The 56,160-nt window shown below is 67.3% G+C and carries 57 protein-coding genes and 1 tRNA gene (2 of these 58 cut by a window edge); 12 read left to right on the top strand and 46 right to left on the bottom strand.

Translation table 11 applies throughout. The annotated features are described in order from the left end of the window. On the top strand, window positions 1–874 hold the 3' portion of the coding sequence (locus tag BN2660_RS12190; protein ID WP_176697183.1) for a Mur ligase family protein. Its footprint begins 749 nt before the window's first position; the window shows 874 of its 1,623 coding nt (coding positions 750–1,623); its start codon lies off the left edge, out of view; its stop codon occupies window positions 872–874. Window positions 875–907: 33 nt separating this feature from the next. On the opposite strand, the gene dxr is transcribed toward BN2660_RS12190, so the two are convergent. Both dxr and BN2660_RS12180 read right to left on the bottom strand, forming a co-directional pair. Further along, on the bottom strand, window positions 908–1,990 hold the full coding sequence (gene dxr / locus BN2660_RS12185; RefSeq protein WP_091232286.1) for a 1-deoxy-D-xylulose-5-phosphate reductoisomerase: 1,083 nt from the start codon (window positions 1,988–1,990) through the stop codon (window positions 908–910). Between the two features lie 41 nt (window positions 1,991–2,031). Further along, window positions 2,032–3,015 carry an FKBP-type peptidyl-prolyl cis-trans isomerase gene (locus tag BN2660_RS12180; protein WP_091232284.1) on the bottom strand — a complete coding sequence of 328 codons (984 nt, stop codon included), beginning with the start codon at window positions 3,013–3,015 and terminating at the stop codon, window positions 2,032–2,034. 126 nt (window positions 3,016–3,141) lie between these two features. On the opposite strand from BN2660_RS12180, the gene BN2660_RS12175 reads away from it, so the two are divergent. Beyond that, window positions 3,142–3,921: a lysophospholipid acyltransferase family protein gene (locus BN2660_RS12175; protein WP_091232281.1), complete on the top strand. Its 780-nt coding sequence runs from the start codon at window positions 3,142–3,144 to the stop codon at window positions 3,919–3,921. 42 nt (window positions 3,922–3,963) lie between these two features. Here the strand turns inward: BN2660_RS12175 and BN2660_RS12170 are convergent, their stop codons facing one another. Beyond that, the gene (locus BN2660_RS12170) at window positions 3,964–4,455 is read right to left on the bottom strand and encodes an OsmC family protein (protein WP_091232278.1); all 492 of its coding nucleotides are present in this window, start codon (window positions 4,453–4,455) and stop codon (window positions 3,964–3,966) included. Window positions 4,456–4,597: 142 nt separating this feature from the next. Here BN2660_RS12170 and BN2660_RS12165 point away from each other — a divergent pair, with 142 nt between their 5' ends. Then, window positions 4,598–5,593, top strand: a complete 996-nt coding sequence (locus BN2660_RS12165) for an asparaginase (RefSeq protein WP_091232275.1) — start codon at window positions 4,598–4,600, stop codon at window positions 5,591–5,593. A 53-nt stretch (window positions 5,594–5,646) separates the two neighbouring features. Here the strand turns inward: BN2660_RS12165 and BN2660_RS12160 are convergent, their stop codons facing one another. The 16 genes from BN2660_RS12160 to prmC all read right to left on the bottom strand — a co-directional run bounded on the left by BN2660_RS12160 (window position 5,647) and on the right by prmC (window position 21,558). After that, window positions 5,647–8,409: an FtsK/SpoIIIE domain-containing protein gene (locus BN2660_RS12160; RefSeq protein WP_141651291.1), complete on the bottom strand. Its 2,763-nt coding sequence runs from the start codon at window positions 8,407–8,409 to the stop codon at window positions 5,647–5,649. Between the two features lie 59 nt (window positions 8,410–8,468). Beyond that, window positions 8,469–9,266 (bottom strand): PP2C family protein-serine/threonine phosphatase, encoded by a 798-nt coding sequence (locus tag BN2660_RS12155; protein WP_091232269.1) that lies wholly within the window; start codon window positions 9,264–9,266, stop codon window positions 8,469–8,471. A 237-nt stretch (window positions 9,267–9,503) separates the two neighbouring features. Then, window positions 9,504–10,292, bottom strand: a complete 789-nt coding sequence (locus BN2660_RS12150) for a DUF5684 domain-containing protein (RefSeq protein WP_218054116.1) — start codon at window positions 10,290–10,292, stop codon at window positions 9,504–9,506. Between the two features lie 117 nt (window positions 10,293–10,409). Next, window positions 10,410–11,156 (bottom strand): YaaA family protein, encoded by a 747-nt coding sequence (locus BN2660_RS12145; protein WP_091232266.1) that lies wholly within the window; start codon window positions 11,154–11,156, stop codon window positions 10,410–10,412. A 73-nt stretch (window positions 11,157–11,229) separates the two neighbouring features. Further along, window positions 11,230–11,505: a F0F1 ATP synthase subunit epsilon gene (locus BN2660_RS12140; protein WP_091232263.1), complete on the bottom strand. Its 276-nt coding sequence runs from the start codon at window positions 11,503–11,505 to the stop codon at window positions 11,230–11,232. Between the two features lie 2 nt (window positions 11,506–11,507). Next, window positions 11,508–12,962, bottom strand: coding sequence for a F0F1 ATP synthase subunit beta (gene atpD / locus BN2660_RS12135; RefSeq protein WP_091232261.1), 1,455 nt, complete (start codon window positions 12,960–12,962; stop codon window positions 11,508–11,510). A 23-nt stretch (window positions 12,963–12,985) separates the two neighbouring features. Next, on the bottom strand, window positions 12,986–13,885 hold the full coding sequence (locus tag BN2660_RS12130; RefSeq protein WP_091232257.1) for a F0F1 ATP synthase subunit gamma: 900 nt from the start codon (window positions 13,883–13,885) through the stop codon (window positions 12,986–12,988). 19 nt (window positions 13,886–13,904) lie between these two features. Beyond that, window positions 13,905–15,545, bottom strand: a complete 1,641-nt coding sequence (atpA, locus tag BN2660_RS12125) for a F0F1 ATP synthase subunit alpha (protein ID WP_091232254.1) — start codon at window positions 15,543–15,545, stop codon at window positions 13,905–13,907. Between the two features lie 47 nt (window positions 15,546–15,592). Beyond that, window positions 15,593–16,381 (bottom strand): F0F1 ATP synthase subunit delta, encoded by a 789-nt coding sequence (locus tag BN2660_RS12120; RefSeq protein WP_091232250.1) that lies wholly within the window; start codon window positions 16,379–16,381, stop codon window positions 15,593–15,595. Continuing rightward, a complete protein-coding gene (locus BN2660_RS12115; protein WP_091232246.1) occupies window positions 16,381–16,935 on the bottom strand; it encodes a F0F1 ATP synthase subunit B in 555 nt (184 codons plus the stop codon). The genes BN2660_RS12120 and BN2660_RS12115 overlap by 1 nt, the downstream gene beginning before the upstream one ends. A gap of 27 nt (window positions 16,936–16,962) precedes the next feature. After that, the gene (gene atpE, locus BN2660_RS12110) at window positions 16,963–17,199 is read right to left on the bottom strand and encodes an ATP synthase F0 subunit C (protein WP_042541851.1); all 237 of its coding nucleotides are present in this window, start codon (window positions 17,197–17,199) and stop codon (window positions 16,963–16,965) included. Between the two features lie 43 nt (window positions 17,200–17,242). Next, the gene (gene atpB / locus BN2660_RS12105) at window positions 17,243–18,028 is read right to left on the bottom strand and encodes a F0F1 ATP synthase subunit A (RefSeq protein ID WP_091232243.1); all 786 of its coding nucleotides are present in this window, start codon (window positions 18,026–18,028) and stop codon (window positions 17,243–17,245) included. A gap of 145 nt (window positions 18,029–18,173) precedes the next feature. Further along, window positions 18,174–18,746: a Cg1360 family ATP-synthase-associated protein gene (locus tag BN2660_RS12100; protein ID WP_091232240.1), complete on the bottom strand. Its 573-nt coding sequence runs from the start codon at window positions 18,744–18,746 to the stop codon at window positions 18,174–18,176. Further along, entirely contained in the window at window positions 18,743–19,915 is a 1,173-nt protein-coding gene (locus tag BN2660_RS12095) for an MraY family glycosyltransferase (protein ID WP_091232236.1), read from the bottom strand. Before BN2660_RS12095 ends, BN2660_RS12100 begins: the two co-directional genes overlap by 4 nt. Further along, on the bottom strand, window positions 19,912–20,649 hold the full coding sequence (locus BN2660_RS12090; protein ID WP_091232233.1) for an L-threonylcarbamoyladenylate synthase: 738 nt from the start codon (window positions 20,647–20,649) through the stop codon (window positions 19,912–19,914). Before BN2660_RS12090 ends, BN2660_RS12095 begins: the two co-directional genes overlap by 4 nt. 48 nt (window positions 20,650–20,697) lie before the next feature. Continuing rightward, window positions 20,698–21,558: a peptide chain release factor N(5)-glutamine methyltransferase gene (gene prmC, locus BN2660_RS12085; RefSeq protein ID WP_091232229.1), complete on the bottom strand. Its 861-nt coding sequence runs from the start codon at window positions 21,556–21,558 to the stop codon at window positions 20,698–20,700. Between the two features lie 100 nt (window positions 21,559–21,658). Here prmC and cysK point away from each other — a divergent pair, with 100 nt between their 5' ends. Next, the gene (gene cysK / locus BN2660_RS12080; protein WP_091232226.1) at window positions 21,659–22,597 is read left to right on the top strand and encodes a cysteine synthase A; all 939 of its coding nucleotides are present in this window, start codon (window positions 21,659–21,661) and stop codon (window positions 22,595–22,597) included. 7 nt (window positions 22,598–22,604) lie between these two features. Further along, a complete protein-coding gene (gene epsC, locus BN2660_RS12075) occupies window positions 22,605–23,174 on the top strand; it encodes a serine O-acetyltransferase EpsC (RefSeq protein WP_091232222.1) in 570 nt (189 codons plus the stop codon). 21 nt (window positions 23,175–23,195) lie between these two features. On the opposite strand, the gene BN2660_RS12070 is transcribed toward epsC, so the two are convergent. The 6 genes from BN2660_RS12070 to lysA all read right to left on the bottom strand — a co-directional run bounded on the left by BN2660_RS12070 (window position 23,196) and on the right by lysA (window position 30,584). Further along, window positions 23,196–23,600, bottom strand: a complete 405-nt coding sequence (locus tag BN2660_RS12070; protein WP_091232219.1) for a phage holin family protein — start codon at window positions 23,598–23,600, stop codon at window positions 23,196–23,198. A 38-nt stretch (window positions 23,601–23,638) separates the two neighbouring features. Beyond that, window positions 23,639–24,718 carry a peptide chain release factor 1 gene (gene prfA / locus BN2660_RS12065; protein ID WP_091232213.1) on the bottom strand — a complete coding sequence of 360 codons (1,080 nt, stop codon included), beginning with the start codon at window positions 24,716–24,718 and terminating at the stop codon, window positions 23,639–23,641. A gap of 11 nt (window positions 24,719–24,729) precedes the next feature. Beyond that, window positions 24,730–26,688 (bottom strand): transcription termination factor Rho, encoded by a 1,959-nt coding sequence (gene rho, locus BN2660_RS12060; protein ID WP_218054115.1) that lies wholly within the window; start codon window positions 26,686–26,688, stop codon window positions 24,730–24,732. 179 nt (window positions 26,689–26,867) lie between these two features. Beyond that, window positions 26,868–27,797: a homoserine kinase gene (gene thrB / locus BN2660_RS12055; protein WP_091232206.1), complete on the bottom strand. Its 930-nt coding sequence runs from the start codon at window positions 27,795–27,797 to the stop codon at window positions 26,868–26,870. Window positions 27,798–27,799: 2 nt separating this feature from the next. Beyond that, window positions 27,800–29,107 (bottom strand): homoserine dehydrogenase, encoded by a 1,308-nt coding sequence (locus tag BN2660_RS12050; RefSeq protein WP_091232204.1) that lies wholly within the window; start codon window positions 29,105–29,107, stop codon window positions 27,800–27,802. 58 nt (window positions 29,108–29,165) lie between these two features. Continuing rightward, window positions 29,166–30,584 carry a diaminopimelate decarboxylase gene (gene lysA, locus BN2660_RS12045; protein ID WP_176697182.1) on the bottom strand — a complete coding sequence of 473 codons (1,419 nt, stop codon included), beginning with the start codon at window positions 30,582–30,584 and terminating at the stop codon, window positions 29,166–29,168. Window positions 30,585–30,736: 152 nt separating this feature from the next. Between lysA and BN2660_RS12040 the strand changes: the two genes are divergently transcribed. After that, window positions 30,737–31,792: a YihY/virulence factor BrkB family protein gene (locus tag BN2660_RS12040; protein WP_091232199.1), complete on the top strand. Its 1,056-nt coding sequence runs from the start codon at window positions 30,737–30,739 to the stop codon at window positions 31,790–31,792. Window positions 31,793–31,799: 7 nt separating this feature from the next. Here the strand turns inward: BN2660_RS12040 and BN2660_RS12035 are convergent, their stop codons facing one another. Both BN2660_RS12035 and argS read right to left on the bottom strand, forming a co-directional pair. Continuing rightward, window positions 31,800–32,654 (bottom strand): LmeA family phospholipid-binding protein, encoded by an 855-nt coding sequence (locus BN2660_RS12035; RefSeq protein ID WP_091232196.1) that lies wholly within the window; start codon window positions 32,652–32,654, stop codon window positions 31,800–31,802. A gap of 38 nt (window positions 32,655–32,692) precedes the next feature. After that, a complete protein-coding gene (gene argS, locus BN2660_RS12030; protein WP_091232192.1) occupies window positions 32,693–34,357 on the bottom strand; it encodes an arginine--tRNA ligase in 1,665 nt (554 codons plus the stop codon). 70 nt (window positions 34,358–34,427) lie between these two features. Here argS and BN2660_RS12025 point away from each other — a divergent pair, with 70 nt between their 5' ends. Both BN2660_RS12025 and BN2660_RS12020 read left to right on the top strand, forming a co-directional pair. After that, complete coding sequence (locus tag BN2660_RS12025; protein WP_176697181.1) at window positions 34,428–35,234, top strand: SGNH/GDSL hydrolase family protein; 807 nt, start codon at window positions 34,428–34,430, stop codon at window positions 35,232–35,234. 16 nt (window positions 35,235–35,250) lie between these two features. Further along, window positions 35,251–35,323: transfer RNA gene (locus BN2660_RS12020), tRNA-Arg, on the top strand. 235 nt (window positions 35,324–35,558) lie between these two features. On the opposite strand, the gene BN2660_RS12015 is transcribed toward BN2660_RS12020, so the two are convergent. The 3 genes from BN2660_RS12015 to BN2660_RS12005 form a co-directional block, all read right to left on the bottom strand. Further along, window positions 35,559–37,406, bottom strand: a complete 1,848-nt coding sequence (locus tag BN2660_RS12015; RefSeq protein WP_091232189.1) for a hypothetical protein — start codon at window positions 37,404–37,406, stop codon at window positions 35,559–35,561. Further along, the gene (locus tag BN2660_RS12010; protein WP_141651289.1) at window positions 37,403–38,188 is read right to left on the bottom strand and encodes a site-specific integrase; all 786 of its coding nucleotides are present in this window, start codon (window positions 38,186–38,188) and stop codon (window positions 37,403–37,405) included. The genes BN2660_RS12015 and BN2660_RS12010 overlap by 4 nt, the downstream gene beginning before the upstream one ends. 587 nt (window positions 38,189–38,775) lie before the next feature. Then, entirely contained in the window at window positions 38,776–39,648 is an 873-nt protein-coding gene (locus tag BN2660_RS12005) for a site-specific integrase (protein WP_141651288.1), read from the bottom strand. Between the two features lie 144 nt (window positions 39,649–39,792). Between BN2660_RS12005 and BN2660_RS16875 the strand changes: the two genes are divergently transcribed. Beyond that, on the top strand, window positions 39,793–40,221 hold the full coding sequence (locus BN2660_RS16875) for a helicase associated domain-containing protein (RefSeq protein ID WP_091232183.1): 429 nt from the start codon (window positions 39,793–39,795) through the stop codon (window positions 40,219–40,221). A 79-nt stretch (window positions 40,222–40,300) separates the two neighbouring features. Here BN2660_RS16875 and BN2660_RS11995 read toward each other — a convergent pair whose 3' ends face one another. Further along, complete coding sequence (locus tag BN2660_RS11995; protein ID WP_091232180.1) at window positions 40,301–41,950, bottom strand: hypothetical protein; 1,650 nt, start codon at window positions 41,948–41,950, stop codon at window positions 40,301–40,303. 257 nt (window positions 41,951–42,207) lie between these two features. On the opposite strand from BN2660_RS11995, the gene BN2660_RS11990 reads away from it, so the two are divergent. Both BN2660_RS11990 and BN2660_RS11985 read left to right on the top strand, forming a co-directional pair. Next, window positions 42,208–43,227, top strand: coding sequence for a metallophosphoesterase (locus BN2660_RS11990; RefSeq protein WP_091232177.1), 1,020 nt, complete (start codon window positions 42,208–42,210; stop codon window positions 43,225–43,227). Beyond that, the gene (locus tag BN2660_RS11985) at window positions 43,224–43,607 is read left to right on the top strand and encodes a hypothetical protein (protein ID WP_091232174.1); all 384 of its coding nucleotides are present in this window, start codon (window positions 43,224–43,226) and stop codon (window positions 43,605–43,607) included. Before BN2660_RS11990 ends, BN2660_RS11985 begins: the two co-directional genes overlap by 4 nt. Before the next feature lie 62 nt (window positions 43,608–43,669). Here BN2660_RS11985 and BN2660_RS11980 read toward each other — a convergent pair whose 3' ends face one another. From BN2660_RS11980 to BN2660_RS16455, 11 genes are all read right to left on the bottom strand, one after another. Beyond that, window positions 43,670–44,257, bottom strand: a complete 588-nt coding sequence (locus BN2660_RS11980) for a copper resistance CopC family protein (RefSeq protein WP_176697180.1) — start codon at window positions 44,255–44,257, stop codon at window positions 43,670–43,672. A 74-nt stretch (window positions 44,258–44,331) separates the two neighbouring features. Then, window positions 44,332–46,224 (bottom strand): bifunctional copper resistance protein CopD/cytochrome c oxidase assembly protein, encoded by a 1,893-nt coding sequence (locus tag BN2660_RS11975; RefSeq protein ID WP_176697179.1) that lies wholly within the window; start codon window positions 46,222–46,224, stop codon window positions 44,332–44,334. Then, window positions 46,221–46,640 carry a DUF3515 family protein gene (locus BN2660_RS11970; RefSeq protein ID WP_255305185.1) on the bottom strand — a complete coding sequence of 140 codons (420 nt, stop codon included), beginning with the start codon at window positions 46,638–46,640 and terminating at the stop codon, window positions 46,221–46,223. The genes BN2660_RS11975 and BN2660_RS11970 overlap by 4 nt, the downstream gene beginning before the upstream one ends. 80 nt (window positions 46,641–46,720) lie before the next feature. Then, the gene (gene lnt, locus BN2660_RS11965; protein ID WP_091232163.1) at window positions 46,721–48,319 is read right to left on the bottom strand and encodes an apolipoprotein N-acyltransferase; all 1,599 of its coding nucleotides are present in this window, start codon (window positions 48,317–48,319) and stop codon (window positions 46,721–46,723) included. Continuing rightward, window positions 48,303–49,247: a cytochrome c oxidase assembly protein gene (locus BN2660_RS11960; protein ID WP_091232160.1), complete on the bottom strand. Its 945-nt coding sequence runs from the start codon at window positions 49,245–49,247 to the stop codon at window positions 48,303–48,305. The genes lnt and BN2660_RS11960 overlap by 17 nt, the downstream gene beginning before the upstream one ends. Window positions 49,248–49,385: 138 nt before the next feature. Continuing rightward, window positions 49,386–49,721, bottom strand: coding sequence for a DUF6804 family protein (locus BN2660_RS11955; RefSeq protein ID WP_091232156.1), 336 nt, complete (start codon window positions 49,719–49,721; stop codon window positions 49,386–49,388). Window position 49,722: 1 nt separating this feature from the next. Next, a complete protein-coding gene (locus tag BN2660_RS11950; protein ID WP_091232153.1) occupies window positions 49,723–50,247 on the bottom strand; it encodes a signal peptidase II in 525 nt (174 codons plus the stop codon). Beyond that, the gene (locus BN2660_RS11945; protein ID WP_091232149.1) at window positions 50,240–50,896 is read right to left on the bottom strand and encodes a copper resistance CopC family protein; all 657 of its coding nucleotides are present in this window, start codon (window positions 50,894–50,896) and stop codon (window positions 50,240–50,242) included. The genes BN2660_RS11950 and BN2660_RS11945 overlap by 8 nt, the downstream gene beginning before the upstream one ends. Then, the gene (locus BN2660_RS11940) at window positions 50,889–51,803 is read right to left on the bottom strand and encodes a cation diffusion facilitator family transporter (RefSeq protein WP_091232145.1); all 915 of its coding nucleotides are present in this window, start codon (window positions 51,801–51,803) and stop codon (window positions 50,889–50,891) included. The genes BN2660_RS11945 and BN2660_RS11940 overlap by 8 nt, the downstream gene beginning before the upstream one ends. 28 nt (window positions 51,804–51,831) lie before the next feature. Then, window positions 51,832–52,491 (bottom strand): DsbA family protein, encoded by a 660-nt coding sequence (locus BN2660_RS11935; protein WP_176697212.1) that lies wholly within the window; start codon window positions 52,489–52,491, stop codon window positions 51,832–51,834. A gap of 85 nt (window positions 52,492–52,576) precedes the next feature. Next, window positions 52,577–53,029: a hypothetical protein gene (locus tag BN2660_RS16455; protein WP_141651286.1), complete on the bottom strand. Its 453-nt coding sequence runs from the start codon at window positions 53,027–53,029 to the stop codon at window positions 52,577–52,579. Window positions 53,030–53,147: 118 nt separating this feature from the next. Between BN2660_RS16455 and BN2660_RS11930 the strand changes: the two genes are divergently transcribed. Next, complete coding sequence (locus tag BN2660_RS11930) at window positions 53,148–54,110, top strand: arsenic resistance protein (protein WP_091232138.1); 963 nt, start codon at window positions 53,148–53,150, stop codon at window positions 54,108–54,110. A 120-nt stretch (window positions 54,111–54,230) separates the two neighbouring features. Here BN2660_RS11930 and BN2660_RS11925 read toward each other — a convergent pair whose 3' ends face one another. The 4 genes from BN2660_RS11925 to BN2660_RS11910 form a co-directional block, all read right to left on the bottom strand. Beyond that, entirely contained in the window at window positions 54,231–54,887 is a 657-nt protein-coding gene (locus BN2660_RS11925) for a cation diffusion facilitator family transporter (RefSeq protein ID WP_091232136.1), read from the bottom strand. Continuing rightward, window positions 54,884–55,243 carry a Cd(II)/Pb(II)-sensing metalloregulatory transcriptional regulator CmtR gene (locus BN2660_RS11920; protein ID WP_091232132.1) on the bottom strand — a complete coding sequence of 120 codons (360 nt, stop codon included), beginning with the start codon at window positions 55,241–55,243 and terminating at the stop codon, window positions 54,884–54,886. The genes BN2660_RS11925 and BN2660_RS11920 overlap by 4 nt, the downstream gene beginning before the upstream one ends. A gap of 163 nt (window positions 55,244–55,406) precedes the next feature. Then, the gene (locus BN2660_RS11915; RefSeq protein ID WP_091232130.1) at window positions 55,407–55,814 is read right to left on the bottom strand and encodes an arsenate reductase ArsC; all 408 of its coding nucleotides are present in this window, start codon (window positions 55,812–55,814) and stop codon (window positions 55,407–55,409) included. Between the two features lie 25 nt (window positions 55,815–55,839). Then, a protein-coding gene (locus tag BN2660_RS11910; protein ID WP_091232126.1) for a metalloregulator ArsR/SmtB family transcription factor crosses the window boundary here: on the bottom strand, window positions 55,840–56,160 show its final stretch. Its footprint extends 672 nt past the window's final position; the window shows 321 of its 993 coding nt (coding positions 673–993); its start codon lies off the right edge, out of view; it ends in the stop codon at window positions 55,840–55,842.

The following is a 56,160-nucleotide window of genomic DNA, read 5'->3' as shown; positions in this document are numbered from 1 at the left end:
CGACCGCGCGCGGCGTGGCGTCGTGTGCATCGACTCCCCATCGGGTGCAGCCGTCGTCCAGCGCGCGGAGATCCCTCTCGTGACGGTGGGCACGCCGTCGATCGCCGCCGACCCTGAGGGCTCTGCACGCGCCGACTGGGTGGTCGTGATCGACGAGGAGCGGACCTCAGGAACGACGTTCACTCTCACCGGCCCCTCGGGAACCCTCACGACGACGGTTCCCGTGATCGGCCAGCACATGGCGGCGAACGCGGCGCTCGCGATCGTCATGCTCCTGGAGGGCGGCTACGCCTGGGACCGCATCGTCGACGCGCTCGAGCGCGACGGCGGCATCCGCGCGTATCTGCCCGGCAGGACGCAGCTCGTCTCCGGAGAATCCGGCCCGGCGGTCTTCGTCGACTTCGGGCACTCGCCCGACGCGTTCGAGAAGACGCTCGCCGCTGTCCGCCGCGTGACGCCCGGCAAGGTCCTCATGCTGTTCGGCGCCGACGGCGATCGCGACGCGAGCAAGCGGTTCGACATGGCTCGCACGGCCGTCGAGGGCAGCGACATCCTCGTCGTCACGGATCACCACCCCCGCTTCGAAGACCCGGACTCGATCAGGGCCACGCTCGTCGAGGGCGCGCGCAGGGCACGGCCGGACGCCCAGATCCACGAGTACTCGCCGCCCGAGCAGGCCATCGCCGCGGCGGTCGGACTCGTGGGTGAGGGAGACGCCATCCTGTGGGCCGGCCCCGGCCACCAGGACTACCGCGACATCCGCGGAGTGCGCACTCCGTACTCGGCGCGGGAGCTGGCCCGCCGGGCGCTGCGCGCTGCCGGATGGCCCGTGCCCGACTCCCGCTGGCCGGTCCCCTACCCCGACGAGGACTGACCTCGCGGAGCACGGAGCTCGCTCGCGCCGCGGTCAGGCCCGGTCGATGAATCGGTCGGCCGTGCGCCGGGCCCACGTCTCGGCCTCCGCGAGGGATTCGACCGTCAGCGTCTGCGGCGGCTCGTGCGCATCGACCACGCGCGAGATCGTGTCGACGATCTCGAGGAACGGGATGCGCCCCTCATGGAAGGCGATGACCGCCTGCTCGTTGGCCGCGTTGTAGACGGCCGGGAAGGTGGATCCGGCGCGTCCCACCGACTTGGCGAGGTCGACCGCGGGGAAGGCGGCGTCGTCGAGGGGCTCGAACGTCCACGACGAGGCCGTCGTCCAGTCCAGAGGTCGTCCGACCCCGCCGACCCGGTGGGGCCAGTCCAACCCGAGCGAGATCGGAAGCCGCATGTCCGGGGGCGAGGCCTGGGCGATCGTCGACCCGTCGACGAACTCGACCATGGAATGGACGATCGACTGCGGATGCACGACGACCTCGATGTCGTCGTAGGCCACATCGAAGAGGAGGTGGGCTTCGATCACCTCGAGCCCCTTGTTCACGAGCGTGGCAGAGTTCGTGGTCACCATCCGCCCCATGTCCCAGGTCGGGTGGGCGAGGGCCTCCTGCGGCGTCACGTCACGCATCGTCTCGCGGGAGCGACCGCGGAACGGACCGCCCGATGCGGTCACGACCAACCGCCGCACCTCCGCATGCGTTCCGCTGCGGAGCGCCTGCGCGAGCGCGGAGTGCTCGGAGTCCACCGGGACGATCTGCTCGGGTGCCGCCGCCGCGAGAACGAGCTCGCCCCCGACGATGAGCGACTCCTTGTTCGCGAGCGCCAGCGTCCGCCCCGCCTTCAACGCGGCGAGCGTCGAACCGAGTCCGATCGATCCGGTGATGGCGTTGAGGACGACGTCCGCCTCGACGTCACGGACCAGCTGCTCGGCCTGGTCGGCCCCCAGCGCCGTGTCCTCCACCTGGAACGCGGCCGCCTGCTCCGCGAGCATCTCGCTGTTGGAGCCCGCAGCGAGCCCGACGAGCTCGAACCGCCGTGGATTGGCCCTGATGACGTCGAGCGCCTGGGTGCCGATGGAGCCGGTGGAGCCGAGGACGATGATGCGACGCATGCCGCCAGCCTATGACACGCCCTCGGCCCGCTCGACGCGGCTTACGGAGCCTGCTCGATCGGAGTGGTCGCGAGGATGTCGACGACGAACACGAGCGACTCGTTCTGGAGCTCGTTGCCCTCAGAGGCGCCGTAGCCGTCCTTCGGAGGCATCGTGACGAGCACCTGCGAGCCGACCTTCTGTCCTTCGAGTGCGAGACGGAATCCCGTCACCACGCCACTGGTCTGGAACTGCGCCGGCACGGCGTCACGGCCCCAGCTCGAATCGAACTCGCTGCCGTCCGACCACTTCACGCCCCGGTACTGGACGGTGACGAGATCGCCCGGTGCGACCTCAGCACCCTCACCCTGCTTGAGGACGACGACCTCGGTCTCCGCCGGCGCATCCCCGTCGGGGATGGTGATGGACGGCGACCCGGCGTCGTCGAGTTCGACCGCGGGAGCCCCATCGGCCGGCTCCTGCTCGGAACCCGAGGCGATGACGGGCAGCTGCTCGATCGTCTCGACGTACAGGATGCTCGCGTGCGAGCCCTCCTGCGCCGCCGGAAGGGTCAGGACCACGCTGGAGCCGATCGGCAGGCACTCGGCCGCGACCGTGAACACCGTGGACTGCGTGGGGTCGACCATCTGCTGCGGGTTCTGCGTCGAGAGCAGAGCCGACAGAACGCCGTCCGGGCCACGCTCGGACGTGCTCAGCACCTCGTTCGTCGTCGCGTCGACGAGCTGGTAGCGAAGCGACACGAGATCGCCGGGAAGGACCTCATCGCCATCGCCCTCGACGACGACGCTCCGCTGCGCCTCTGTGATCTCGGTGCCCGCCGGGACGGAGACTGTGGCACCAGCGCCGGAACCCTCGACCGCGACGGCGTCGGAGCCCGCGCCGGAGGGAAGATCCGCGAGGCACGAGGCGTCGGCCGACGGAGCGGCCGTGCCCGTCGACTCCGGCGCTGCATCGCCGGAGCATCCGGCCAGGAGCAGGGTCGCCGCGGCGACGGTGGACAGGACGATGAGCGGACGCTTGCGCACAGTGAGACCTCGAGATCGCGGGCGGGACAAACCCCCATCATCCCCCATACCCCTTTGTCCGCGCTGGGAGACGCGCGCCGGAGCTCCATTCCGATGCCGGCATGGATTCCGGAGTAACCTGCTCTGATGACGTCAGAGCAGTCCGTGGAGCCCGAACCGTCGCCCGCAGAGACCGCGAAGCCTCGTCACGCAGGGCTCACCTATGTTCTGGGCCGCAGCCTCATCAGCATCCTCGCCAGGACGATCTACCGCCCCCGCATCGAGGGCAAGGAGAACGTGCCCCAGGAGGGCGCGGTCATCTTCGCGAGCAACCATCTGTCGTTCATCGACTCGATCGCGATCCCGGTCGCCGCTCCGCGACCGGTGCACTTCCTCGCCAAGTCCAGCTACTTCGAAGGCACCGGGGCGCGTGGCTGGCTGAGCCGCAACTTCTTCGAGTCGATCGGCGCCATCCCGGTGCGTCGCGGCGCCGGCCAGGCCGCGCTCGACGCACTGGACCAGCAGCGTCAGCTGCTCGACGAGGGACTCGCGGTCGCGCTGTATCCCGAAGGCACCCGCTCCACCGACGGCCGTCTGTACAAGGGACGTACGGGTGTCGCCTTCCTCGCGCTGCAGACCGGGGCGCAGGTCGTGCCGGTGGGACTGATCGGCACGGACAAGGTCATGCCGGTCGGAGCCAAGATCCCGACGCTCGCGGAGCGCATCACCGTGCGGTTCGGGGAACCGCTCGACCTGTCTCCGCACGGTCCGGCATCGAGCGGGCGTGCGCGCCGCCTGGCGACGGATGAGATCATGGCGGCGATCCACGCCCTGTCCGGTCAGGAGCTCGCCGGCTCCTACAACGAAGCACCCGCTCAGGGACCGATCGAGAAGATCAAGCAGGCTCTGCCGCACGAACGCCGTTGAGTTCGCCCCGACTCTGACGCTTCCCGGTCCGGTGCGTTCCGGTCAGGCCCCGAGGGCCGTGACCGTCGCCTCGTGCCGTACCGGGAAGTTCATCGAGTTGGCGATGAAGCACCACTCGCGCGCCTGCGCATGCGCCCGCTCGGCGGCCTCGATCATCGAGGGATCCGCGACGACGACCTCCGGTCGCAGCATCACCTCGACGAAGGCTCCCCCGCCGGCCCCGTTCTCACGCATCATCCCCGACGCCGAGTCGCGGTAGGAGACCACGACCACGCCGGCGGTCACGCAGGCATGGAGGTACGACAGCAGATGGCACTCGGAGAGCGACGCCAGCAGCAGATCCTCGGGGTTCCACCGCGTCGCGTCTCCGCGGAACGGCTTGTCGGACGATGCCAGGATGTCGGGCTTGCCGTCGACCTCGAGCAGGACGTCTCGCCGATAGTCGCGGTATCCGCTGGTGCCGGTCCCGCTGTTGCCCGTCCAGGTCGAGGTCAGGGAGTAGTGGTGCTCACCGAGAGCGGCGGAGTGTGCCATCCCTCCAGTCTGCCAGTGCTCGGCCGCGGGGGGCTCGGCCGCGGGGGGCTCGGCCGCGGGGTGCTCGGTCGCCGGACGACCGTTCGCCGGGGCCGGTGCGGGCCCGCGAGGACGACGCACGATCGGACGGTATCCTTGCCAGGTGCCGGAAACTCTCACCGTTCAGGATGCCGTGGAACTCGCCGTCGTCGAACGGAGCGGATTCGTCGAATCCCGTCATGCCGGCGTCGCGGTTGTGCTCTCGCCCGACGGCGACGTGATCGCACGCCACGGGAACGCCGACGCGCTGGTCCTCCCCCGCTCGAGCCTCAAGCCTCTGCAGGCCGTCGCGTGCATCACGGCGGGCGCCGCGCTCGAGGGCGAGCAGCTCGCCCTTTCGACCGCGAGTCATGCGGGCACGGACAGACACGCGTCCGTCGTGCGCGACATGCTCACCGAGGGGGGACTCACCGAGGACCACCTCGCCTGCCCTCCGGCGTGGCCGACCGACTCGACGACACGCGACGAGCTGGTCCGGGAGCACGGACAGCCGACGCGCCTGCGGATGAACTGCTCGGGCAAGCACGCCGCCATGCTGCGCGCGTGCGTGGCGACCGGATGGGACACCACCGGATACCTCAACCCCGACCACCCGCTGCAGGCGCACATCAGGGACGTCGTCGAGCGCCTCGCCGGAGAGAAGATCGCCCACACGGCGATCGACGGATGCGGGGCTCCCGTCCACGCCCTCACCCTGACGGGTCTCGCGCGGGCGATCCACCGCATCGGCAGCGCCTCCGAGCGGTCCCCGTTCGCCCTGCACCGCGTCGCGGGCTCCCTCGTGCGGGCGGTGCGCGAGCATCCGTGGACCATCGACGGCCCGGGCCGCGCGGACACCCTCGCCATCGAGCGCCTCGGCGTGTTCGCGAAGGGCGGCGCGGAAGGCGTCATGGTGATGGTCGCCCCGAACGGCACGACCGTCGCTCTCAAGATGCTCGACGGAGCGCCTCGCGCCTCGACCATCGTCGCCGCGACGTTGCTGGCCCGAGCGGGGTCGCTGTCCGACGAAGCGGTCGGTGCCCTCGCCGACGAGCTCTCCCTGGAGGTGCTCGGCGGAGGCCTGCCCGTAGGCGCCGTCCGCCCCGGGAGCGGTATCTGACGGCGCCCAGCCTCCTCCGGCTCCCTGGAGGTTCCTGCGGCTTCCGCAATCCGTCACAGGGACGCAAGAGGGGCGAGCACCACGCGTCGCGGTGCCTCGGAGCCGATGATCGACCACGCCCTTCCGGCGTGCGGTCGCGCGTAGGGCGGCAGCTCACGTACACCGCACAGCTGTCTCAGCTCGACGGCGTTCTCCGCCCGGATGAGCACCTCCCCCTCGCGGCGCACCGACTGCCACAGTCCCCATTCACGCTGCCACAGGTCCGGCTCCCCCACCAGAAGGGTCGGACGCTCGTGATCCGCCTCCGCGGTGAGCGCATCGGTCGCCGAGATGACCCTCCATTCCGGATGAGCAGCACTCATCGCTCGGATCACCGATCGTGCGCCCGCCGTGATCAGCGCCGTGACGGGCGCGGTGGGGATCCACCCGGGCTGCTCGAGAACGTCAGACGACGCACTCGGCGCGGTCACGGATCGTTCCGGCGGCATCCAGGCGAGCTGCAGCTCACGCTCCCCGATGCGCGCGCGGCCGGGCGGTCGATCGGCGTCGAACCCTGATGCATCGCCACCCGCGGCGAGGTGATCCACGCGGCTCGGCATGCGCAGCAGCCCCCGTCGGGGCAGGGCGTCGATGAGCCTTCCGACCGCCCCCGATGCGCGCGCAGCGGTGATCACGAACGTCGTACCGGCGCCGCTGCGGAGGATCCGCTCCCACTGTTGGACGAGATGCTGGCCGTAGTCCGCAGGAAGATCGCCGATCTGAGCGTCGATGTCGTCGCAGAGCACCAGCAGCGGCGCCGGGTCACCGTGCCTTGCGAGAGCGACGACGGCGTCCCAGGCGAGCTCGGCGTCGCGCGGGATCCATACCGCCTCGGGATACTGCGTACGCAGGCAGCGCAGGGCCGAGGTGCGGCCCGATCCCGGTGCCCCGAGGAGGACGAGGCCCCGGTCGGTTCCGGGGCGGATGACCTCCAGCGGCTGTCGCTGGTTGGCGGGGTCATCCGCGCGTCCGAGCACCAGTTCTCCCGCGGCTGCCTCTCTGGCCACGTCATCGAGAGGAAGCAGGGTCGGCAGCGCGGGGAGCCAGGGACTGCGAGAACGCGCGGCGTCGGACCATCGCGTCGAGACCCGCCGGAGATCGGCCGGGCCGGTGAGAGCCACTCGCCCGGGTCGCGGGTCGCCATCTTGCGGACGACGAACGAGCACGATTCCCCGTGACCCGACACCGCCCGGGAGGTCTGCGGCCGCGTCGCTTCCGAGGACGGTTCTGCTGTCGGCGGCATCGCTCACCCGGAGGCTCAGGCGCAGCGGGCAGTTCGTGGCGAGTGCGTCGCGGATCACGCCCGACGCGCGCTGGGTCCCGATGATGAGGTGCATCCCGAGTGCCCTCCCCCGCGCGGCGATGTCCGTGAACACCGACCCGAGCTCGGCGTGCTCCTGAAGGAGGGCTGCGAACTCGTCGACAACGATGACCAATCGCGGCAGGTCGACCTCGCTCGCATCGCGTGCGCCGGCGGACGACAGCACCGCCTCTCGGCGACGGAGCTCTGCCGTCAGGCTCGAGACGCCGCGCCGTGCGCCCGCCTCGTCGAGATCCGTGATGACGGCGGCCACCTGCGGAAGCTGTCGCAACGGCTCGAACGCCGTGCCTCCCTTGAAATCCGCGAGGACGAACGTGACCCGATCGGGACCGTGTGCGCTCGCGATGGCGGTGACCCAGGACACGAGCAGCTCGCTCTTGCCCGTCCCCGTGGTCCCGGTGACGATCGCGTGCGGTCCGTCGTCGACGATGTCGAGCACGAGGTCCTCCCGTTCTCCTCGGCCGATCACCGCGGAGAGCCCTGGCGGCATCGGCGGCTGTACGAGATCACCGAGCTGGATCGAGTCCGGCAGCCCGCCGAGCTCGTCGTCGTCCTTCGTCCGCATCGCCGCGGCAGCGATGCTCTGCGCCGAGGAGAGTCCCTCGACGGAGAGGGCGACGAGCCCATCCGGAGTCCGGAGCCGTGCTCGGGCGGGCTCCATGACCTCGAGGACCGTCGTCACCCCCGGAGGAACCTCCTCCTCGCGTCCGAGCAGCCAGATGACGGCGTCGACCTCGGGGCGGACATCGCCCGCGCGAGAGACGCCGAGGGCGAAGGGATCCCGGCGTCGACGGCTGACACCCTCCCGCGCGAAAGGGGCGAGTCCGAGATCGTCGAGCCGGTCTCCGATCACCGAGAGCTCTGCGGCACCGAATCTCAGGCAGAGCTGGACGACCAGCGCCCTGGCCACCGCCTCCGTCACCGGCCGAGCCCCACGCAGCCCGATACCACCGCCCAGCGTCACGCTGACGGGCGTGTCGTCGAGCACGGCGCATCGGCGCTGGAAGTCCCTCTCGCGTTCGCCGTCTCCGCCCGCCGCACGGATGCCGCTCGCCGTGGAGCCGCTGCCCACCACGACCTTGGTTGCCGCATCGGGGCGCTCCGGACCCCTGAGCGGGGGGTCTGTCAGGCAGTGCGCCGCGTCCGGCTGCCTGTGCCACCGCAGCTGCCGCTCATGGTCCTGCCGTCGCAGGAGCTCCGCCTCGGCGACGGACCAGGCGCCGTCAGAGTCCTCTTGCGCCGAACGCCGGGCCTTCCGCTGTGCACGCGCACCGTCCATCACAGACGCGAGCAGCATGAGCGGCCCCAGAGCGGCGAAGCAGAGGGAGTAGATGGAGCCGGTCACCGCCCAGAGGATGACGCCGGCCGCCACGGGGACGGATGCCGCGACGAAGGGAATCGGAGGTCGTCTCGGTGGGGCCGGTTCCGAAGGTGCGGCGATCGGGGAGGAGTCCATGCCGACCAGTCGACCCCACGTCGCGGTGCCGCAGGCTGCTCCTCACAGGCGTGAGGCTGCTATTCGGCGGCGGGCTCGTTTGTGGAGGAGGATTCGTCGGTCACCTGGACGACCACGAGCGTCACGTTGTCGCGGCCACCGTTCTCCAGAGCCGCCGCGAGCATCGCATCCACCGCTGCGCCGGGGTCGGCGTTCTCACGGAGGAAGTGCTGGATCCCGTAATCCGTGAGCTCCTTGGTGAGGCCATCGGAGCAGATGACGAAACGGTCGCCCGCGCGCACGTCGAGTGAGACGTAGTCGGGCGCCGTCAGCTCGCTCGCGCCGACCGCGCGCGTGATCACGTTGCTGTACGGATGCCCCTCGGCCTCTTCGGGGCTGATCTTGCCGGACGCGATGAGTTCCTGCACGACGGAGTGGTCGGTCGTCACCTGCACCAGTCGGTCGTCACGCAGCAGATAGACGCGGGAGTCGCCGATATTGAGAGCGACCCAGTGCGGGTCGCCGTCGCCGAACTCCAGGAAGACACCGGTGAGCGTCGTGCCCGTTCCTTCGTCGGTCGTCTCGGGGTGATCGGCGATGTCGCCGACCGCCAGCGCCAGCGCCCCCTCGATCGATCCGCGCTCGACCGTTCCGTCCGCGACGATGGCCTCGAGGCGCGTGACGGTGCTCCGGCTGGCGATCTCGCCGCCGGCGTGCCCGCCCATCCCGTCCGCGACGATGAACAGCGGGTACTCGGCGAAGAACGCGTCCTGATTTGTCTCGCGGCGACGGCCGACATCGGTCACACCTGCCCACGACAGCACCAGCGGGCGCTGCGCAACCGTGACGCTGTGCGTCTTCGTCGTCGTGTCAGACACTCGTCGCCTCCGAATCGACCGTGAGTCGGGGGGTCTCACAGTACTCACACATCGTAGTGGACCCTGCTCCCGACATATCGCCACTTCGCGCCATGCGAGAGGGCGGATACGTCGATCCCGCGATGACACGAACCATACGTCCACGCTATCGCCTCGCAGCGCGCCCACCGTGCACTCGTCCAGGACGGTACACGCACAGAACCCCCGACCGGAGTCGGGGGTTCTGTGGTTCGACGATCAGGCCGGCGGCTGGTTCGGGTCGGTCGGCGGAGCGGGCGGCGCTGCCGGAGGTGCCGTGGGCGGTGCCGGCGGGACCTGCGGTGCTGCGGGCGGTACCGACGGCGCAGGCGGCGGAACCTGGGGTGCCGCCGGAGGCTGACCGGGAGCAGCGGCGGGCGGCGTGTAGCCGGGCTGCGCCGGAGGAGCATAGCCGGGCTGGGCCGGAGGAGCATAGCCCTGAGGCGCCGGGGGCGCGTAGCCCTGCGGTGCTCCGTAGCCCTGGGGCGCACCGTAGCCCGGTGCGGCGGCGGCACTCGGCTGAACCGGCACACCCTGCCAGACCGTCGTGTCGGCGAGGAAGCCGTTGCCGGCCCACGGCGCGGGTGCGATGTTCGGGTTCCACCGCGACTTGTCGAACGCGTTGATGCCGTACCAGACGATCGAGAGCAGGACGAAGAGGACGACCCACACGGCGTCCTTCTGGAGCTTGAGTCCCACGCGCCAAGCGGCGAGAGCCAGCACGACCGCGAGGGCGATACCCGTGAGGAAGTTGAGGTACGGGATGAACGAGAGGGCGATGCCGATCAGCACGACCCATGGGGACACGTCACCGAGCTTCGCGAAGACCATCGTGTTGTAGACCGGAACCCACGCACGCCACTTGCCCTGGACGCCCGCCTTCTCGAAGATCTTCATCAGGAAGATCGACGAGATCACATAGAACGCCGCTGCGAAGAGCAGACTGATCAAGAAGACAGCGAAGATGCCGGCGATAGCCGCCCCGTTGTCGTAATAGTCGTTGTACATGATCCCCTCCGGATCCGATGGAGCGGACGCTGTGCGCGCCGCGTCACCAACCATATCGGTGTGCCGATATTCGGAGCAACGACAGACGCGACGAACGCCGTGCGTGCGCGACGCGGGTCATTCCGCGACGACGAGCTCCACCACTCCCGGTTCCTCGGCATCACGGAGGACGATCTCGTGACCCCCTGCCCACCGACGCAGGCTGCGGAGCGACCCCACCCGCGGGCGGCTCTCGGCGAGGCGCCGCACCAGCAGACCCTTGGACTTCTTGTTGAAATGGTTGAGCGCACGTCCGTGCTCAGTCACGACACGGACGTACGCCGACGGGACGTGCGCGGGGACGGGTCCGAGCGCCACGTATGCCTCGCTTCGCAGATCGAGCACGAAGTCGGGCTCCTCCCCCGCGATCGCTGCTGTGGCCGCCGTCGCCCAGTGGCTGCGCAGCGATGCCATTCCCGGCACGGATGTCCCCGCAGCGAGTCGGTACGGGGGGATGCCGTCCAGTGCGCCGACGGGACCGAATGGCGCCGAGTGGATCCACACGTGCTCACCGAGCCAGCGTCGAGAGGCCGCCGTCAGCGAGGCCGCGTCCAGGGCGTCGTACAGCACCCCCGTGTATCTGTCGACCGCGGGCATGGTCCGCGCGGAGCGGAGCATCCGGTTGTGCTCGACCTCACCCGCCTGCCTGGCGCTCAGTTTGAGCACCCGACGGGCAGCCTCCTCGTCGGCGGCGAGGTCTACGAGCGCGTCGACCATGTCATCTCTCTGACGCCGCAGTGCGGGGAGGGACAGAGCCGCGACCTCGAATGCCGGGCCGCTTCCCCCCGGATGCTTCGTCTCGGACGGTGGAAGAAGGATCTTCATGAAACCTCGATCACGCAGACGCCTCCGCCTCGACACCCGAAGGTGCCGAGGCGGACGCGATGTGAAGAACTGCTCAGGCGATGAGTGCGGCGTTGCCGGCCACGATCGTCAGGACGTCGCCTTCCATGGAGAGGAAGCCGTCCTGCGCGTTGGCCAGCACCTTGGTGCCGTCCGTCTGGGTGATCCTGACCTGGCCCTCGGCGAGGATCGCCAGGACCGGCTCGTGGCCGGCCATGAAGCCGATCTCACCCTCGACGGTCTTGGCGACCACGAGGCTCGCGTCGCCCGTCCAGACCTCCGCGTCCGCGGAGACCAGGCTGACGTGCAGGGAGCTGGAGCCGTTCGCCATGGTCAGGCGTTCTCCTTCTGGATCTTCGCCCACTGCTCTTCGACGTCAGAGATGCCACCGACGTTGAAGAAGGCCTGCTCGGCGACGTGGTCGAAGTCACCGCGGGTGATCGCATCGAACGACTCGATGGTCTCCTTGAGCGGGACGGTCGAACCCTCGACACCGGTGAACTTCTTCGCCATGTAGGTGTTCTGCGAGAGGAACTGCTGGATGCGACGTGCACGCGACACGACGATCTTGTCCTCCTCGGAGAGTTCGTCGACACCGAGGATGGCGATGATCTCCTGCAGTTCCTTGTTCTTCTGCAGGATCTGCTTGACCGTCGTGGCGACGCGGTAGTGGTCCTCGCCCAAGTAGCGGGGGTCCATGATGCGCGACGTCGAGGTCAGCGGGTCGATGGCCGGGTACAGACCCTTCGACGCGATCTCACGCGAGAGCTCCGTGGTGGCGTCGAGGTGGGCGAACGTGGTCGCCGGAGCCGGGTCGGTGTAGTCGTCGGCGGGCACGTAGATCGCCTGCAGCGAGGTGATCGAGTGGCCGCGCGTCGACGTGATGCGCTCCTGGAGGAGGCCCATCTCGTCGGCGAGGTTCGGCTGGTATCCCACGGCGGAGGGCATGCGACCCAGCAGCGTGGAGACCTCGGAACCGGCCTGCGTGAAGCGGAAGATGTTGTCGATGAAGAGCAGCACGTCCTGCTTCTGCACGTCACGGAAGTACTCCGCCATCGTCAGAGCCGACAGCGCGACGCGCAGACGCGTTCCCGGCGGCTCGTCCATCTGGCCGAAGACGAGGGCGGTCTTGTCGAAGACGCCCGCCTCCTCCATCTCGTGGATCAGGTCGTTGCCCTCACGGGTGCGCTCACCGACACCGGCGAACACCGACACACCACCGTGATCCTGCGCGACGCGCTGGATCATCTCCTGGATCAGGACGGTCTTGCCGACGCCGGCACCACCGAACAGACCGATCTTCCCACCCAGCACGTAGGGCGTGAGGAGGTCGATCGACTTGATACCGGTCTCGAACATGGTGGTCTTCGACTCGAGCTGGTCGAAGTTCGGCGCCTTGCGGTGGATCGGCCAGCGCTCGGTGACCTCGATGGTCTCGCCGGGCTCGAGGTTCAGGACCTCGCCGATCACGTTGAAGACCTTGCCCTTGGTGACGTCACCGACGGGAACCGAGATGGCCTCGCCCGTGTCGCGCACTTCCTGGCCGCGAACGATGCCGTCGGTGGGCTTCAGCGCGATGGCGCGAACCAGGTCGTCGCCGAGGTGCTGAGCGACCTCGAGGGTGATCTCCGTGGACTCCTCGCCGATGACGATGGTGGTCTTCAGAGCGTTGTAGATGTCGGGGATCGAGTCGTGCGGGAACTCGATGTCGACAACCGGACCGTTGACGCGCGCGACGCGCCCGACGACCGCGGTCGCCGGCTGGTCAGCCGTAGCGGTGGGGGTCATTTCTTCGTCTCTTTCCTGATGGTCTATTTGCTCGACGAGAGCGCGTCGGCGCCGCCGACGATCTCCGCGATCTGCTGCGTGATCTCCGCCTGACGCGCGTTGTTGCGCAGACGGGTGTAGTCGGTGATGAGCTTGTCGGCGTTGTCGCTGGCCGACTTCATCGCCTTCTGCGTCGCGGCCTGCTTGGCGGCGGACGACTGCAGGAGAGCGTTGAAGACGCGGCTCTGGATGTACACCGGCAGGATCGCGTCGAGAACGGTCTCGGCATCCGGCTCGAACTCGTACAGCGGGTAGACGGCGCTACCGGCCTCCGAGTCATCGGCTTCCGTGATCTCCAGCGGAAGCAGGCGCACGGACTCCGGCGTCTGCGTCATCATGCTGACGAAACGGTTGTACACGAGGTGGATCTCGTCGACGCCGCCCTCGTCCGCACCGCGCGAGAAGTCCTCGAGCAGCGTGGCCGAGATCTCCTCCGCCGTGTGGAACGACGGGGTGTCGGTGTCGCCGGTCCACTCCGCGGCCGCCGCGATGCGACGGAACTGGAAGTAGCCGACGGCCTTGCGACCGACGAGGTAGAACACCGGCTCCTTGCCCTGCCCGCGCAGGAGCTCGGCGACCTCGAGACCCTCACGGAGGATCTGCGAGTTGAAGGCTCCGGCGAGACCGCGGTCCGACGAGAAGATCACGACCGCGGAGCGGCGGATCGTCTCGGGCTCACGGGTGAGCGGGTGATCGACATTCGAGTGCGTCGCGACGGCCGACACTGCCCTCGTCACGGCCCGCGCGAAGGGGCTGGACGCCTTGACGCGTGCCATCGCCTTCTGGATGCGCGAAGCCGCGATGAGTTCCATCGCCTTCGTGATCTTCTTGGTCGTCTGAGCAGAGCTGATCTTCTGCTTGTAGACCCTGAGTTGAGCGCCCATGAATCAGTTCCTCACGCGATTACGCGCGACGACCCTTGACGATCTTCTCCTGGTTGACGTCCTCAGCCTCGGCTGCAGCGTGCTCCTCGTGACCGGGAGCGCCGATGGCGTGTCCCTTGCCACCCCGGAACTCCAGGAGGAAAGCGTCGGTGTGCTTGTCGAGCTCAGCCACCGTGTCGTCGTCGAGGACGTTCGTCTCACGCAGCGTGTCGAGAACCTTCGTGTTGCGACGGAGGTAGTCGAGCAGCTCGCGCTCGAAACGCAGGACGTCCTCGACCTCGATGGTGTCGAGCTTGCCCTTGGTTCCGGCCCAGATCGAGACGACCTGCTCCTCGACGGGGTACGGCGAGTACTGCGGCTGCTTGAGCAGCTCGGTCAGACGCGCACCGCGGGAGAGCTGTCGACGCGAAGCCGCGTCGAGGTCGGACGCGAACATCGCGAACGCCTCGAGGGAGCGGTACTGCGCGAGCTCCAGCTTCAACGTTCCGGAGACCTTCTTGATCGACTTCACCTGGGCGTCGCCACCGACTCGCGAGACCGAGATACCCACGTCGACCGCCGGACGCTGGTTGGCGTTGAAGAGGTCGGACTGGAGGAAGATCTGGCCGTCCGTGATCGAGATCACGTTGGTCGGGATGTACGCCGAGACGTCGTTCGCCTTGGTCTCGATGATCGGAAGACCGGTCATGGATCCCGCGCCGAGCTCGTCGGACAGCTTCGCGCACCGCTCGAGCAGACGGGAGTGCAGGTAGAAGACGTCGCCCGGGTAGGCCTCGCGGCCCGGCGGACGGCGCAGCAGCAGCGACACGGCACGGTAGGCCTCGGCCTGCTTCGACAGGTCGTCGAAGATGATGAGGACGTGCTTGCCGCCGTACATCCAGTGCTGGCCGATGGCCGAACCGGTGTAGGGGGCGAGGTACTTGAAGCCGGCGGGGTCGGACGCGGGAGCCGCCACGATGGTGGTGTACTCCAGAGCGCCGGCCTCTTCGAGCGCGCCCTTCACCGAAGCGATCGTCGAGCCCTTCTGACCGATGGCGACGTAGATGCAGCGAACCTGCTTGTTGACGTCGCCCGACTCCCAGTTGGCCTTCTGGTTGATGATCGTGTCGATCGCGATGGCCGTCTTGCCGGTCTGGCGGTCGCCGATGATCAGCTGACGCTGACCACGACCCACGGGGATCATCGCGTCGATGGCCTTGATGCCGGTCTGCATCGGCTCGTGCACCGACTTGCGCTGCATGACGCCGGGAGCCTGGAGCTCGAGCTCGCGCACACCCTCGGTGGCGATCGAGCCGAGGCCGTCGATCGGGTTTCCGAGCGGGTCGACCACGCGGCCCAGGTAGCCGTCGCCGACCGGGACGGAGAGGACCTCACCCGTGCGGGTGACTTCCTGGCCGGCCTCGACGCCGGTGAAGTCACCGAGCACGACGACACCGATCTGGTGCTCGTCGAGGTTGAGCGCAAGACCCTTGGTGCCGTCCGCGAAGGTGACGAGCTCGTTCGCCATCACCCCGGGCAGCCCCTCGACGTGCGCGATGCCGTCGGCGGCGTCGATGACGGTGCCGACCTCGGTCGCCGCGGCCCCAGTGGGCTCGTATGCTGCGGCGAAGTCCTTCAGCGCGTCACGGATGACGTCGGGGCTGATCGATAGTTCTGCCATTGTCTTCCCTTTGTATCTGGGTGCGCGGTTCCCCGCGCGAAGTCGTGTTAGCCCGCGAGCTTCTGGCGAAGATCGGCGAGTCGAGCGGAGATGCTGCCGTCGATGACGTCATCAGCGATCTGCACGCGCAGACCTCCGACGACGGAGGGGTCGATGACCACGTTGAGCGAGACGCGTCCGTCGTAACGCCGCGAGAGTGCGTCGCTGAGACGGGTGCGCTGCGACTCGCTGAGCGGCGAGGCGCTGTGCACCGTCGCGACGACACGGTCGCGCTGGCTGGACACGATGCGGATCGCGCGGCTCAGCAGCTGACGCACGCGGCGCTCGCGAGGCTGACGCACAAGCGACGAGACGATGAGCTTCGACGGCGCGCTGGCCCCGGAGTCGAGCAGACGCTCGACCAGGGTGACCTTCGCGTCCGCTCCCCCGAGGCGACTGCCCAGGGCGAGCTCGAGCTCGGCATTGCCCGCGACCACACGGGAGAAGTCGAAGAGCTCTCCCTCGATGTCCGCTGCCGGCTCCGCGATCGCAGCTGCCCGGATCGCGAGCTCCTCGATGCCGTCGATGAGCTCGTCGGCGTTCGACCAGCGCTCGGCGACGACGGTCTTCAGGACGCGCTGCGCGTTCTGAGAGTACCCACCGAAGACCGCTGCCACGACGTTCTGACGAGCCTCGGCCGGAGCCGACGGGTCAGCGAGCGCGCCGCTCAGCTGAGACGACTCACCCACGGCCCGGGCAGCCGCGAAGAGCTCCTGCGCCGTGTCGAGGGTGACATCCGTCGCTGCGGCAAGCGTCTCGATGGATGCCGCGAGTGCCTGAGTGGTCGCGCTGCCCATTACTGAGCCGCCTTCTCGGATGCTTCGAGGTCGGCGAGGAAGCGATCGACGACCGCGGTCGCACGTGCATCGTCGGAGAGCGTCTCTCCGACCACGCCGCCGGCGAGGTCGATCGCGAGCGAACCCACCTCGCTGCGGAGCGAGACGAGCGCCGTCTGACGCTCGGCCTCGATCTGCGTGTGCGCGGTCGCGGTGATGCGAGCGGCTTCGCTCGACGCGGCATCCTTGGCCTCGGCGACGATCTTCTTGCCGTCCTCGCGGGCGGCCTCACGGATCTTACCAGCCTCGGTGCGAGCCTCGGCGAGCTGCCGGGTGTACTCCTCGAGAGCGGCCTCAGCCTGCTTCTGGGCTTCGTCGGCCTTGGCGATGTTGCCCTCGATGGCGGCGGACCGCTTGTCGAGCATCGCCGTGAACTTCGGAAGGGCGACCTTCCACACGACGATGAGGATGACGAGGAACCACAGACCCGACCAGATGATGTCGTACCACGCGGGGATCAGCGGGTTGGGCGTCTCACCCTCTGCTGCGAGGTTCGTGACAAGAGCGTTCAGCATCCTGTCTCCTTCAGAAGTCGGTTCGGATTACGGGAAGGGGATGAATCCGACGGCGATGCCGACGAATGCAAGCGCCTCGGTGAAGGCGATACCGATCCACATGAGGACCTGGAGGCGGCCGGCCAGCTCGGGCTGACGAGCGACACCCTCGATGGTCTTGCCGACGACGATGCCCACACCGATGGCCGGGCCGATTGCGGCGAGGCCGTAGCCGACCGAAGCGAGGTGACCGTTGATGTCTGCGAGAACCGTAGTAGCGTCCACGGGTTTTTCCTTTCGTTGGGTGGGACGGCAGTTGCCGACCCGCTCAGTGCTCTTCTGCGACCGCGAGCTGGATGTAGACCGCGGTGAGGACGGTGAAGACGTATGCCTGGAGGACGGCGACCAGAATCTCGAAGAGAGTGAAGGCGCCGCCGAAGGCGAGGGTTCCGACACCGAGAGCGGCCCAGCCGCCACCTGCGGTGAAGAAGAAGAACTGGGTGGCTGCGAAGCACAGCACCAGCAGCATGTGGCCGACGACCATGTTCATCAGGAGTCGGAGCATCAGCGTGACCGGACGGATGATGAAGGTCGAGAGGAACTCGATCGGCGTCACGATGATGTAGACCGGCCACGGCACGCCCGCCGGGAACAGCGCGTTCTTGAAGAAGCCGACGGGGCTCTTCTTGATGCCTGCGTAGATGAAGGTGACGTAGCTCACGAGGGCGAGCGTCAGCGGGACCGCCGCGATGCTCGTACCCGCGATGTTCAGGAACGGGATGATTCCCGTGATGTTCATGAACAGCACCATGAAGAAGATCGTGGTGAGGATCGGCAGGAACCGGTTTCCGTCCTTGCGACCGAGGAGGTCGTGCGCGATGTTGCTGCGGACGAAGTCCAGGCCCATCTCGACGACGCTCTGGAAGCGCCCGGGGACGATCTTCATGCGACGGGTTCCGAGAACCAGGAGCAGGACCACCACGATGACGGCGAGGAACTGCACCAGGTGGATCCGGTGAACGGGGATGACTCCGAACGCGTTGAAGAGGATCTCCGGGAAGAACTCGTCGATCGAAGGTCCGTGGAACTCGCCGTCAGAGGCGAGTCGGGGCATCAGGGTCGCAGCAAGATTGAACAGCGCGGGCTCCAGCTTCGGGGCACCGGTCAGAACCGGGGCGACGATGGTCGGTGTGCTTCAGGCGCAAGCGCTCGCGGGCGAGCGGCGGGCACGCTCCAACACTATCAGACCTGAGGGTCCCCTAAGACCGTCCGGGAGCCGCAGGATCCTCGTCGACCGGCTTCTCGGGAACGATGTGATGCCGCCCCGGCGCGCGGTCCTCGGGAACGACGGGCGGCAGCTGCACGCCCGGCGCACGATCCTCCGGCGCCTCGGTGGGAAGCGACGCGTCGCTCACGTTCGGGAGGCGCATCTTCGTCAGAACGAGGACGTCGATCGCCAGCGACACGATGACTCCGGCGACGATCGAGAGGAAGAACACCATCGGGTGGATCCAGGGCTGACCGCTCAGCACGATCATGACCACCACGAAGAGCCCGAGCTTGAGCAGCCAGCCCCCGAGGACGATCGCGAAGAAGAGCTGCACGTACAGCGGATCCCCGAACCACCGGTTGGCGATGAGGATGCTGAGACCGGTGATCCCGAGGAACAGCATCGCGAGGACGACGCCCAGGAGCCCGCTGACGAGACCCTCTCCCCCACCCACGAGGAATCCGACGGTACCGGCCACCACCGCGAGGATCACCATCGACAGAGCGGACCAGATCAGGGTCCTGCGCAGGATCGGATTGCTGGAAACGGGGCTGGGGCTCACGGGGACTCCACGGATGTCGGATCGGGTTCTGCACCCGCCGCAGATCTCCTGCGACGGGAAGGCATGAGGGTGATGACGAGGCAGGCGGCGATGCCCACGATGCCGAACGCGACCCCGGGGAGGTACTGGCCCGGCCAGTCCTCCCTGGCGCCCACGTACATCAGGAGGACGGCGAACGAGATGATCGCGGTCCACGCGTAGAAGATCAGGACGGCATCCCGGTCGCGATGACCGAGATCCAGCATCCGGTGGTGCAGGTGCTTGCGATCGGGTGAGAACGGGGACTTGCCCGCATTCATGCGTCGCAGCACGGCGAGGCCGAAGTCGAGGAGCGGGAGCAGGACGACCAGCAGCGGGAGCAGGATCGGGATGAACGCTCCGAGAAGCTGCGAACGCCCGAGCCGCTCGAGGTCGAGCGCCGAGGGCTCCAGCTGCCCGGTGACGGCGATCGCCGACGTCGCCATCAACAGGCCCAGCACCAGGGCTCCGGAGTCGCCCATGAAGAGCTTCGCCGGGCTCCAGTTGAACGGCAGGAAGCCGAGGCAGGCGCCGATCAGGACCGCGGCGAGGAACGACGCGAGGTTGAAGTAGCTCGAGGCTCCGGTGTCGCGCGTCAGGATGTAGCTGTACGCGAAGAACACGCCGTTGGCGATCAGGCATACGCCGGCGACCAGTCCGTCGAGGCCGTCGATGAAGTTCACGGCGTTCATGACGATGACGATCGCGAACATCGTGATCGTGATGCTCAGCCAACTCGAGAAGACGATGAGATCGCCGAACGGCAGCGACAGGATCTGGAGCCCGCCCCCGACCGTGATGATCCCGGCGGCGAGGAACTGCGCCCCGAGCTTGATCATCCAGTCGAGATCCCAGAGATCGTCGACGACCCCGATGATCGCGATGAGCAGTGATGCGGCGAGGATCGACCACATCGTCTGCGGAGGCGTCCACATGGTCGCGAAGAACGGGTTGGCGGCGGAGACGCCGATGGCGGCCGCGATGCCGAGGAAGATCGCGACCCCGCCGAGGCGCGGCGTCGGGGTCTTGTGCACGTCGCGCTCGCGGATGGCGGGGTACAGCTTGTACCGCAGGCTCAGGCGCCAGACCGCCCAGGTCAGTGCGAACGTGATCGCGGCGGTGAGGATGACGGTGAAGAGGTACTGCTTCACGAATCCTCGTCAGCGTCCGTGGACCGCGACTCGGACGCGGGCTCCGTCTCGGGCTCGGGCTCGGGCTCGAGCAGATCGCCGAGCACCTCCCGGAGACGCTCCCGTCCGATGGCTCCTTCTCGAAGGATGCGCACGCCTCCCGTGACCTGCTCGGAGCCGCGCGCGACCAGAGAGGTCGCGTCGACGATCGTGGATGCGACGCCCTGGCCGCTCGCGCCGTCGGCGAGATACACCGACACGCTGTCACCGAGCATCCGCTCGGCATCTTCCGCGGATGTCGCCGAGGGCTGCCCCGTGAGATTCGCGCTCGACACGGCCAGCGGCCCCGTCTCGGCGAGGAGCTCGAGGGCCACGCGCCCCTGCGGCATGCGCACCGCCACGGTCCCCTCGGTTTCACCCAGATCCCACACGAGCGACGGCTGGGCGGGGAGGACGATGGTCAGTCCGCCCGGCCAGAAGACGTCGACGAGTCTCTGCACAGGCTCGGGCACCGACTCGGCGAGAGCCGTGAGCGTCTCCTTCGTGCCGATGAGCACGGGGGGCGGCTGGTCTCGTCCGCGTCCCTTCGCGTCGAGCAGTCGCTGGACCGCTGCCGGGGAGAAGGCGTCGGCGGCGACGCCGTACACGGTGTCGGTGGGCATCACGATCAGATCGCCGCGGCGGATCGCCTGGCGCGCGTGACGCATTCCGGCGAGGAGCTGATCCTCGTCGCCGCAATCGAAGATGGAGGACATGAGGATCCGATTCTAACCGGGCGGTGTCTGGACGCGTGATGAGGACGCTCAGGGGCGCAGCGCCGTGGTGGCGCGATCGCGCAGCGTGAGATCGCGATGGGTCGCCGCGGCCCGCCACCCGTCGCGGGTGAGGATGCTGCGGATGGACTCGCCTTGGAGCTCGCCGTGCTCGATGACGAGGAGTCCGCCGGATCGCAGGAGCTCCTGAGCCCGGATGCTGAGCACGCGCACGATGTCGAGTCCGTCCTCTCCCCCATACAGCGCCATCGCCGGGTCGAAGAGCCGCACCTCAGGATCCCGCGGCACTGCGGCGTCAGGGACGTACGGGGGGTTGGAAATCACCACGGACGCCGTTCCGTCGAGCTCGCGGAAGGCGTGAGCCAGGTCCTCGTTGACGAGCGTGACGTTGGCGGCCTGGGAGGTGTTGCGGAGAGCCCAGGGGTAGGCGTCCTGTGACAGCTCCGCCGCGAAGATCCGCGAGTGCGGCACCTCGGTCGCCATGGCGAGGGCGATCGCCCCGCTTCCGGTGCCCAGATCGATCCCGATCGGCGCGGGTTCGCCGGCGTTGAGCAGGGCGTCGATCGCGAACTGCACGACCGTCTCCGTCTCGGGCCGCGGCACGAAGACGCCGGGCCCCACGGCCAGCTCGAGATGCCGGAACGGCGCCGTGCCGGTGATGTGCTGCAGCGGCTCGCGGGTCACGCGTCGGGTGACGAGGCCGTCGAGGGCGGCCGCCTGCGCGTCGGACGCGGTGTCGCCGCGGATGATCGCCGCCTGCACCTCGCCGCGACGGGCACCCAGCACATGACCGGCGAGCAGCTCCGCGTCGACGAGCGGATCGGTGACGCCGGCGTCGCTCAGACGCTGGGCCGCGGCGCGCACCAGCGTCGCGAGAGAGGTGTCGGGCATGACTCCCAGCGTAGAGCGCGTCGACGCGTCACATGGCCCGCCCGGTGGGGGCGCTCGCCTAGGCTGGAGCCGCAGTCACCTCGCACAGGAAGGCGTCACCATGCCCGGCATCCACTCCGACATCACGACCGCGTTCGGCAACACCCCGCTGGTCCGGCTGAACCGGGTCACGGAAGGGCTCGGGGCGACCGTGCTCGCCAAGCTCGAGTTCTACAACCCGGCGTCGAGCGTCAAGGACCGCATCGGCATCGCGATGATCAACGCCGCCGAGGCGTCGGGAGAGCTGAAGCCCGGGGGGACCATCGTCGAGTCCACGAGCGGCAACACCGGCATCGCCCTCGCGATGGTGGGCGCCGCCCGCGGGTACAAGGTCATCCTCACGATGCCGGCCTCGATGTCGAAGGAGCGCCGCCTGCTGCTCAAGGCCTTCGGTGCCGAGATCGTGCTCACCGACCCGACGAAGGGGATGAGCGGAGCGATCGAGGAGACCAAGCGGATCGTCGAGGAGACCCCGGGCGCCATCTGGATCAAGCAGTTCGAGAACGAGGCCAACCCGCAGATCCACCGCGAGACCACCGCGCAGGAGATCCTCCGCGACACGGATGGCGACATCGACATCTTCATCGCGGGCGTCGGCACGGGCGGCACGGTGACCGGGACGGGTCAGGCCCTGAAGGCCGCGAAGCCCGACGTGCAGGTGATCGCCGTCGAACCGAAGGACTCCCCCGTCCTCACCGAGGGACACCCCGGACCGCACAAGATCCAGGGCATCGGACCGAACTTCGTGCCTCCCGTGCTCGACCGAGACGTCCTCGACGAGGTGATGACCGCCGAGTTCGACGAGTCGCTGCGCGTCGCCCGCGATCTGATGGCCAAGGAGGGCCTGCTCGTGGGCATGTCGTGCGGTGCGGCCGTGTCGGCCGCCCTGAAGGTCGCCGCTCGTCCAGAGAACGCGGGCAAGACGATCGTCGTCGTGCTTCCCGACACCGGTGAGCGCTACCTCTCGACGGCCCTCTTCGAGGATCTGCGCGAGGCCTGATCGTCAGATGAGCATGATCGACCGGATGCGCGAGGACATCGCCGCAGCGCGACTCCGCGACCCCGCCGCGCGCACCGCCGCAGAGGTCGCCCTGCTGTACCCGGGGCTGCATGCGATCTGGGCGCATCGAGTGTCGCACCGCCTGTGGCAGCGCAGACTCCGCCTGCTCGCGCGGGCCACCTCGCAGATCTCGCGGTGGCTCACCGGCGTGGAGATCCATCCCGGCGCCCGGATCGGTCGCCGCTTCTTCATCGACCACGGGATGGGCGTCGTCATCGGCGAGACCGCGGAGGTCGGGGACGACGTGATGCTGTACCACGGCGTCACGCTCGGCGGCCGGACGCGCGACGCCGGGAAACGGCATCCGACGCTCGGCGACGGCGTCGCCGTGGGCGCCGGCGCGAAGATCCTCGGCCCGATCACGATCGGTGCGCACTCGGTCGTCGGCGCGAACGCCGTCGTGACGAAGGACGCACCGGCAGACAGCGTGCTGGTGGGGATTCCCGCGAGACCGCGAGCACGCGCGGCACGCGAGGACACCCGGGCGCTGCTGACGGCCCCGGACTACTCGATCTGAGACGCGCCCGCGGGCAGGACGTCAGCGTCGGCGCGGAGACTTCTCGACCCGCTTCTTCAGGAAGATCAGCGGGAGAAGCACGCTGCCGAGTGCGGTGACGAGCCAGACGATCACGGCCCCCAGCAGCCACCCGGTCGCGTCGACGATGCGCAGACCGCCGATCGGAAGCAGCACCACGATCACGAGCGCGATGAGGGTGGAGACGATGCCGATCCCTCCCATCAGCACGGGCGCATAGCGATCTGCGATCTTGCCGACCCACGGTGCGAGGACGCTCTGCAGGACCGCGAAGATCAGGATGCAGACGACGAACCCCCACCAGCGGTCCCACTGGATCTGGAAGCCGTCGAGCAGCAGATCGGCGGCGATGAGGCCGAGGCCCGCCGAGACGACGTACATGAGCGCACGGAACAGGAAGGTGATCACGGCCCGAGCCTAGCGCTCGCCCGTGCTCCGACGTCAGGTCAGGATTCGCTGCCCACCGCGGCGAGGCGTGCCTCTTCATCCGCCGTGATCGCGCTCTGGACGATCGGCTCGAGCGCGCCGTCCATCACCTGATCGAGGTTGTACGCCTTGAAACCCGTGCGGTGGTCCGCGATCCGGTTCTCCGGGAAGTTGTAGGTGCGGATGCGCTCCGAGCGATCCATGCCGCGGATCTGGGACCTGCGGGCGTCTGAGGCCGCGGCATCCAGCTCCTCCTGCTGCTTCGCGAGCAGGCGCGCCCGCAGGACGCGCATGGCGGCCTCGCGGTTCTGCAGCTGCGACTTCTCGTTCTGCATCGAGACGACGATGCCGGTCGGCACATGCGTGATGCGCACCGCGGAGTCGGTGGTGTTGACCGACTGGCCACCAGGGCCGGACGAACGGAACACGTCGATCTTGAGATCGTTCTGATTGATCTCGATCTCGTCGGGCTCGTCGACCTCGGGGAACACCAGCACGCCGGTCGTCGAGGTGTGGATGCGTCCCTGAGACTCCGTGGCCGGAACCCGCTGCACGCGGTGCACGCCACCTTCGTACTTCAGGTGCGCCCAGACGCCCTGTGCCGGGTCGGAGGACGAGCCCTTGATCGCGACCTGGACGTCCTTGTAGCCGCCGAGGTCCGACTCGTTGCGCTCGAGCAACTCGGTCTTCCACCCCTTCGACGCCGCGTACTGCACGTACATGCGGAGCAGATCGGCGGCGAAGAGCGCGGATTCGGCGCCGCCCTCCCCCGCCTTGATCTCCATGATCACGTCACGGGCGTCGTCGGGGTCGCGCGGGATCAGCAGTCGACGGAGCCGCTCCTGCGCAGCCTGAAGCCCGGTCTCGAGAGCGGGGACCTCAGCCGCGAAGGCGTCGTCCTCGCGAGCGAGCTCGCGGGCCGCGTCCAGATCGTCGGTCGCCGCCACCCACGCCTCGTGCGCGGCGACGATCCTCGAGAGCTCGGCGTAGCGTCGGTTGACGCGCTTCGCCCGAGCGGCGTCGGCGTGCACCGCCGGGTCGGAGAGCTCCTCCTGCACCCGGCGATGCTCGTCGATGAGAGTCTGGACGGACTCGAACACGGCGGCTCCGCTCAGCGGATGTTGCTGTCGTGCCCGTGGCCGCCCGCGGGCAGGCCGGGGATGGCCTTCTGCATCTGCACGAGGAACTCCACGTTCGAGTGGGTCTCCTTGAGCTTGCCGAGAACCACTTCGAGAGCCTGCTGCTGGTCGAGACCCGCGAGCGCGCGGCGCAGCTTCCAGGTGATCTTGACCTCGTCGGCCGAGAGCAGCATCTCCTCGCGGCGGGTGCTGGACGCGTTGACGTCCACCGCCGGGAATATGCGCTTGTCGGCGAGCTGGCGCGACAGACGCAGCTCGCTGTTGCCGGTGCCCTTGAACTCCTCGAAGATGACCTCGTCCATCTTGGAGCCGGTCTCGACGAGAGCCGTGGCGAGGATCGTGAGCGATCCGCCGTTCTCGATGTTGCGCGCAGCGCCGAAGAAGCGCTTGGGCGGGTACAGCGCCGAGGCGTCGACACCGCCGGACAGCACGCGACCGGATGCCGGTGCCGCGAGGTTGTACGCGCGGCCGAGGCGGGTGATCGAGTCGAGCAGGACGACGACGTCGCGACCCAGCTCCACGAGGCGCTTCGCACGCTCGATGGCGAGCTCGGCGACCGTGGTGTGGTCCTCGGCCGGACGGTCGAACGTCGACGCGATGACCTCGCCCTTGACCGTGCGCTCCATGTCGGTGACCTCTTCGGGGCGCTCGTCGACGAGCACGACCATGAGGTGGACCTCGGGGTTGTTCTGCGCGATCGCGTTCGCGATCTGCTGCAGGACGATCGTCTTGCCGGCCTTCGGCGGTGCGACGATGAGGCCGCGCTGGCCCTTGCCGATCGGCGCGACCAGATCGATGATGCGCTGGGTCAGCTTCTCGGGGGCCGTCTCGAGACGGAGGCGCTCCTGCGGGTAGAGCGGCGTGAGCTTGCCGAACTCCACACGGGTGGCGGCGTCGTCGATCGACAGACCGTTGATGGAGTCGACCTTGACGAGGGCGTTGTACTTCTGGCGCCCCTGCTGCTCACCCTCGCGGGGCTGCTTGATGGAGCCCACGATCGCGTCGCCCTTGCGGAGGTTGTACTTCTTCACCTGTCCGAGCGACACGTACACATCGCTGGGGCCGGCGAGGTAGCCGGTGGTGCGCACGAAGGCGTAGTTGTCGAGGACGTCGAGGATTCCGGCGATCGGGATGAGGACGTCGTCCTCGCCGATCTCGGTGTCGAACTCGTCGGTCGGCGCTCCGCCGCGGCGCTTGTTGCGCTGACGGTTGCGACCGTTGCCGCCCTCGTCGTCCGCAGCCGCGTTCTGCTGCTGCGGGGCCTGCTGCTGCTGCTGCTGCTGCTGCTGCTGGCCATCGGACTGACCGTTGCCGTTCTGGCCGCGTCCGCGGTTGCGGCTGCGGTTGCGGCTGCGGCCACGACCGCCCTGCTCGTCGCCGTCGGCGGACTGGTCGGACGAGTCGTTGTTCTGCGCGGCCTCGGGAGCCTGCGACTGCTCTGCCGGCTTCTCGGCCGCGGGAGTCTCGGCCTCGGCGACGGGCTTCTTGACGGTGCGGCGTCCGCGTCCCGTCTTCTTGGGCTCATCGGAAGCATCGGCGGCGTCGGAGGTCTCCGCGCCGGAAGCATCCGCCTTGGCTGCGGGAGCCTCCGTCTTCGCTGCGGGAGCAGCGGACTCCTCGTTGCTGGCCGCCGGCTCGGCGTCGGCCTTCTTCGCGCGCGAGCGACGGGGAGCCTTGGCCTTGGGGGCCTCCGCTGCGTCCGTGGCAGGCGCCTCGGACGCGGGGGCCTTCGACGGGGCCGCGGCGGAATCGGCGGCGGGCTTCTCAGCCTTCGCCGCTGCCGTCGCGGTGGTCGCCCGGCGCGGGGCGCGCTTGCGGGCCGGTGCCGCTTCGGTCGTCGTGGCGGCTGCGGCGTCTGAGCTCACGGCCTTCGCCGGAGCCTCGGCGGCCGGTGCCGCCTGATCGTTCTGGGTCTCGGAGAAATTCTCCACGAGTACTCCCTCTTTGGTCTCGGAGACATGAGCGGTACGCGCACAACGGGTGCTGCGCGCGATCGCACGGGCTGACGCTCGGCGCCAGCCAGCCTGGGCACTGGGTACTCAGAGAGAACAGTGCATCAGGGGTTAACGTGCGGGTCTTGCAGAGTTGCAATGGGGCCAGAGTCACGTAGTTACGTGGAGCCCTCCGCTCGGTTCCCCACTGTACCACCACGGACGTCGACCGCGAGCAGCAGTGCATCCCACGGGGTGTCGGTCGTCGCGGCGGCGAGCTCGACGGCATCCTGGCGGCTGCCCGGACCGTCGGCGAGGACGAGGACACTGGGCCCTGCTCCGGAGACGACGGCGGCGAAGCCGGCGGCTCGCAGCGCCTGCACGAGGCGCTGCGTCTCGGGCATGGCCTCGGCCCGATAGTCCTGGTGGAGCCGATCTGCGGTCGCATCGAGCAGCAGCTCGGGACTCTGGGTGAGAGCGGCGATCAGCAGTGCGGAGCGGGACACGTTGAAGACGGCATCGGCCGTGGAGACGTGCGGGGGCTGCAGCGATCGCGCCTTGGAGGTCGACATCGTGTACGACGGCACCAGCACGAGGGGCGAGACACCCCGGTGCACCAGCAGCTTCTTGTGCTGCGGCCCTCGCTCGCCGGTCCAGGCGATCGTGAGACCGCCGAACAGCGCGGGTGCCACGTTGTCGGGATGACCCTCGATCTCTGTGGCGAGCCGGAGCATGTCCGTGTCGTCGATGTCCACGTCACCCGCGAGCAGTCCCTTGGCCGCGAGGATGCCGGCGGTGACGGCGGCCCCGGAGGATCCGAGCCCGCGGCCGTGCGGCACGCCGTTCTCGGCGACGATGCGCAGACCCGGCAGCGGCCGGTCGACGTCCGCGTACACATGGGCGATCGTGCGAACGATCAGGTTCGACTCGTCGCGCGGGATCTCGCCCGCGCCCGACCCGGCGACCTCGATCTCGAGCCGGCCCGCGGGGAGCTCGGTCACCTGCAGTGCGTCGTAGACGCTGAGGGCGAGGCCGAGCGTGTCGAAGCCGGGACCGAGGTTCGCACTGGTCGCGGGTACGGTCACCTCGACCGTTCGCCCTTGCGCCATCGTCACTCGCCTTCCACGCGCAGCACGGAGACCACGCGCTCGACGACGGAGCTGTCGGCGAGGGCGTCGACGGTGGCGGAGAGCGCCTCATCGGTCGCCCGGTGCGTGCCGATGATGAGGCGGGCCGTGGGCTCGTCCTCTCCTTCGACGGTCTGCACGACGGTCGCGACCGAGACTCCGCCGTCGCTGAGGATGCCGGCGACCGTGGCGAGCACGCCCGGAGCGTCGGAGACCTCGAGGGTGATCTGATAGCGGGTGGTGACGTGGCCGATCGGGACGACGGGAAGGTTCGCCCGCGTGGACTCGCCGACGCCCACGCCGCCTGCGATGTGGCGGCGCGCGGCGGAGACGACGTCGCCGAGCACCGCGGAGGCCGTCTGCACGCCACCCGCGCCGGCGCCGTAGAACATCAGCGAGCCGGCTGCCTCGGCCTCCACGAACACGGCGTTGTTGGCGCCGTGCACGGAGGCGAGCGGGTGGGACTGCGGCACGAGTGCCGGGTAGACGCGCACGGAGATCGACTCGGTGCCGTTCGCCTCGAGGCGCTCGCACACGGCGAGCAGCTTGATGACGAAGCCCGCCGCGCGGGCCTCCTGGATCATCGATGCGGTGATCGAGGAGATGCCCTCGCGATGCACGGCATCGAGCGGGACCGCGGTGTGGAAGGCGAGGCTCGCGAGGATCGCGGCCTTCTGCGCCGCGTCGTAGCCCTCGACGTCCGCCGTCGGGTCGGCCTCGGCGTATCCGAGGCGCTGGGCGTCGGCGAGCACGTCGGCGAAGTCGGCGCCCTCTGTGTCCATGCGGTCGAGGATGTAGTTCGTGGTCCCGTTCACGATGCCCATGATGCGCACGACGCGGTCGCCCGCGAGCGAGTCGCGCAGCGGACGGATGATGGGGATGGCTCCCGCTGCGGCCGCCTCGTAGTATACCGATGCGCCGACGCGGTCGGCCGCTTCGAAGAGCTCGGGACCGTGCGTGGCGAGGAGCGCCTTGTTGGCGGTGACCACGTCGGCTCCGGAGCCGATGGCCTGCAGGATGTTGGTGCGCGCCGGCTCGATGCCTCCGATCAGCTCGATGACGATGTCGGATCCGAGGATCAGCGACTCCGCATCGGTGGTGAAGAGCTCCCTCGGCAGGTCCACGTCGCGCTGCGCGTCGAGGTTGCGCACGGCGATGCCCGCCAGCTCGAGCGTGGCACCCGCGCGGTCCGCGAGCTCATCGCCGTGACGCAGCAGAAGGGCCGCGACCTGGGAGCCGACCGCTCCGGCGCCCAGCAGCGCCACGCGAAGTCGTCGGTACTCAGTCGTCATTGGTTCTCCTTCGGAGGGTGGATCGGTGGTCTCGTCGGCGTGGCGCGCGAAGCGCCGGTCACCGGTCGCTCGGGGCGGATCCTGCGGCGTCGATCCCGGCATCCCTCGAGAGGAGGTCTGCGACCGTCTCCCCTCGGACGATGACCGTCGCCCTGCCGTCACGGACGGAGACGATCGGGGGTCGAGGGACGTGGTTGTAGTTGCTCGCGAGCGACGCGCAGTAGGCGCCGGTCGCCGGAACCGCGAGCAGGTCTCCGGGTGCGACATCGCCCGGGAGGTACTCGTGGTCCACGACGATGTCGCCGGACTCGCAGTGCTTGCCGACCACTCGGCTCAGCTGCGGATCGCCGTCGCCGACCCGCGAGGCGAGGCGAGCGGAGAACTGCGCCCCGTAGAGCGCCGTCCGCGCGTTGTCGCTCATGCCGCCGTCGACGCTGATGTACCGGCGCACGATCCCAGAGCCCAGTTCGACGTCCTTGGTGGTGCCGACCTCGTAGAGGGTCACTCCCGCCGTGCCGACGATCGCACGCCCGGGCTCGAACGACAGCGCAGGGACGTCGATGCCTCGGGCGGCGCAGCCCTCGGCCACCGCGGCGACGATCTCGCCCGCGAGCGTCTCGATCGGCGTGGGGTCGTCGACGCTCGTGTAGGCGATGCCGAAGCCGCCGCCGAGATTGAGCTGGGGCACCGCGCCGCCGTCGAGCAGCGCCGCATGCAGGTCGAGGATGCGGGAGGCGGATTCGCGGAACCCGGCGACCCCGAAGATCTGGGAGCCGATGTGGCAGTGGAGTCCGGCGAAGTCGAGGCCGGGGATCTCCCTGATCCGCGCGACCGCCTGTGCGGCGTCAGGCAGCGGGAAGCCGAACTTCTGGTCCTCATGAGCCGTGGCGAGGAACTCGTGCGTCTCTGCGTGGACGCCGCTGATCACTCGCACCAGCACACGCTGCGTCGCCCCGGTGCGGGCGGTGATGGCCGCGAGCCGCTCGATCTCGATCGCGCTGTCGACGATGATCGAGCCGACCCCGACCTCGACGGCCCGCTCGAGCTCCCGCACCGACTTGTTGTTCCCGTGGAACCCGAGGGAGGCCGGCGCGACGCCTGCCGCCAGAGCGACCTCGAGTTCGCCGCCGGTGCACACGTCGACACGCAGACCCTCGTCGACGACCCATCGGGCGACCGTCGTGCTCAGGAAGGCCTTGCCCGCGTAATACACCTGGGCGGTCGTGCCGCTGTCCGCCGCCGCGGCGTCGAAGGCCGATCGGAACGCCCGCGCGCGGGACCGCACCTCGTCCTCGTCGAGAACGAGGAGAGGCGTGCCGAACGTCCGCGCCAGGTCGGTGGCGGCGACGCCGGCGAGCACCAGGGCTCCGTCGCGGTCGCGCGCGGCGGATGCGGGCCACACGGCAGGCGGGAGATCGTTCGCGTCCTCGGGGACGACGAGCCACTCCGGGGCCAGCGAGTCGGCAGGAGGAAGCACGGAACACCAATCGTGGGATGGGGCGCGCCGCGGTTTCGGGCACGGCGAGGTCGACCCCGATTCTAGGGCACTGCCCATTCCGCATCCGTCATGGTGACGCCCGGCGTCAAGCCCCTGTGGCGCGGCGCGCCGGACTCCTAGGGTGAGTGGTGATGAGCGACGAGAAGACGACCTCCGAACCGAAGCGCCCCGGCCTGATCCAGCGCGTGAGCAGTGCGACGATCCGGTGGGCGCTGGTGCGGCGCCCGGTCCGGGCCTTCCTCCTGTACAGCGAACGGCGAGGGGCCATGCTCGCCGACAGCGTCACGTACCGCGCACTCTTCAGCGTGTTCGCGGCCGTGCTGCTCGGCTTCTCCATCGCCGCGCTCTGGCTCTCGGGGAATCCCGATGCCTGGCGAGCGATCATCGACGCCGTGCAGTCGGTGGTGCCCGGCCTGATCGGCGACGGAGGCGTGATCGATCCCGCCGACCTGCGCGTGCCGTTGTCGCTGTCCATCGCCGGCGCGATCTCGTCGGTGGCCCTCGCGGGCTCGGCGCTCGCGGCGGTGGGCTCATTGCGCACAGCCGTGCGCGTCCTCTCCGGCACCGCGCAGGACGACATCCTCTGGATCTGGGTCCTCCTCCGCAACCTCCTGCTCGCGGTCGGCGTCGCAGTCCTGTTCGTCGCGGCGGCAGCGGTCACCTTCGTCGGGCGCATCGGGATCACGTGGATCGCGGGCCTGCTCGGAATCGGCGACGACTCCGCGGTCGCCACGTGGAGCATCCGCGCCGTCTCGCTGATCGTCGTGCTGGCGCTCGACACCGTCCTCATCGCCGCGGTGTTCCGTCTGCTGTCCGGTGTCCGAGCCTCCGCACGATCGTTGTGGATCGGCGCGCTCATCGGCGGCGCCGGACTGCTCGTGCTGCAGGAGCTGTCCGGTCTGTTCGTCGGCGGAGCCACGAGCAATCCGCTGCTTGCGTCATTCGCATCGCTGCTCGCGCTGCTGATCTGGTTGAACCTGTCGACCCAGGTCATCCTCATCGCGTGCGCGTACATCGTCACCTCGGAGGAGGAACGTCACGACCGCGTCCATGCGCGCTTCGGCGCCACGACGTTCGAGCAGCGTCGCGTGCAGCGCGCCGAAGCCGAGGTCGCGCTGGCGACGGCCACGCTGCGCACGGCGCAGAAGGCCGAGCGCGAGTCGAGGGGCGCGCCCACCGAGGGCTGACGGTCTGTCAGCCCTGCGGGCACACGCCCTTCTCGAGCAGGGTCTCGTCGGTGGCGATGTCGCCGTCGACGTCGACATCGATCACTGCGTCGCTCCCCTGCACCGTGAGGCCCGTGATGAGGATTCCGGCGGGAAGCTGGTCGGCGATGCAGATCCGCTGCGTCTCGGTGAGGCGCTCGCCCAGCGACCCGAGCGACGCACCCACCTGATCGGCGTCGACCTCGAGTCCGCCGATGGTCAGGCCGACCGGTGTGAGCTCCAGGTCGCCCTCGGCGATGCCCGGTGTGACGGTGAGTGAGACGGGGATCGAGATGCCGAGCACGGTGACCGATCCGCCGACCGTGGCGTTCGGCGCCTCGAGCGTGACGGTCTCGATGGGCAGGTCGGTGTCGGCGAGAAGCGCGGTGAACTGCGACTCGTCGATGCGGATCGTGCCCGACGCCCCGCCGAGGTCGCCGCCGCGCAACGGCACACCGGTGGCCGTCACGTCGGCGGCGCCGGTGATGCCCTCGAGCGTGACGGAGTCGGTCGACAGATGGAGGCTGTCGAGGCTTCCGCCGAGCAGCTGCGGGATCAGGATGCCGTCGGCCGCGACCTCGAGCTCCTGGTCCGCGGGTAGGTCGAGCTGCTCGATCACGACCGAGCGCACGATCCCCGGCAGCACCGCCCGGGCGATGAGCTCGGCCGCGACGGCGAGCAGGGCGAGGACGACGACCACGATCAGCAGCACCCAGGGCCACCGGCGGCGCTTCCGTGCGGGCTCGACCGCAGCATCCGCCCCGTCTCCCCCGCCGGGGATCACGAGCGTCGGATGCTCCGAGTCCGCGGCGGGATACGGGAGTGTGTGGTCGTCGTCGCTCATGCTGCCATCCTGCCTTACACGGCTGACGACACCACGGGTCACATGCGCTCGGGCGCCGAGACTCCGAGGAGGTCAAGTCCGTTGCGGAACACCTGACCTGCGGCATCGTTCAGCCACAGTCGAGTGCGGTGCACGCTCTCGATCGGGTCGTCGCCCTGCGGGATCACACGGCAGTTGTCGTACCAGCGGTGGTACAGGCCTGCGAGTTCCTCGAGGTAGCGGGCGACGCGGTGCGGTTCACGCACCTCCGCGGCGAACGCGACGATGCGCGGGAACTCCTGGAGCGCTCCGAGCAGAGCGGCCTCGGTCTCGTGGGTGAGCGTCTGCGGCTCGAACTCGGACCGGTCGACTCCCGAATCGGCGGCGTTGCGCGCCACGTTGTGCGTGCGGGCGTGGGCGTACTGGACGTAGAAGACCGGATTGTCGTTCGTGCGCTTCTGGAGCAGCTCCGGATCGAGCGCCAGCGGAGAGTCGGCGGGAGAACGCTCGAGCGAGTAGCGGAGAGCATCCGTGCCCAGCCATTCCCGCAGGTCGTCCATCTCGATGATGTTGCCGGCGCGCTTGCTGAGGCGTGCACCGCCGACCGATACGAGCTGTCCGATCAGCACCTCGACGTTCTTCTCGGGGTCCTCGCCCGCGGCGCCGGCGATCGCCTTGAGACGGTGGACGTACCCGTGGTGGTCGGCACCGAGGAGGTAGAGCTTGTATTCGAAACCGCGGTCGCCCTTGTTGAGGTAGTACGCGGCGTCAGCGGCGAAGTACGTGTACTCCCCGTTCGAGCGACGGATCACCCGATCCTTGTCGTCGCCGAAGTCGGTCGTGCGCACCCACACGGCGCCCTCGTCGTCGAAGACGTGACCCTGCTCGCGCAGGCGCTCCACGGCCTCGTCGACGACGCTCACGCCGTCGTCGTTCTTCGCATGCAGGAGTCGCTCGGAGAACCAGACGTCGAAATCGACGTTGAACTTCGAGAGGGACTCCTTCTGCTCCTCGAGCTGGAAGCCGTAGGCGAGCTCGCGGGTCACGACGACCTGCTCCTCGGCGTCGAGGTCGAGCAGGTCCGGACGCGCCGCCTGCACGCGCACTGCGAGGTCTCCGATGTAGCTGCCCGCGTAGCCGCCCTCCGGCGTGGGCTCACCCTTGACCGCCGCGAGCACGGAGTGGGCGAAGCGCTCCATCTGCACGCCGGCGTCGTTGATGTAGTACTCCCTGGCCACCGTCGCGCCGGACGCCGCGAGGACGCGGGCGATCGCATCGCCGAGTGCGGCCCAGCGCGTGTGCCCGATGTGCAGCGGACCGGTCGGGTTCGCGCTCACGAACTCGATGTTGATGCTGCGGCCGGCCTGGGTCTGGTTGTGCCCGTAGGTCTCACCGGCGTCGACGATGACCTTCGCGAGCGCGCCCGCGGCTGCCGCGTCGAGACGGATGTTGATGAAGCCCGGCCCCGCCACCTCGGCGCTCGCGACGCCCTCGACCTGTGCCAGACCGTCGGCGATCTGCAGGGCGAGCTCGCGCGGGTTGGTGCCCAGCTGCTTCGCCACCCGCATCGCGACGTTCGATGCCCAGTCGCCGTGGTCGCGATTGCGAGGGCGCTCGAGCACGATGTCGGATGCGGCGAGCGCGAGCGGCTCGCCGGGACGTCGTTCCTCGGCGATCGGTGCGAGGACGGCGAGGAGGGCTTCGGCGAGCGTTTCAGGGTTCATAGGCCTCCCAGTTTACGGCGCGTCACCTGCCGGAATTTGCGGCGGCCGATTCCTGATCTACAGTCATGCCATGACCGCCGCCTCGACCCGCCGTCGCCTGCCCCTCGCGGGGGTGACGGTCGCCGTGATCCTGGCGATCGCGGCGCTCGTCCTGGGGATCCTCCGACCGTGGTCCGGTGCCCCTTCGTCCGACCCCGTGGGCGCCGCGGCCTCGAACGACTCTGCCGTCGCGATCGCCCCTGCTCCCCTGCTCCTCCCCGAGGATCCGACCGTCCTCGTCTTCGGCGATTCGTGGACGTACGGATCCGCGGCCACGGAACCCACGCTCGGGTACGCCTACGTGCTCGCCGACCTGCTGGACGGCGAGACGATCGTCAACGGCGTCCGGGGCAGCGGATACCTGAAGCCCGGGCTCGACGGTCCCGCGTTCGGAGAGCGAATCGCCGCCCTCGACCCCGGCCTCGCGCCCGACCTCGTCGTGATGCAGGGATCCATCAACGATCGCGAGCAGGGTGCGGCGGGCTACCGCGAGGCGGTCGACGCCGCGTGGGACGCCATGTCGGCGAAGTACCCCGACGCGACGATCGTCATCCTCGGCCCGGCGCCGCACGAGCTGCCCGTCGGGGCCGGCACGGCACGCATCGACGTCGATCTGGGCGAGCTCGCCGCCGCACGCGGCTGGTGGTACATCTCCCCCATCGCCGATGGCTGGATCAGCACGCAGAACTACCTCTCCGTCATCGACGTCGACCTCGGGCGGCGGCACCCGTCCACGGACGGCCACCGCTACCTCGCCGAGAAGGTCGCGGCCGCCCTCGCGGAGCTCGGCGACGCGCCCGTGACCGAGGCCGGGTCGGAGACCGCACCCGAGCAGTGATATCGTCGTTCGGTACGCCTCCGTAGCTCAGTGGATAGAGCGCCGGTTTCCGGTACCGTAGGTCGCAGGTTCGACTCCTGTCGGGGGCACATCGGGTTGTACGCGGATGGTATGTGAATACGTACGCGCAACCCCCAAATACGAGAAAAGCCGCCTGGTTTCAGGCGGCTTTTCTCGTTCGTGCCGGTCGAGGGGCACAGTCATAGGGAGTCTGACGACCGCCGACCACAGAAAAGGCCCGGGGGGCGACGTCAGAACCCGGAGTTGGGCATGCTGACGCCGACCTTCGAGCCGGTGATCTAACTGGTGGAGCGGAGCCGTGGGCTATGTACGGACGGGATTACGTGTTGCTCGACCGCGCTGGTGCGTGACGCGCTGCTGAGGGGAGCTGCGGCGTGGCTTGCGCTTCTTGGCGCGCGGAGCTTCAATCCCCGCCTCGTAGTCGAGACCGTCTTCGATCTTCTGAGCGGCGAAGTCCCGGATCTTGTCGAGGTTCGCTGCGACCACGGTCATCGTCGCGAGGAAGTACTGTGCAGCGGAGCCACGGAGGCGACGGCGCGAACCGTCTTCAAGGGCGTGTGTACCGCCATCCTTGAGATAGGCGTTGAAGGACTCGACGCTGTTCCGGCCGTGGCCGTACATCTCGCGCCACGGCTTGGAGCCGTACTGATACTCCTGGGCGAACTTGCCGCCCGCCTCGGCCGGGAAGTGAACACTGGTCACGTTGTCGCACACCTTCGCAGGGCCCTCCACGGGGCGCCTGATGATCGTGAGAGGCACCTTGCCCGACGCGATCTTGTTCGGCTTGCGCGGGCAGGAAGCGGTGGGGGTGTTGGCGCCCGCTGGGCAGGACCACGGCCTCTTCCCGTTTGCCTTCTGCGCACCCTTCGTGCTGAAGAGGTATGGTGCTCGTGCTTCGACATCGCTGAGCCATTGCTCGAGCCGCTGTCTGGCCCGAGCAGCGCGCTGCGACTTCGTCAACGAACGGTTCTTGTCGTCAGCGTCCTCGCCGGCCCGGTAGCGCTTGCTCGCGTCGATGAGCGTCTGCGGCATCGAGGCGCAGTACCAGTTGCCGTCGACCATGATGGCCCCTGCGTAGCTGTCCTGGTAGCCGAGGAAGTTCTTGTGGTAATCCATGACGAGTTTCGCACCGGTGGAGCGAAGATAGTTCTGAAGGTCGGCTTCCTTGGCGCCTGGAAGGTACGCGCGGTCCCCGATGACGTGGTCGAGCTGGAGACCGCGACTCACGATGTTCTCGAACATCGCTCGTGCCGCTTTGCCCGGTCCAAACGCCGGGGCGTGATGTCCAATGCCGACAACGATGTGCGGGATGTCCTCGGGACGCGTCGGGTCATTGCTCGTGAGAACTCCCAGCTCGAGTTCGTAGGCGTACTTCATCTTCCTGATGGACGTCTTGCCATCATCAGAGTGGTCATCGGTTTCCCGCGCCCAGAACGCCGCGTCGGGTTCGATGGAGACGGTCTCCTCGGCTCCGAGCTTGGAAAGTCGGGTGACGCCGACACCTCGCGCATGGACGCGAACAGCCGTCGCGTCGATGGTGACGGAGACCTTGTCGGAGCGCAGGCGCTTGGGCATCCACAGGTAGGTGGCGTGCAGGAGCAGGTTCATCAGCTCGTCGGCGCGGTGCGCGCGGACGGAGAGCACCTCGGCGATCTCTTCGCGATCCGCGCGGACGCGGTCCCACTCCTGTTTCTGGAGGCGGCGATGCCTGTTGAAGATGGGGTGGTAGTCGATGAGGCTCATGATGCGGTTGGTCGACCGGCGGGCGCGCTCGTACCAGCCGTCCGGGCTGACTGTCGCATCAAGGGTGATGCCGAGAATGGCGGCAGTCTCGGGCGTCAACCGTTCGGTGATGATGTCCCGCAGCTTCTTGAGCTGCAGGGGCTGGTGCTCCCAGGCCAGCACCAGCCACAGGATGAGGATCCCCCGCATGGGCACGGAGGCCGGCCTGCCCCCTCGGATCGGTGCATGAACTTCGTGGTCCCACTGGGCGAGCAGCTCAGGAATGCCGACGCTGTCGATGAGCTTGGCGCATTGCTGCACCATTCCGGTCGCGACCGGTCCGCGAGCACGAGGGTCGAAGAGCATCTCCTCGAGTTCAGCGTTGTCGTCGAGGAAGAGATCGTTCTTCTTGGGTTTGTCCGTTCTCATCGGCCCGCACCCGTCATGCGGAGCGCCTCGTAGGACCGGTCGGCCGAAATTGGCCGGACGAAGCTCATCGCCCGACGGAGCGAGTCCGTAGACGTCATCCCGGATGCGGGCAACAGTGCGGCGAGGGGCGTTCCGGCGTCGAGATGGGCGACCAGCCACGTCATCCGCAGGCGTGCCGCGGTGGGCTTCACTTCTCCCTTCGACGTCCGAAGGACATGTTGCATCGCCCCATACCGGTGAGTTGCATGAGGCGCCACGACGAGTGCATCGGTCGGGTTATCAGCCATGACCTTGGCAATGCACTCCTCCCAGCGGTCGACGACAGGAACGATTCGCCCGTCGCGCGCAACGCGGACGGCGAGGACTCCGTCGAGGTCGAGCAGGTCCCTGCCTCGCACGGCGAGGATCTCGCCAGAGGTCAAGCCACACCCGACGCCGAGGGCGAAGATCGCCATGCACGCTGCCCGCTGGTGGTCAGTGCGCTGGTAGGAAGCCCAGTGGTGGAAGGTCGCGAGTTCATCGTCGGAGTACGGGCGCTCAGGCTCCGACGCGGTCGAGACCGCCCGCTTCTCGACCGACGGGGTCATCCCAGCCAGACGCCGAAGCATCTTGCGCTCCCGTTCGGCCATGACCGGAACGACCTCTTTCGCGCGGTCGACCGTGTAGACGTCGATGATGTCTTCCGACAGAGCCTCGTGGAGCTCCACCATGCCTGTCTGCACGATCCAGTCTCCGAAGAACGCGAGCGACCGCTGGTGCTCGTCGATCTGACGCTCACTCATATCGGTGCATCGCTCGGCGATGGTTTCGTCGACGAAGGGCTGAACGCGCGTCCAAGTCGCCGATCCGAGCATCGGGTTGTAGTGGGAGTTGGTGACTGGAGAGGATTTCGTCATGCCGCCCCTGTGCGCGGCCCTTTCGCATCGCTCGCGAAAGTATGACTCTTGCAGTCATAGATCGCGCTGATGTGATCCTTCCCGTCACTCGAACTGCAAGGATGGAGGTATGCCTACGACTCGACGCACTCCCCGGGCCTATGCACCCAATCCCGGTCGGTTCGGCCACCACGGAGTACGACGAACCTGGAGCAAGCTCCCCGATGATCCGGTCGAACGAGCCCGGAGCCGCGCAGCTCAGCTTCAGGACTCCGCGGTCGGACTGGTGCTCGCCGGGCTCAAGGCGGGGCGATTCAAGCGCGTAGATCTTCTTGAGCGCACCGGGTGGGGACGCGAACGGTTGTCGCGCCTGATGAACGGGAACACTCCCGCGGGCCTGGACGATCTGATGCTTCTGCTCGATGCTGCCGGAGTCCCGTTCTCGGCGGTTGCGTGGCCCGCGTCCGAAGAGCGGCATCGAGAACGGCAACGACTCACCGACGTGCGGGACTACTTGGCGCAGGCGCAACAGAAGGTGCAGGAAGATATCGCTCGAATCGAGCGAGAGCGCCCAACGACCTGATCCCCGCGGCGTACTTGAGATCCTGAACCGGCATCCCCTCTGCCATCCGCCGCACGAGCCAGGTGGCGCGCATCCGCTGCGGCATCGGTCGAAGCTGGTCCCCGTGAGTCACTCGCACGAAGTCGCCGATCTTGTTCTTGTACCAGCGAACGCCCGGGACGAACAGCGGACCACAGTCGGGGCCGGCGACGAGTTCGGCCAGGGTGACGGTCCACTCTTCATCGACAGGGACAACTCGTTCACGCGGACCGAAGACGTGCACCCGCGCGCCATCCTCCGTGATGTCCCGCGCGTTGACCGCGCAGACCTCTGATGCGGCGAGTCCGGCTCCTACCCCGAGAGCCAGTAGCGCCCACGCGTCCCGCCGTCGGCTTTCACGTTGCACGGCCGCCCACAGGCGGAGCTCCGCCACCTCGAGACCTGTATAGGGTGCGCTCGGCTCCGACCCGTACAGCGGGGGTAGTGACCGCTCCACGACTCCGAGCTCCTCCGCAACCCGAAGCAACACAGCGCGCCGCCGACCGAGCGAGGCTTCGGAGCGCATGGGCAGTTGCTGTACAGCGACGGCGATGACGTCTTTCCGAAAGAGGAACTCCCGCTCCAACGGCAACCCCGAAACCACATGCGCCCACCGCGCGTGGTGCTGCACCGCCGTCAACAGATCAGCTGTTCGATATGACAACCTCCGCGCGACATCGTCGACCACGCTCTCGGCGAACCGGAGCGCATCGGCCTCGGGCGGGCTGGCGTTCTCACCTTTCATGGACGGCTTCGGCGAAGTCATGATCCACTCCCCTGCACTCGAGCTCGGCACCTGCGACTCCGCAACGGTAGGACTCCCGCTCGCGGACACGTCGCATCAACTGCGAGCACGGGCATCGCCCGCGGCGTGTCACTCCCGCGGATCAGGACCGCGCATGCCTAACGCATGCACACACCACGCAAGACCCCCGGATCGGGACGAGACCGCGGCCCTTGGTGGGCCAACTACGAAAAGGTCGCGGAGCAGGCGCACGCCCTCGGACGCCTTCCGCGTCTCAGCGACGGCGTTCCCGCCGACATCGTCGGATGGGCGTCCGGCCAGCGCCGCGCAACGACCTTGACCGCGGATCAGAAGGTCGCGCTCGCGGCGTTGCCCGGGTGGAGCGAACGCCCACGCGCAGATGCCTGGGAGGAGCGAGCAGACGAGCTGCGTCGGTTCATCGCGACCGAAGGCCGAGCACCGCGGATTCGAGGCGCACTCCCCGGCGAGTCAGCCCTAGCCCATTGGTTCTCCCGACAGCGCGTCGCAGAAGCTGCGGGCCGGCTCACGGCTGAGCGCGCCCGACTTCTCGGTTACGCGACGCGCACACTCTGAAAGGAGCGACCACGCGCCTCGCCTTGGCGGGAATGCAAGAACGGGCTGTCCGCGGTGGACAGCCCGTTCTCGGTTGGCGCTAGTTGCCGGCTTCTCGCTTCTTGCATGGGGATGACGACGTCTTGCCGACGGCCGGGCACATCAGAACCGGTTGCCGCAACTGCTTCGGTCGGCAGTCCGACGACTCACGCGACACCGGCGGCGCGGCGGCCGGTGCCAGCGGGGGAAGCACCACTGTGCGAGTGCGAGGACGCTGCTGGGCTGCACGGAAGTCCTCCAGGATGCGTGCGTTCGTTCCGACGACCTCGAGCAAGCCGAGGAACGCGAGAGCAGTGGCGCCCCGCATCCGTCGACGTCCGGGCCGATTCTGCTCGGTGCGGGACAACGCTGCGGCGTAGGTCTCGAATGCTCCCCGGCCCATGCCGTTCACCTTGTTCCATTGCTCGGACTTGTACGGGTAGTGCTGCTCGTCGCGGTCGCTCACATCCGTAGCACGGGGATGCTGCCGGGAGAACTCTGCGCGGGCGGTCACCTTCTTCTTCAACACCTTCGCCGCCTCCATACGGTCACTGAGTGCGGCACCGCCGCGGACGCTGGCGAACTCCCTCCCCGCATCCTGCAACTCGACCGGTAGCGACGGGGCATACCAAGTGCCATCGACGAGGATTCCCGTGTCCGACAACGCCTGAACCCCGAGTCTGTTCGTCGGGTAGTCCGCGACGAGCTTCACCCCGAGATTCATCAGCGGGGTGCGCAGGACATCCGGGCGAGTTGCCATGTATGCACGGTCGAGGACGACGTGGTCGAGTCCAGCACCGCGTCCTGCGATGTCGTGGAGCATCTCCGCCGCCGCGGTCGCGAAGCCGGAGCTCGGCAGGTGCGGGTTGAAGCCGATGACGATGTTCGGCACGGAGCGCGGCTGGCCAGGATCGCTGGAGATCAGCACGGCGAGCTCGTCCTCCCACCCATACCGCGCCTGGCGGTCCGCACCCGTCGGGTCCTGGACCCAGAAGCCGGCGTCAGGCTCCAGCGAGACGCGCCCGGTGTCACCGAGTGCGTCCATGCGCCGCTGTCCGACCCCACGGACCCCGGCGCTCCGAAAGCGGCTGTCGACCACGACACTCACCCCCTGCTGTGAGTCACTCACTGCTGCGATCTTGTGCTGGGCTTCGAGGAGCCTGTTGGCGAAGGCAAGAAACCGCTTGCGCCGCTGCTCGAGTTCGACCGAGATGCTGGCGCGTTCTGCCAGAACACCATCCCACTCACCCTTTGTGAGACGTCGTCCGCGGGTGGAGGTCGGGAACGCGTCCATGAGGTCGGTGAGGGCGACCGTCGCACGGCGGACCATGCGCGCGACCTGCTCCCGGCTGTGCTTCAAGAAGTCGTCCGTCAAGCCGAGCGCTCGGCGGCGTGCGGGCGTCAGGTGCTCACTCAGCGCCGAAGTCACGTTCGAGATGGTCGACTCCCTCTGGGCGAGCTCAAGGGCGATCCATACGGCGAGCACCTGTCGAGCAGACAGGCGCGTCGCTCGGACCGTCTTCCCGTCCTCGGTGGCCCATTCGACGAAGAGGTCTGCGACACCCGATGCATCGACGAGAGCCATGGCTTCCTGAAGGGTCGCGGTTGGGATGGGAGCGTGCGGACGAGAGTCGAGCTGAAGGAATCGGTCGTTCACAGCGGTGAACGCGTCGGAGTTGTTGATGGTCATGTTGATAGCTGAGTTGTTCATGTCTGACTTGTGCGCGGCACTCTCCCACTTCTGCGAACATGTGACGTTAGTGATCACAAATTCTGCTAACTTGATCCAAACACGCACATACTGGTCCATCTCACAGTTTCGAACAGCGGCTCGCTCGCACTTGATGCGGATTCTCCGCGCTCTGGATGGAGGACTTCGGCAATGTGGTGACGACAACTATCGAAATGGTTCTCGATCCATCACCGAGCCCTTGAGGCGTCGAACGAGCCTGGGCAGAAAGGCCACGCGTGAGAACTCTCGAGCACACGCCCGCCATCGACCTCCCCGATCAACGAGTCGCGGTGTGCGGGGACTGGCATGGGAATCAGGGGTGGGCTCGGATGATATCCCGGGTGTTGCCCACCCTCGCGCCCGACGTCAAAACGATGCTGCACCTCGGCGACTGGTGGATGCCGCCGGGCGCAATCGACGAGATCTTCGCCGACACCAGCATCGACCGCTTCTACGTCGTAGTCGGAAACCACGAGGATTTTGGCCAAATCACGCCACTCCTCGAGAAGCACCCCGGCGAAGCGGTCCGCGTCTCGAAGTTCACCTGGATACTCCCGCGGCCGGCACGCCTCACCATCGGCGGACGCTCAGTTCTCGCCCTCGGGGGTGCTTCATCCGTTGACCGTGAGTCCCGACAGGAAGGGCTGACCTGGTGGCCGGATGAGGCAGTGACCGACGAAAACGTCTCGGCAGCAGTCGCCGGCGGCGCCGCGGACCTGATGCTCACCCATGAGTCCCCGGCCAACACCCCGGTTCGATCCGTTCAGAAGATCCTCCGCACTAATCCGAATTGGTTCACCAAGACTGCGCTCGAGGCGTCCGCCGCGTCACGCGCGCGAATCAGTGAAGTGTGGGATGCGGTGCGTCCCGAGCTGCTTGCTCATGGGCACCTGCATGCACCGGGCGGCGGCAAGACTGAAGACGGTCGCCGGGTCGCGAGCCTGGGAAAAGACGGTCAGGAGGCGAACCTCGCAATCCTCGATATGAAGACGTTGAGGATGGCGACGCCAAGCCTTGCCATCATCCGCAGCATGGCGGACCAGTGGGAGGACGACTACCTCGCGCGTGAGAAGCGTGCGAAGGGCGCCGCTGAAGCGCTGCACTCAGGGGCCTTGGACGGGCTCGCGCCAACTCCGGATGCCATCCGCGATGCCCGAGACTACGTCGACGGGCGGCGTACCCTCGACGAACTCATCGAAGACGTCCGTCGCCGTCACACTCGTCCCCCGAAGGGTGACCCCGAGGGCAAGCTATGACCGATGACGAATCGCCGAACCCGTGGGCAAAGATTATCGGTCCCTGCTACACGACGACGGGTCTTGCGCGGACGCTCGGATGGACGGAGGCCAAGGTCGCTGACGCAGGCGAGACTCTGCAGCTGCTCGTGCTCGAAACCGGTGACGGAGTCACGCTGTACCCGGCATTCCAGCTCCACGACGGTCGCGTTGTGGACGGGCTGAGCGACGTCCTGGCGGTACTGCAGACAGGGACCGCAGGCCACTGGACCTGGGCAAAGTGGCTGAACATCGCGCTCCCTGACAAAGATCCGCCGCGCGCCATCGATGCGCTACGCGTCGGACGCCTCGACGAGGTGCTGCGCGATGCCGAGCACGACGCCTGGGCTTGGCGTTCGTGACCGACGATCTCTTCGACGCCCTAGCGGAGCGGACGGCTTCCATCCGCCGCGACGGATAACCGCTACTCCTCCCCAGGATGCCGTCGGCGCACACGACCCACGACCCACGTCGTCACGACGACGAGCGCGCCGACGACCGCAACCGTCAGAACGATGGGCACCACGATTGCAGCCGCGTTCTCGGAGCTCGACGGCGTCGCTGCTGGCGAAGTCGGCGGTGAGGCTGCATCGGTGATGCCCGGGCTTGCGGACGGCGACGGCTCAGCCGTTTCCAGCTGGGGCTGCGCGCGGGTTGTCTCGTTGCCGCACGCCGGCAGGTCCCATCCGAGGCCCGGGGCGCTGGAATCGGGCGCTACGTAGGTGAACGTGTATCCCTCGGAGATAGGGTGACCGTCGCTGGACACGGCTGTCCAGACAACGGAGTACAGGCCGGAGGGGCCGAGGCTGACCGGAGTGGAGAGCACGTTCTGGTTGATGGTGGAGCAAGACGACTCGTAGTACAGGCCGTCAGGACCTTGGACCTGAGCGAAGCTCGACTGGCTGAAGTCGATGAGCTCACCGCTGAACGTGAGAACAACAGCGTCGACTTGCGTGACGGTTTCATCCGCGGCGGGGAACGCGTCCGAGAGATTGTCGTGGGCGATAGCCACGGACGCGGGTCCCCACGTCAAGATCGCGGCAACCGTTACGACTGCGGCGGCATACCACGGTGCCCTGCTGTGTGTCATTTCTTGATTCCGTTCGTTGTAGGCGTTGATGGGAGGGGTTTCTGGTGGTGAACCCAGCTGACCTGCTGCCCTGCAGCCAGAAGAACTAGGACCACACCGATGGACAACAGAATCCTTCCGCCGTGAGCCTGATCTTCGAGAGGCTCAGTCCCCCATGTCCGCCCCATCGCTCCGTACCATTCGGCGGCCATCAGGTCCGGACGACCGGCGACGAGAACGGCGAGGGCTGTCGTCGTCGCGGCGACTCCCACCAGGATGAGAGCGGCCCAGCGGCGCGGTCGTTCATCATCCACGCTCGCGGTGGTCATAGAGGCCATGAGTAGATACCCGACCGCCAGCAGCAAGGCGATCACGAGTTCATAACCCAGTTGATCGTAGAGCGACCAGCGCAGGGCGTCTGTCGCGAAGAGTCCCCACAAGGTGACAGCGAACAGCAAGCCTGCGCTGGTTGGGCGGAGCATCCAGCGGATCACAGGAGAACCCTCGACGAGCGACAACCACTCGTGGGGTCCACGAGAGCCATCTCTGCGTGGGTGCATGGTTCGGCCGGCAAGTGAGACAGGAGCTGCGAAAGAGAGAAGAAGCGGGATAGCGACGAGCAGAAGGCAGACGGCGAGCATCCGCATGCTGATGAGGTAGTGGCCATAGACCGCCGGCGCCCCGCTGGTAGCCCACAACAACAGCATCATGGCTGCGACCCAACTCGCTACGCGCCGTGCGGGCCATCGCTGCCCCGCCTGCAGCAATCGCCGAATGCCGATGGCGTAGAGGAGCGATGCGAAACCGACGACGAACAGCCACAGCAGATCCGGGCTCCAGGCCACGAACCATTGGACGCCTGTGAGCGGCGCAGGCACTGGTCCATCGGTGAGGATCTCGGCGGCAGTGGACTGCGCGGCGGGGGCTATGTCCGCCGGAGCCGCCGTGCGCGCGAGCGCCGCCGCCGCACCGCTGGCGATACCCATGAACGCGAGTTCGATGCAGACGAAGACCCAGAACACTCGCGAGCCGCCACTCGCCGCTGCGATAAGGCGCCGCCGGTACAGCGCGCCGAGAACGCCCATCACTACCAGAGCGAGCACTTTCGAGATGAGGATTGCACCGTAGGGAGTTGCAAGCTCGTCCCAGCGCCCCAGGGCGGTGAGCGCGCGAAAGTAGCCGGAGATCGCGACCACGACGAATGTCACCAGGGCCACTGTCGAGTATCGGCGCAGCAGGTTGCCGAGCAGCGCTGGTGAGACCGCTGGTCGCAGGAGGACGAGCAAGAGCAGTCCTCCTAACCAGATGGCGGCGGCGAGGACATGAAGCACCAGTGACATCACCGCAGCGTCGTGATTCGCCAGCTCCCCGGAGTGACCTTGAGTCGCCATCGGAACCAACGTGATCAACGCGACGATTGTCGTGAACATCACTGAGCCGTACCCTCGCACGGCGAACGCGAGCACGGTGACGACGGCGGCGAAGATCACGGTGACGAGCCAAGCGCGGCCGAGCTCGGTTTCCAAAAGATATCGACCGAGCTGTGCACCGAACTCTGCCCCTAGATCCACCTTCGCATTAAAGGAAGACAGGAATGTCAGAAACGCGACGGCAGCACTGGCAAGGGTCAGAGCGGCCGCGCCTGCTGACGCCGTGTCCAAGCTCACCATGAAGGGCTTCGTTCCAGCGACGAGCGCAAAGGAGGCCAGCACGAGCGAGCCCGCCATTAAAGCCCCAGAGAGATTGACGAGCAGCTTGGCGAGGGGAAGTCCCCATCGAACCAGCGGTCCGGGGTCGCTGATAAGTCGTGGAGCAGCACCGTGGCCGATGACCAAGGCGAGAGCGAGGGCGAGGACTGCAGTGACGATGAGAATTGTGGGGCCGGCAACCCGAAGTACGGAGTAACTCACGGCGCGTCCGCTCCTGCATCGGCGTCCGTGGGATCGCCGGTGGTGGCGACGGCGCATCCGCTCGTCGCCGGTATCTGTTGCACGGCCCCGGCGAGGGACTCGAGAACGCTGTCGGCTGAGATTGTGGTCGTGTCGACGGAGACCTGCACGGCGGGCTCTCGTCCATATGTCGTCATGAGCAGATTCGGGCTTTCCGATTCGTCTACGATCCATTCCGCTCCACCGAGGCTGACGCATTGCTGATCCGTCGGCGGCGGAGCTCCGACCCCGCAGGTGAGGCGGACTGCGCTCGGCGTCCCCCACGCAGCGGTTGCCTGCGCGTCCGTCCACACCCTCGACTGTTCCCCGAGCGACGCCGGGAGGCGGACGATGACCTCCGCGCACGCGGGGTCATTGGCGGAGATCGCCGGTTCCATATGAACGGTTGGCGCACACCCGGCGAGTGCCGAAGCGATTCCCAGTGCTGCAGCGCCGGCAAGCAGGGTACGAGAAAGATTCATCGAGCTCGTCGATCCTTCAGTGTCGTGTGTGAAAGCAGTGTGGGCGCGAGTCGGACTGCGGCGAAACCGAGGATGCTGAGGGCGCCCAGTACTGGGGCGATCCAGGGCATGAGTAGGACGGCGGCCGTGATTCCGGTGTTCAGCGTTACCTCACTTATTCGAGCGCCGGTCGTGTTCTCTCCGAGCTCGGAGATCGTGGTGCCGTCCTTGCTGATGATCTGGCTGGTGCCGGTGGTGGAGACATTGGCTACCGTGCGCCCGGTCTCGATGGCACGCATGCGTGCGATTGCCAGTTGCTGCAGGTTTTCGTCGGTTCCGCGGAAGTCTCCGTTGTTGGTTTGAAACACGTAGAGCTCTGCCCCAGAGAGCGCCCCGTCGCGGATCACATCGTCGTAGATGACGTCGAAACAGATGGCGAGACCGATTCGGGCTTTCGCGAGGTCCATTGTCGGAGGGTTCGATCCCGGCGTGTACTCCCGTTGGATCAAGCGCAAGAGATCGGGCGCGAGCTTCTCGAAGAACCAGCGGTCTGGAACGTACTCGCCGAAGGGGACGGGATGGGCCTTGTCATAAAGCTGGTCGGCACCGCGGGAGTTCCACAGCAAAGAGGTATTGAAGGTCTGTGTGCCGCGGGTGGTCGCTGCGTTCACGAGCAACTCCGCGCCTGTGGCTTTCACGACGCGATCAAGTCGGGCAGCCGCGGGTGTGTCGTTGAGCGGGTCGGCGTCGACTGATCCCTCCGGCCAGACGAGGACGTCCATGTCCTGCCCCAATAGTGGCTCGGTCGCGTCGAGTTGGGCAATAAGGATGTCTCCGGGCGCCTTGTGATCGAAGTATCCGCTGGGACCGTTCGCCTGAACCCATCCGAGTCGCAAGTTGCCGGTGGCCTGCGTAGGGAACAAAGGGATCACGAGCATCACTAGGAGCACCGCTGCCGGCGCAATGATGAGTTGCCACCGTCGTCGAAGAGCCACTTCCAGAACGCTGGCGCACGTGAACACGAGCAGGAACGAGAGGCCTGTAGTCCCAAGCCACGACGCAGTTTCGACAAAGGGCGAGTCTACGAGCACAAGACCTGTCCGGGCCCACGGAAACCCTCCATACGGCCATGACCCCATCACGCTTTCGCGAAGCACCCACAACCCTGCAACCCATGCGGGAAGCAGGATCCCGCTCAGGCGACGAAGGTGCCGACCGTGGCGGTAAGCGAGCGTGATGAGAAGCCCGCCCGCGCCGAAGAGGATGGACTGTAGGCCCGCAAGCGCGACCCACGGGAGCGGACCGAGAAAGGTCGACACCCACGAGAGGTGGAAGAGGAAGAAGGCTGCGCCGAAGGCAACGGAGATGAGGAACGCCGAAGGGAGCGAACGCCCGACGAGTGTCCAAAGGGCTACCGCCACGCTGACGAATGCAAGTGGCCACCAGCCCACCTGCGGGTACGCGAGATCGAGCGCCGCGCCTGCGAGGACGGATGCGGCCAGCGCGACGGGGAACGGTAGACGGAGGTGTCTGCCGTTGCTGTGCGCGCCGACGCTTTTCGACATCGCACCGGCGCGAGTGAGTGCGACCTCTTGCGTCTCAACGTTGCGGACCATCGGCGTCCAATTTCCGAAGGTACGCGTTGTACGCGTCGAGATCGCTGTCCCCGTGGAGATCTCGGTACCGGTCAGCGGCGGACGCCTTCGCGGTATCGTCGCGGAACCACCGATGCATGACGTACATCAGCATCAAGACCGTGGGTGCTTCCCCGTACGACCATGCCAGGCCGCCGGCCAGTCGCTGATCCTCAAGCGGGCTGATCCCGAGTGCTTCGGTCGGTGCGACGAATGACGCGACGAGGACCGTGCTGCCCATCATGAGGAAGACCCCGAAGAAGGCGTGAAGTGCAGCCTCGGCAAAGACGTCGAGCGCTCGGCCCGCATGGCTGAGCCGGATCGGCAACGGATCAGACGAGAGGATCGGAATCGTGAAGAGAACCCCAGCGAGCAGGAAGGCGACTTCCAGCGCCGCGTGACCGCCTGGCAAACCTAAGATCGCATCCGCCGCGTTGGCGAGGTAGAGGCCGTAGAACGCGAGCAGGTAGAGCGGGACTGTGCACCATGGGCTCAGCGCCCATCTCGCCGCGGAGCTACGCAAGCCACTGTGCGCCACGGCGAGGACGGTCCGCCCCACCCCGCGGTGAGGTGTCGCCCGGAGCAGGAGCGACCCGGGAGAACCGAGGACCAGGAGCGGGGGCACCGTCATCATGAGGGTCAGTTGCTGAAACATGAACACCGATACCAGGGAGTGCCCGTAGGCCTCTACACCTAGGCCGGTGACCGCCGCCAGCACCACGCACCCCAAAACGAAGCAGATCGTTCGCCACACCGGCCACCGACGTCCTTCTCTCCAGAGCGTGATCGCCCCCAAGACGTAGCCGGTGGCGAGCAGCGCGGCGACCAGGGGTAGCACCGGCACATCGATGGCCACGGGGGCCAGCAACGTCTCGAGGGTCGGCGGTGCGTCCGGAAGCTCAATCTTCACGCGGACGAACCCATCTCAAAGGCTTCGGCCCGGTGCCGGCAGGTTCCCGCGACAGCCAGCCGGATACTCGCTGCGGCGGTCACGATGACTTCGACACGACACTCACTGTCCACCGGGGAAAGTTGGAGCGGGCAGTGGTCACTTGCGGACAACCTTGATCGTGGCACCCGCGACCAAGAAGATCACGGCCGCGGCCGGTTGCGCGGCGGTCCATATCGGACCCGAGAATGGAAACGGAGCCACGGGGTTCCAGAGAACGGCAATCGCTAGGAACACGGGAATCCACCACCAGTGGCGCGCCTGGAAAGCGAACCAGGCGACGATGAGGGCGAAGATTGCTGCAACGAACTGAACGAGTGGCGCCCAGTCGGCAAGGATCAGTGTCGGGGCAAGGAAAAGGATGGCGGCGGCGATGAGGCTCGGCGCGAGGGCATTGCGCTGATACTCCGAGGGAGTCCGGTGCTTCTGGGCCATGTCAGGTGTGCGTTTCTTTCATCGAGGGGTGGAGTTGGCGCTGTGCGTCACGAGGCGGGCGTCTGGCTCGCAGGCTGGAACCGATCAGGATCACAGCACCGACACCAAGGGCTACATCAGCGAGATTGCCAATGAAGAGGTCGCCGTATGCCAAGAAATCCGTCACATGTCCCCTCCCGAAGCCCGGTGGCGAGAAGAGACGGTCGGTGAGGTTGCCCAGCGCGCCACCGACGAGGAAGCCGAATGCGACTGCCGACGATGCGGTGCGGGTGCGGGTGGCGGCGAGGATCAAGCACACTGTCACCCCGACGCCGACGAGTGTGATGACAGCAGTGCTGTTAGCCCCCAGGGAGAAGATGGAGCCCGGGTTGAAGGCGAGTCGGAGGCCGAGAAGATTACCGAGCAACGGAATCCGTTCCTCTTGGCTCAGGGTGTTCAGCGCGGCAGCCTTCGTCGCTTGGTCGACGAGGAGGACGACTGCGGCGATGACGAAGGCGAGGCCGGACCGCCGCAGGCGATCAGACATCCGATCCCTCCGCCTGCTGCTGATCACGCCGACGGCGCTGACGCCCGGCCATCACGACACCGATGGCTCCACACCCGAGAATGAGGATCGGTGCAAGCAGGTACAGCATCGGCGGGAACTGCCCACCCCCGGACGCTGTTCCACCGTAGGTCTGCGCCGTGGCGGAGGGTGAAGGAGTAGCAGCTTCCGGGTTCTCTGTCGCAGCAGGGGTGGGAGAAGCCACCGCGTCCGCGGTAGGCGCGGGGGCGGTGACGGAGCTGGACGGGCTCCCCACCGAATATGCGTACTCGCCGCTGATCGGATGCCCGTCGCTGGAGACCACCTTCCAGCGGACCGTGTAAGTCCCGGGTGACGCTCGCTGTGAGAGGTGCTGGGTGACGAAGTTGGTGCTGACGTCCGCGGCATCCTCGGCGACGTTTATACCCGCCTCGTTTATGACCTCGATGACGGCGCTCCCCTCCAGATCAGTCAACGTGGCGCTGAACTCCAACGTGATCTCGTCGGGCGAGGACACGACGCTGCTGCCTGTCGCTGGATAGGAGCTGACCAGTTCATCGTGAGCGGAGGCGGGTGCGGCGATTCCGACGACGGCGAGGACGGAGAGCACCAGTGAGGCGAGAGCGACTGCTGCTGTGCGGTTCTTAGACATGTGTGGAGTGTTCTCCGGAGTGAGATTCGGTTTCGATCTGGAATGTGGAGTGCTCCACGCTGATGGCGAAATGCTGGCTGACGCACTCTTGAAGGGAGCGCAGCAACGCCGCAGAGTCATCCATGGTCGTCGCGTCTTCGACAACCACGTGAGCGGTCAACGTCGGGAGGTCAGTCGAGACCTGTGTGGCGTGGAGGTCGTGGACGGCGACGACGTGGGGAAGTTCGAGCATGTGTCGGCGAACCTTGTCCAGATCCAGTCCGGCGGGGGTGGATTCGAGGAGCACGCGACCCGAGGCTTTCAACAGCACCAGCGTGCGCGGGATGATCAGTAGGGCGATCAGGACCCCTGCTACGGCGTCGGCCTGGTACCACCCGAAGACTGCGATGAGTACAGCGCTGAGGATCACTCCGGCTGAGCCGAGTGCGTCGTTCACGACTTCGAGGAAGGCTGCTCGCATGTTGAGGTTGCGCCCGCGCCCGCCCATCAGCACGAGGAGCGACGCGATGTTGGCAATCAACCCCACGATTCCGAAGAACAACAGGCTGCCCGACGCGATCTCGGGAGGTGCGAAGAGCCGGCGGATGCCTTCCACGAGGGCGAAGAGACCCACGCCGAGCAAAAGCGTCGCCTGCGCGAGCGCGGCGAGCACTTCCGCGCGTCGTAGTCCGAACGTGTATCTCGAGCTCGGCGGACGATTCATCAGGCTGGCGGCGGTCACCGCCATCGCCAAGCCGACGACGTCGGTGAGCATATGAGCCGCGTCGACGAGGAGCGCCAGACTTCCCGTGATGACGGCGCCGACGACCTCGATGACAAACACCGATGCGGTGATTGAGAAGGCGATTATCAGCCGAGTGCGCGGCGTGCTTTCACCGGAACCACCGTGCGTGTGACCAGAAGACATGTGCGATCTCTCTCTGTGGTGAAAAGCCTCAACGCCCGCTCAACGCGGTCGAGATGTTGTCCTCGAGGTCGGTCCAGCGCTCCAAGGTCACGGGATCGCCATCGATGAAGAAGGACGGAGTAGATGTCACACCGAGCGCCTCACCGTCGGCGATGTCTGCCTCTACCCGCTCCGCTGTTGCCGGGTCGGCGACGGCAGCGTCGTACGCTTCGATGTCCAGACCCAGCTCGGTCGCGAACCCTCGGAAGATGTCCGGTCGGGACTCCTGCCCTTCGCCCCACTGCGCCTGCGTCTCGAACAACCGGTGATACATGTCCTCTAGCCGTCCCTGTTGTGCGGCCGCTTCGGCGGCGATAGCGGCGTTCATGGAGTTGATGTGGCCCGGGAGCGGGAAGTATCGAACAACGTAGGTGATCTGGCCGTCGTACTTCTCCCGGATGTCCTCGACCAGCGGGTAGAAGGCTCCGCAGGCCTCGCATTCGAAGTCGAGAAACTCAACGACGGTGACCGCGTCCTCGCCGCCCTCATCGAGGACGTGCGAGTTCTCGCGAACGACGACAGAGTTCTGGTCACCGGCTGCGACCGGTTCGGCATTCCGTTGACTCACGAGGACGTAGACCAACGCCGCCACGAGCAATAGCACGACGACACCGACAGTCGCGAGGGTCACCTTGGTAGAAATCTTCACAGCACACACTCCAAACACGCAGAACGACAGGGAGCCCGGCGTAGGCCGAGCGTTCGACATCAAGTGGCGAAGACGTTCGCGTGATTCAGGTGCGGGACAGTGAAAGTTGTTCGAGTGAGAGGGGCGAGGGCAGCGCGAGGCCGGTCGATGACACGCGTGCGGCTTGTCGTGGTGCATGACCGAGGCATCGCGCAGATCGACGAAGAAGCATCCAACGTCGGAGGACGAAAAGGAGGATGCAGCAGAAGATGCCCAGCAGACACCCCACCGACCCCAGCAGCGCGGCATCGACCGCGCCGTCGGCGAACTGTTCCGCCGCGATTGAATGCGACGCCGTGACGAGAGGAGACGAGTGGTCCGCGTCCGACGGGGTGCTGGCCGCCACTGCGACCGAGAGCGACTTCTCGCCTTCGTGGTGGCCGCCGATGACCGTGCCCAAAACGACCAGAAGCGATAGGACAACCGCAGTAATGATCTTCGTTATCAACCAGCGGGACGTAGGCATTGCAGACGCAGGTGTACCAGCTGCCGCATTCATCCTTGTCCGATTGTAAGTGATGTCGAGGTGCGCCCCGCCCCGCGCGCGAGAGCGCCAGCAATCAGGTGCACGCTTCGACCGATTCGCGCGGTTGCGTGTGACTCGACATGCTTGGACTATGAGCAGCCTCGTCGCCTGGGGGGAACGCCACCAGATTGGTCTCTACCTCGCGGCAATCGCCGCAGGCGCCGCTGTCGGTCTGGTGGCCCCCGACATCGCGCACCCCTTGGAGATCGCGATCAACCCGGTTCTGGGGTTGTTGCTGTACGCAACCTTTCTGGGTGTCCCGTTTGCGATGATCGGGCGCGCCTTCCGCGACCTCCGCTTCCTGACCGTCGTGCTGCTCGTGAACTTCGTCATCGTGCCGGTCATCGTGTTCGGCCTTTCGCGATTCGTCGCTCACGACCGGGCGCTCTTGGTGGGCGTGCTGTTCGTGCTGCTGACGCCGTGCGTCGACTACGTCATCGTGTTCACTGGCCTTGCGGGAGGGGCGAAGGATCGACTGCTCGCGGCCGCGCCGATCCTCATGCTGGGCCAGATGCTTCTCTTGCCCCTCTACCTGTGGCTATTTGCTGGGCCCGAACTTATCGATGCTGTCGACCTCGCGCCGTTCGTCGACGCGTTTCTATTGCTGATCGTGCTACCGCTCGCCGCGGCGGGAGCCACCCAATACACAGCGTCCCGGACGCGCTGGGGACGAATAACCCAGGACGTCGCGCTGGCAGCGATGGTCCCGCTGATGATGCTCACGCTTGCTGTTGTCGTCGCATCACAGGTGTTCGGAGTCAGCCGCGAACTTCCTGCTCTCATCACGGCCATCCCGATATACGCCGCGTTCGCCGCGGTGATGGTCCCGATCAGCGTGCTGGCTAGCCGAGTCGCGCGCCTCGACACCGCCAGTACCCGGGCCGTCGTGTTCTCCGGAGCCACTCGGAACTCTCTAGTCGTGCTGCCTCTTGCGCTCGCTCTACCCGCGAGCTTTGCGCTTGCCCCTCTCGCAGTGGTCACGCAGACGCTTGTCGAGCTAATCGCGATGGTGCTGTTCGTGCGCCTCATCCCTCGAATTGTCAAGGCAAGCTAGCGACGAACGCGGCGACATGGACAGGGAGGCTCCAACACCAGTCGTCGTCACGAAACGTCTCGGCAGAGGTAGGGTTCCGTCCTCGAACGCAGGGCTGGTCACACCGGAGTGCAGCGGCCGCTACCTCTCTTCCGTCTCGCCTTCGAGATCCTCAAGAACTTCGAACGGGGACTCCACGTCTCCTCGCCACGCTTCGATCCCCTCACGCACCGCCAGGAACGCGACAACTAGCGCCGCTACAGAGTCGGCCCACCACCAGCCGAACAATGTGTTCAGGATGAGGCCAATGAACACCGCACCGGAAAGGTAGATGCACAGGATGAGCTGTTTGGCGTCGGCCATGACGCTCTTCGAGTCGAGCTCGCGCCCTGTGCGGACTTCGAACCATGCAAGGAGTGGCATGATGACGAGACTGAGTGCGGTGATCCCCAACCCCAGCGGGCTGTGCTCCGGTCCCTCCCGACCGATCAAACTCATCACCGCGTCGACCGTGACATATGCGGCAAGGGCGAAGAACGCCAGACCGATTGCACGGACGGTGACTTTCTCCCAGCGCTCTGGATCCTTCCGCGTGAATTGCCAGGCAATTGCGGCTGCTGAGAGAACTTCGACGACCGAATCAAGACCGAAACCGATGAGCGCGGCGGATGAGGCGAGGGCGCCGGCCCAGATCGCAACTATCGCTTCAATCACGTTGTACGAGATCGTGAATGCAACAATGAAGCGCACGCGACGATGAAGCGTTGACCGCCGAGCCGCCGTCAACGGAGCGCTCACGCGTCTGCCCCCGGCGCGCAGCAACCCGGGACTTCACAGGATGCGTTGAGACACTCCGCGTTGGCATCAACGGCCAAAGTCGCGTCAACCAACGCCTTGAGGGCCGCCGCGAGATGAGGATCAGAGATTTCATACCGCGTCTGACGACCTTCGGGTTCCGCGACCACGATGCCGCAGTCGCGGAGGCACGTCAGGTGGTTCGACACGTTCGACCGCGACAACTCGAGTTCTCGCGACAGCACCGCCGGATAACTGGGCTCGTCGAGCAGGGACATGAGGATGCGAGAACGAGTGGGGTCGGCCATAGCGCGGCCCAGGCGGTTCATCACATCGAGACGTGAAGCAATGGTCAGCATTCAATGACTATACATCGAACGGTGACCATTAACCAAGCTGGTGCGCTCGTCGTGCTCGTTGACGAAGAGCCCATCACCCCACGCTCCGCTTCAAGTGCGCTTGCTCAATTCCCGCCGAAAGCTCGGATAGAGGGATCGACGAAACGGCAGGACTACTGTGCCGTCAGACGAGTTCGCTCACCAGCTGCTCGATTCGCGCCTTGATGTCGTCACGAATGGGACGCACCGCGTCGATTCCCTGGCCGGCCGGGTCGTCGAGCTTCCAGTCCTCGTAGCGCTTGCCCGGGAAGAACGGGCAAGCGTCGCCGCATCCCATCGTGATGACGACGTCTGATGCCTGCACGGCCTCGGTGGTCAGGATCTTGGGCTGCTCGGCGGTGATGTCGATCCCGAGCTCATTCATCGCTGCGACGGCGGTCGGGTTGATCTGGTCGGCGGGCATGGAGCCGGCGGAGCGCACCTCGATGCGGTCGCCGGCGATGTCGCGGAGGAAGCCGGCGGCCATCTGCGAGCGTCCGGCATTGTGCACGCAGACGAAGAGGACGGAGGGCTTGGTGGTCGTGTCAGTCATGGTTGCTCCTGGTGAGAGGTGGTGGTCAAGGAAGAAGGTCGTCGACGAGCGCGCGCACGCGGCCGGCGATGTCGTCGCGGATGGCTTCGACACCTTCGCGTGAGGCGAGGGCGGGGTCGCCGACTGCCCAGTCGTCGTAGCGGACCCCGGGGATGATCGGGCAAACGTCTCCGCATCCCATCGTGATGACGACGTCTGCCGCGCGGACGGCATCATCGGTGAGCGGCTTCGGAAAGCGCTCGACGGCAGCGTCACCTTCGATCTCGGCGAGAATCGACCGGACGTGAGGGTGGATGACGTTGGCGGGGGCGGATCCTGCCGAGCGAGCCACGACCTTGCCGGCCGC

Origin of the sequence: Microbacterium sp. 3J1 (genome assembly GCF_001049495.1) — a bacterium.
Lineage (GTDB): Bacteria > Actinomycetota > Actinomycetes > Actinomycetales > Microbacteriaceae > Microbacterium.
The sequence above is the reverse complement of the archived record's forward strand: the minus strand, read 5'-3'. Positions and strand labels throughout refer to the sequence as shown.

Coding starts and splice junctions, on each gene's coding strand:
- BN2660_RS12145 (WP_091232266.1), bottom strand. CDS start 11,156: ATGAAGATCCTTCTTCCACCGTCCGAGACGAAGCATCCGGGGGGAAGC.
- BN2660_RS11985 (WP_091232174.1), top strand. CDS start 43,224: ATGACCGATGACGAATCGCCGAACCCGTGGGCAAAGATTATCGGTCCC.
- dxr (WP_091232286.1), bottom strand. CDS start 1,990: ATGCGTCGCATCATCGTCCTCGGCTCCACCGGCTCCATCGGCACCCAG.
- BN2660_RS12150 (WP_218054116.1), bottom strand. CDS start 10,292: ATGTACAACGACTATTACGACAACGGGGCGGCTATCGCCGGCATCTTC.
- BN2660_RS12160 (WP_141651291.1), bottom strand. CDS start 8,409: ATGGACTCCTCCCCGATCGCCGCACCTTCGGAACCGGCCCCACCGAGA.
- thrB (WP_091232206.1), bottom strand. CDS start 27,797: ATGGCGCAAGGGCGAACGGTCGAGGTGACCGTACCCGCGACCAGTGCG.
- BN2660_RS16455 (WP_141651286.1), bottom strand. CDS start 53,029: ATGAATGCGGCAGCTGGTACACCTGCGTCTGCAATGCCTACGTCCCGC.
- BN2660_RS12090 (WP_091232233.1), bottom strand. CDS start 20,649: ATGTCCTCCATCTTCGATTGCGGCGACGAGGATCAGCTCCTCGCCGGA.
- lnt (WP_091232163.1), bottom strand. CDS start 48,319: ATGGTCCGCAACGTTGAGACGCAAGAGGTCGCACTCACTCGCGCCGGT.
- BN2660_RS11950 (WP_091232153.1), bottom strand. CDS start 50,247: ATGTCTGATCGCCTGCGGCGGTCCGGCCTCGCCTTCGTCATCGCCGCA.
- atpD (WP_091232261.1), bottom strand. CDS start 12,962: ATGACCCCCACCGCTACGGCTGACCAGCCGGCGACCGCGGTCGTCGGG.
- BN2660_RS12005 (WP_141651288.1), bottom strand. CDS start 39,648: ATGACTTCGCCGAAGCCGTCCATGAAAGGTGAGAACGCCAGCCCGCCC.
- BN2660_RS12035 (WP_091232196.1), bottom strand. CDS start 32,654: ATGAGCGACGACGACCACACACTCCCGTATCCCGCCGCGGACTCGGAG.
- epsC (WP_091232222.1), top strand. CDS start 22,605: ATGAGCATGATCGACCGGATGCGCGAGGACATCGCCGCAGCGCGACTC.
- BN2660_RS12115 (WP_091232246.1), bottom strand. CDS start 16,935: ATGCTGAACGCTCTTGTCACGAACCTCGCAGCAGAGGGTGAGACGCCC.
- BN2660_RS11995 (WP_091232180.1), bottom strand. CDS start 41,950: ATGAACAACTCAGCTATCAACATGACCATCAACAACTCCGACGCGTTC.
- BN2660_RS11955 (WP_091232156.1), bottom strand. CDS start 49,721: ATGGCCCAGAAGCACCGGACTCCCTCGGAGTATCAGCGCAATGCCCTC.
- BN2660_RS11915 (WP_091232130.1), bottom strand. CDS start 55,814: ATGACTGACACGACCACCAAGCCCTCCGTCCTCTTCGTCTGCGTGCAC.
- BN2660_RS11970 (WP_255305185.1), bottom strand. CDS start 46,640: ATGGAACCGGCGATCTCCGCCAATGACCCCGCGTGCGCGGAGGTCATC.
- prmC (WP_091232229.1), bottom strand. CDS start 21,558: ATGCCCGACACCTCTCTCGCGACGCTGGTGCGCGCCGCGGCCCAGCGT.
- BN2660_RS12040 (WP_091232199.1), top strand. CDS start 30,737: ATGAGCGACGAGAAGACGACCTCCGAACCGAAGCGCCCCGGCCTGATC.
- BN2660_RS12050 (WP_091232204.1), bottom strand. CDS start 29,107: ATGACGACTGAGTACCGACGACTTCGCGTGGCGCTGCTGGGCGCCGGA.
- BN2660_RS12130 (WP_091232257.1), bottom strand. CDS start 13,885: ATGGGCGCTCAACTCAGGGTCTACAAGCAGAAGATCAGCTCTGCTCAG.
- BN2660_RS12120 (WP_091232250.1), bottom strand. CDS start 16,381: ATGGGCAGCGCGACCACTCAGGCACTCGCGGCATCCATCGAGACGCTT.
- BN2660_RS12015 (WP_091232189.1), bottom strand. CDS start 37,406: ATGAGAACGGACAAACCCAAGAAGAACGATCTCTTCCTCGACGACAAC.
- BN2660_RS12175 (WP_091232281.1), top strand. CDS start 3,142: ATGACGTCAGAGCAGTCCGTGGAGCCCGAACCGTCGCCCGCAGAGACC.
- BN2660_RS12170 (WP_091232278.1), bottom strand. CDS start 4,455: ATGGCACACTCCGCCGCTCTCGGTGAGCACCACTACTCCCTGACCTCG.
- BN2660_RS12140 (WP_091232263.1), bottom strand. CDS start 11,505: ATGGCGAACGGCTCCAGCTCCCTGCACGTCAGCCTGGTCTCCGCGGAC.
- cysK (WP_091232226.1), top strand. CDS start 21,659: ATGCCCGGCATCCACTCCGACATCACGACCGCGTTCGGCAACACCCCG.
- atpA (WP_091232254.1), bottom strand. CDS start 15,545: ATGGCAGAACTATCGATCAGCCCCGACGTCATCCGTGACGCGCTGAAG.
- BN2660_RS11945 (WP_091232149.1), bottom strand. CDS start 50,896: ATGTCTAAGAACCGCACAGCAGCAGTCGCTCTCGCCTCACTGGTGCTC.
- BN2660_RS16875 (WP_091232183.1), top strand. CDS start 39,793: ATGCACACACCACGCAAGACCCCCGGATCGGGACGAGACCGCGGCCCT.
- BN2660_RS12010 (WP_141651289.1), bottom strand. CDS start 38,188: ATGAGTGAGCGTCAGATCGACGAGCACCAGCGGTCGCTCGCGTTCTTC.
- BN2660_RS11930 (WP_091232138.1), top strand. CDS start 53,148: ATGAGCAGCCTCGTCGCCTGGGGGGAACGCCACCAGATTGGTCTCTAC.
- BN2660_RS12025 (WP_176697181.1), top strand. CDS start 34,428: ATGACCGCCGCCTCGACCCGCCGTCGCCTGCCCCTCGCGGGGGTGACG.
- atpB (WP_091232243.1), bottom strand. CDS start 18,028: ATGCCCCGACTCGCCTCTGACGGCGAGTTCCACGGACCTTCGATCGAC.
- BN2660_RS11920 (WP_091232132.1), bottom strand. CDS start 55,243: ATGCTGACCATTGCTTCACGTCTCGATGTGATGAACCGCCTGGGCCGC.
- BN2660_RS11940 (WP_091232145.1), bottom strand. CDS start 51,803: ATGTCTTCTGGTCACACGCACGGTGGTTCCGGTGAAAGCACGCCGCGC.
- argS (WP_091232192.1), bottom strand. CDS start 34,357: ATGAACCCTGAAACGCTCGCCGAAGCCCTCCTCGCCGTCCTCGCACCG.